This is a genomic window from Streptomyces sp. NPDC002790, from assembly GCF_040295505.1.
Classification (GTDB): Bacteria; Actinomycetota; Actinomycetes; order Streptomycetales; family Streptomycetaceae; genus Streptomyces.
On record NZ_JBEOVM010000003.1, the window covers coordinates 1 to 52164 of the forward strand.

The following is a 52164-nucleotide window of genomic DNA, read 5'->3' on the forward strand; positions in this document are numbered from 1 at the left end:
GCGGGGCGCGCGCCCTCCACCCGCCGCCCGCCCCCCCCCACGCCCCGCCCGGCCCCCTCCCGGGCGCGGTGGCCGGGGCCGGGTCCTCCTCGACAACTGGGTGGGGACGAGCACGGTGCCGTCCCGAACTCTCTATCCGCACCAGTGGAGTTGGGACTCGGCGTTCATCGCGATCGGCCTGCGGCACCTGTCCGCGCGCCGGGCGCAGCGCGAGCTGGAGTCGCTGCTCGGGGCACAGTGGGGCGACGGACGGGTCCCGCACATCGTGTTCAACGCGGCGGTGCCGAACGGGGCGTACTTCCCGAGCCCCGACTTCTGGCGCTCGTCCACGGCGGGCGCCGGGGTGGACGCGCCCCTCTCGCCCGAGACGTCGGGCATCGTCCAGCCACCCGTACACGCACTCGCCGCCTGGCTGGTGCACCGGGCCGACCCCGCCGAGTCGCGGCGTCGCGGCTTCCTGCCCCGGGTGTATCCGCGCCTCGTGGCCTGGCACCGCTACCTCCTCGACCGGCGCGACCTGGGTGGCGGTGGCCTCGCTGCGATCGTGCACCCGTGGGAGCCCGGCATGGACAACAGCCCTTGCTGGGACGCCCCGTTGGCCCGCGTAACCCCGGCGGACCCCGGCAGCTACCGGCGCGCCGACCTCGACCACGGCCACCCGGCGGACCGACCGACCGACCTCGACTATGGACGCTATGTGCGGCTCGCCGTCGACTACCGCGACGCGGGGTACGACGACCGTACGGCCGCGCACCCGTTCCGGCTCGAGGACCCGTGCGTGAACGCCCTGTTGATCGCAAGCGAGTTGGCGCTCGCCGAGATCGCGGGGTGCCTGGGCGTCGACGCGGCGGCCCACGAGGCGCGGGCCGCGCAGCTCACCGACGCGCTGGTGACACGTCTGTGGGACGACGAGGCGGGTCTTTTCCGGGCCCGCGACCTCGTCGACGACACATTTGTGCCGGCCCGCAGCGTGGCGGGACTCGTCCCGCTGCTCGCCCCCGGTCTGCCCGAAGCGGTCGTGGACCGTCTGGTGTCGACGCTGGACGGCCCTGCCTTCCACACCGGCTCCACGGCCCTCGTGCCGAGTTACGACCTGACGGGCCCAGCCTTCGACCCGACCCGGTACTGGCGGGGCCCGGCCTGGTTCAACACCGCGTGGCTCATCGAGCGCGGGCTGCGCACCCAGGGCCGGCACCCGCACGCCGACCGGATCCGCGCCGCGTTCCTCGACACGGCGGGCACCTCCGGCTTCGCGGAGTACGTCGATCCGACCACGGGCGCGGCGCGCGGCGCCCGCTCGTTCTCGTGGACGGCGGCGCTCGCCCTCGACCTGCTGAACTCCGAGGAGGCAGCCCGATGAGCGGTGCCGCTCCCCGCACTCAACTCGTGCGCGACGCCACGTTCGCGCACCTCGACCCCGATGGGGGTGTCACGGGTACGCGCGGGGCCACGCCTGACGGGCTGTTCGTGCGCGACGCCCGGCACCTGAGCCGCTGGCAACTCACCGTCGACGGCAGCGCGCCCGTCGTCCTCTCCCCCACCGGGCCGGCCGGCGAGTGCGTACTCACTCCGGAAGGGACTCGCGACGCGCCGCCCGCGTACACCGTGTTCCGTCAACAGGCCGTCACAGCAGGCGAGTTCACGGACACCTTGCAGCTGGTCAGCAACAGCCCGGATCCGCTCGTCGCCGAGGTCGTCATCACCGCGGACGCCGACTTCGCCGACACCTTCGAACTGCGTGCGGACGAACGCAGCTACCCGAAGCCCGGTGCGGAACACACGGCTCACCGCACGGACACCGGCGTCGAGTTCGACTACCGCCGGGCCGACTGGCACGCGCGCACCGTCGTGTCCGCGGCGCCTGCACCCGATTCCGTACGCGGATACGGCCCGTACGAGCTGGTGTGGCGGCTGAGTCTGGCGCCGCACGGCCGGGCCGAGCTGCGGCTGAACGTCACGGCGCAGCCGCACGGCGGGCCGCAGCTCGCGGCGGACCGGGTTCGTGGCGGCGAGTATGAACTCACCGACGTATCAGGCGACTTGGGTCGTGCATGCGCCCAAGGCATTGCAGATCTGGACCTGTTGACGATCTCCGCTCCCGGCGTGGACGGCGAACCCGTCAGCATCCCGGCGGCCGGTGTGCCGTGGTTCCTCACCCTGTTCGGCCGGGACTCGCTGCTCACCTCGTACTTCATGCTCCCCTACCGTCCCGCCCTCGCGGTCGGCACGCTGAGCGCGCTCGCCGCGACGCAAGGGCGGGAGTACGACGCGTTCCGCGGCGAGCAGCCCGGCCGCATCGTGCACGAGACGCGACGCGGCGAACTCGCCCACTTCCGCCAGGTTCCGTACGGGCGTTACTACGGGACGATCGACGCGACGCCGCTGTTCCTGGTGCTGCTGCACGCCCACTGCGAGACGACGAAGGACACGGCGCTCGCCACCCGCCTGGAGGCGCACGCCCGCTCCGCCGTCGACTGGATGCTCGGCGACGGCGGCCTGCGCGAGCACGGATATCTCGTGTACGAGCCGGACCCGAACGGTCTCGTCAACCAGAACTGGAAGGACTCCGCCGGCGCCATCTGCTTCAAGGACGGCACCCAGGCGGAGGGCCCCATCGCCGTGTCCGAGGCACAGGGCTACGCGTACGACGCGCTGCGCCGCACCGCCCGCCTGGCCGCGGAGGTGTGGCAGGACGGCGCGTACGCACGGGAGTTGGACCGTCTGGCCGACGAGCTGCGGGCGCGCTTCACCCTCGACTTCTGGCTGGCCGGGGACGACTTCCCGGCACTCGCCCTCGACGGCGCGGGCCGCCCGGTCGACGCGCTCGCCTCGGACGCGGGACATCTGCTGTGGTCGGGCATCCTCGACAAGGACCGCGCGCGACGCGTGGGAGCGCGACTCCTCGAACCGGACTTCTTCTCCGGCTGGGCGATCCGCACGCTCGCCGCGGGTCAACGCCCCTACCACCCGCTGTCGTACCACCGCGGCAGCGCCTGGCCGCACGACAACGCCGTCATCGCGCTCGGCCTCGCCCGCTACGGGCTCGGCGACGAGCTGCGCCGGATGGCGTCCGGGCTGGTCGACGCGGCGGCCGGGCACGGGCACCGGCTCCCCGAGGTGCTCGGCGGCTACGAACGCACCGACGCCGCCCGCCCGGTCCCCTACCCGCACTCCTGCTCCCCGCAGGCGTGGGCGGCCGCGACACCGTGGGCGCTGCGCACCGCCCTTACCACGGTGGGTGATTGACGGCGGCCGGTTGAGGTGGGGCGCCGGGGCGGCAGTAGGGTGACGCTCGTGGCACCACGACCTCTGCATGAAATCGTCGAAGCGGGCTGGGCGAAGGCCCTCGAGCCCGTGGCCGGACAGATCTCCGCGATGGGGGAATTCCTCCGCGCGGAGATCGGCGCCGGGCGCACCTACCTCCCGGCGGGCGCCAACGTGTTGCGCGCCTTCCAGCAGCCGTTCGACGAGGTGCGGGTGTTGATCGTCGGGCAGGATCCGTATCCGACGCCGGGGCACGCCGTCGGTCTGTCGTTCTCGGTGGCCCCGGACGTACGGCCCCTGCCGCCCAGCCTCATCAACATCTACCGCGAGCTGAACGCGGACCTGGGCCTGCCGCAGCCCTCGAACGGGGACCTGACGCCGTGGGCGCGGCAGGGTGTGCTGCTCCTCAACAGGTCGCTCACCGTGGCCCCGCGCCGCCCGGCCTCGCACCGCGACAAGGGCTGGGAGCAGGTCACCGAGCAGGCGATCCGCGCCCTGGCCGCGCGCGGGACGCCGCTCGTGTCGATTCTGTGGGGCCGTGACGCGCGCAATCTGCGGCCGCTGCTCAGCGACTATCCGGCGGTCGAGTCCTCGCACCCCTCCCCCATGTCGGCGGACCGCGGCTTCTTCGGCTCCCGCCCGTTCAGCCGGGCCAACGACCTTCTCGAACGCCAGGGCGCGCAGCCCGTCGACTGGCGGCTGCCGTGACCAGGACCCCGGCCGAGTGGGTGCTCGGGGTGGACTCGGGCGGCTCGGGGCTCCGGGTCGCCCTCGCGCCGGCCGACGACATCGGGAGCGCGCTGACGACCGCTTCTTCCGTACCTGTACGTACGTCAGGGTCCGGCATCGACCCCGGGCACATGGTCGAGCAACTCGTGCCGCTGACCCGCGAGTTGCTGGGCCGGGCCGGTGATGTCGCGGTGTCCGCCACCGCGTTGGGGGCGGCCGGGATGGCGACGCTCGGCGACGGGCTGCGGGCCGAGCTGCCGGGGGCGCTCGCGCGTGAACTGGGCCTCGAACGGCTCGCGTTGGCCGCCGACGGAGTCACCGCGTACGCGGGTGCGCTCGGGCAGCGGCGCGGCGCGGTCGTCGCTGCGGGCACCGGGATGATCGCCCTCGGCACCGACCTCGGGAGCTGGCGGCGGGCCGACGGGTGGGGACACCTGCTCGGGGACCGCGGCGGCGGCGCGTGGATCGGACAGGCCGGGCTCGACGCCGCGATGCGCGCCTTCGACGGGCGGCGCGGCGGGAGCAAGGCGCTGCTCGCGCTCGCCGAGGAACGCTTCGGTCCCGCCATCGAACTGCCGGGCCGGATCTACCCGCGCACCGACCGACCGGCGGCGCTGGCCTCCTTCGCCCCCGACGTGGCGCGCTGCGCCGTCGACGACCCAGTCGCCGCCGACATCCTGCGCCGGGCCGCCGCCCATGTCGCCGAGGCCGCCGAGGCGGTCTGCCCGGCCGACGGCGGCGAGGTCGCCCTGACCGGTGGCCTTTTCAAGATGGGCGAGCCGCTGCTCGGCCCACTGCGGGACGAGCTGGCCGAGCAGCTCCCGCGGGCCACGGTCGTGACCGCCGCCGGCGACCCGCTGCACGGGGCTCTCGTGATCGCCTCCGCGCTCACCGCGGACGAACTCGGGCTGCCGCTCGACCGGCGCCTACTGAATGTGCCGTAATTCACTTCGAATACCCCGTCGAATATCCCGCACACCCCTCCGGACCAGGACACTTGCAGGATTCGTAACTGAAAGGACAATCTCGGACGGAAACCGCTCACCTGCACCCTGACCGAACAACGAACCCGGTCGAGCCAGTAGCATGCGGCGCCATGAGCACCCCCACTGGGCCCGCATCCGGCCTGCCCGTACGAATGCCGCGCCCCCGACAGTCCGGACGTCACCGTCGTCCGGAACCCGTGGCCGCCCCTGAGGGCGCGCCGTCTCTTGTGCTCGCGGTGCCCGGCACGCCCAGCGCCGCGACGCGCATGCTCGCCGACGAGGTCGTGAGCATCGCCCGTTCCGAGCTGCCCGGTCTGGACGCGCGGGTGGGCTTCGTGGAGGGTGAGCTCACCGACTTCCCGATCTCGGCGGAGTTCCCCTCGCTGGCGTCCGTGCTCGCGCACGCCGCGAAGGAGCGCACCGCCCGCTACGAGCAGGCGCTCGCGGCCGGTGTCGAGGCGCGGGAGCCGGCCGGGCCCGTCGGCGTCGTCGTGCCGCTGCTCGCAGGACCGGACAACGCCCAGCTGCGGCAGATCCGGCAGGCCATCGCCGACAGCCGGGTCGCCGCGGAGCTGACCGACGTACTCGGACCGCACCCGCTGCTCGCGGAGGCGCTGCACGTGCGGCTCTCGGAGGCCGGCCTGGCCCGCGCCGACCGCGCCCGCCTCTTCGCCGTGACCACGGCCGCGGACGGGATCATCCTCGCCTCCATAGGCGGCGAGGAAGCGGTGCAGGCCGCCGGGATCACCGGCATGCTGCTCGCCGCGCGGCTCGCTGTGCCGGTGATGGCCGCGGCGCTCGACGAGGAGGGGGCGGTCGCCGCCACCGCCGAGCAGCTGCGCGGTTCCGGTTCGCAGCAGCTGGCGCTCGCGCCGTATCTCGTCGGTCCGGAGCTCGATCCGTCCGTGCTTGAGGCTGCCGCCAAGGATGCGGGGTGTGCTGTGGCGGAGCCGCTGGGGGCGTATCCGGCGATGGGCAAGCTCGCGCTCGCCCAGTACGCGGCGGCGCTGGGGATCACGCCCCAGCCGGTTGCCTCCGGCGGCTGAGCGGTTGGGGGTCGGGGCTCGGGGCGGTGTCCCGGGCCCCGTTTTTGTGTTGGTTGCGGCGGATGTTGATTGTCCTCAATCGCCGGACGGGCTTGATTGCCGGACGGACTTGATTTGGCGGACGGGGGTGGTGCGTGGCGGTTGGCGTCGGTTGATGAGTCTTGACGACGCCCTCGTGACGGAACAGCTGGCTTACTACCGGGCGCGGGCGCCCGAGTACGACCGGGCCTATGCGGAACGGGCGGACCTGCGCGAGTTGTTGGGGGCCAGTGCCGAGTGGCCGGTCGGCGGGGACGTGCTGGAGCTGGCCTGTGGGACGGGGCAGTGGACCGCGCTGTTCGCGCCGCGGGCCACGTCCGTGACGGCCGTCGACGCGTCGGAGGAAGTGCTCGCGATCGCACGGGAGCGGGTCCACGCGCCCAACGTCCGCTTCGAGCGCGCCGATCTGTTCGACTGGCGGCCCTCGCGGCGCTACGACACCGTGTTCTTCGGTTTCTGGCTGTCGCACGTGCCACCGGCCCGGATGCCGGGGTTCTGGAACACCGTCGCCGCCTCGCTCGCGCCGGGCGGCAAGGTCGTCTTCGTCGACGACGGGCTGCCCATGGCCACGGACGAGGAGCTGTTGACGGGCGAGGCCTCCCCGGCGGCGGTGCGCGAACTCGACGACGGCAGCCGGTACCGCATCGTGAAGATCTGCCACGAGACCGAGGCGCTGACCGCGGACCTGGCCGCCCTCGGTTGGGCGGCGGAGGTCCGTCCCGCGGCTCGGAACTACCTGGTCGGCATGGCCGAGCCGGTGGTCTAGCCGAACACCACGCAGGACGGGGCCGGGACGGGCGCGCTGCCGCCCCGTACCGGGACCCCGGACTCCCGGTCGACCGTGAACCATGTGACGTCGCCCGAGCGCTCGTTCGCGGCGTAGAGGAAGCGGCCCGACGGGTCGAGGGCCAGGTCGCGGGGCCAGTTTCCGCCGCAGGGCACGGTGCCGTGGAGGGTCGGCCGCTCGCCGCTCGGGTCGAGGGCGAAGAGGGAGATCAGGTCGGCGCCGCGCGTCGCCGTCCACAGGAAGCGGCCGTCGGGGGCGACGACGAGCGCCGAGGGGTACGCGTCGTCGGCCGGCGCACCCGTCAGGACCGGGATCTCCGTGAGCGGCTTGAGGGCGCCGTCCGCGGCGTTCCAGGCGCAGACGGTCAGCGTGGGGGCGAGTTCGTTGAGGACGTACACGTAGTCGCCCGACGGGTGGAAGGCCAGGTGGCGGGGGCCGGAGCCGGGGCGCATGGCCGTTTCCTGGTGCGGCAGGAGGCCGCTGCCGTCGGGGTTCTTCGTGTACGTGCGCACCGAGTCCGTGCCCAGGTCGACCGCAAGGGCGAAGGCGCCTGTCGGGTCCGGCAGGATCTGGTGGGCGTGCGGGAACTGCTGGCGCTGTGGGTGCGGGCCCGAGCCCGTGTGCCGGTGGACCTCGGCCGCGGCCTCGACCGGGATGCCGTCGCCGCGCAACGGGACCGAACTGACGCTGCCGGAACCGTAGTTGGCTGTCAGGACCAGCCCGCCCCACACCGACAGATGGGTGGGGCCCTCGCCGTTCACCGGCACCAGCGGCGCGGCGAGCGCGAGCGGCGCCGAGTCCGTGCGGAACGCGGCCACCGCCCCGTCGACCGTCTCGCTCACCGCGTACAACAGGCCGCCACGGACCGTCAGATACGAGGGGTCGGGCAGCTCGTCCGTGGCGTCGAGGAGCGTGAGCGAGCCGTCCTTCGGGTCGGCCGCCGCGGTCACGATGCCGCGCCCGCCGGCCGCCGTGAACGATCCGATGTACGCCCGCCCTGCCTGACTCCCGGTCACTGCGTCCCCTTTCGGCGTGCGGGCCCGGCGCCCGTGCCGCCGACGGTAGCAGCGCAGGAGGTCAGAGCAGGTCCCGCCAGGAACTCGCGGGTCGTTGTGTGCGCGGGTCCTCGCCGCGGGCGCGGGTGTGGGCGTCGGGGTGGTGGACGTAGGCGGGGGTGCTCGGTTCGTCGTCGTACGTGCGGTGGAAGACCGGGGTCGTCGAGCCGGAGAGCGGCGGGACGATCCAGGACCAGTCGGCGCCGACGGCGCGGCCTCGGGACTCCTCGCGGGCGACGTGGGTGAGGAAGCGCCGGGACTCGGTGTGGTGGTCGGCCATCGTGACGCCCGCGCTGTCGAAGGAGTGCAGGACGGAGCGGTTCAGCTCGACGAGTGCGCGGTCCTTCCAGAGCGAACGGTCGCTGGTGGTGTCGAGGCCGAGGCGGTCGGCGAGGTAGGGCAGCAGGTTGTAGCGGTCGGTGTCGGCGAGGTTGCGGGCGCCGATCTCCGTGCCCATGTACCAGCCGTTGAAGGGCGCGGCGCCGTAGCAGACGCCGCCGATCTCCAGGCACATGTTGGCGAGCGCGGGGACCGCGTACCAGCGCAGGCCCAGGCTCGACCACCAGTCGAATTCCGGGTGTTCCAGGGGCACTTCGAGGACCGCGTCGGCGGGGAGGTCGAAGCAGCGGGGCTGCTCGCGCGCGTCGGCCTGGACGAGCAGCGGCAGTACGTCGAAGGGGCTGCCGTCGCCGCCTCGCCAGCCCAGGCGGCGGGCGTACGCGGTGAGTCCGGTGCCGCGCGGGTCTCCGACCACGTGGCCGTCGCGCTGGATGTATCCGGCGTAGCGGATGAGTTGGTCGTTCCAGATGCGGGGTCCTGGGTGGTCAGGACGGTCGGGGGCGAAGACCGTGATGAGCGGGCGGATGCGGCCGCCGGGGGCCGCCTCGCGCAGATGGTCGGCGCAGGCTTCGGCGATCTCCTCGGCGGTGCTGAGGTGCCGCAGGTCGCGTACGCGCAGGGACTGCCAGTAGAGGCGGCCTATGCAGCGGTTGGCGTTGCGCCAGGCGACGCGGGCGCCGAAGACGAGTTCCTGCGGGGTGTGGGTGTACGTGCCCGTGGTCGCGAGTTCCGCGTCGACCTCGGCGAGGCGGGTGGCCGGGTCGCCGAGGCCCTCCTCCGCGTGGTGCTGGCGGACGAACGCGGTTGCGGCGTACGCGACTTCGCCGGTTTCGCGGGGGGTGGCGGGCTTGGGGCGGGCGCCGTCGGAGGTGACCGGGCAGCGGTCGTGGCGGGGCGGTTCGGCGGTGTGCCGGTTCGCGGCGAGGGCCAGCCAGCCGGCGGCGTCCGCCGGGTCTGGCGCGGTCATCGCACCCCTCGCGTAAGTCGCGTTCGTCGCGTCCTCTGCGGCTCGTGTTCCGTTTCGGCGCAGGTTGCTACGCATGGTGCACCCCCAGCGGCTGGTCGTCGGCGCGCGGCCCGCTCCCGCACGGGTGTGCGCCCTGGACGTTCGATGGCGCGGGGTCTACCCGTCGGGCGAACTGATCCACCCTGTATGTGCCCCGGACACCTGCCTCAAACGGTGAGCCGGTGTCCACGCCGCTGCGAGACAACCACAAGTCCGCGCCGCTGGGCGGCTGGTTACGCCCCCGCGGAGGGCGCAGGGAACTGCGCCGGGGGCGCGCGCATCCGCCTGCGCGCCGCTGTCCCGTGCCGGGGCCGCATGTCTGGCCCACCCCGCCCCTTCCCGAAAGTCCTGCCGGGCGGGCCTGCTCAAACGCCGCAGGGGCTTGATGCTCAAGCCCCTGCGGCAAAATCAAGCCCCGCCGGCGATTGAGGCGCGGGGTCCGGGGCGGAGCCCCGTGGCGTGGGCTACGTGCCGCGGGCCCCGCGGAGGGGGACCGCCAACTCCACCAGCGCGCGCTCGATCGCGTGCAGGTGGGACAGGACCGGATGCTCCGCGTCCGCGATCCGCGGCGCCTCGACCACCACGCGAGCACACGGCGCCCCCGCCACAAGCACCTCTACCGCCCCCTCCACCCGCTGACACGCCGCCGCGAGCCGCCCATCGTGCGACGCCTCCGGATCCGCGGCGACGGACGCGAGCCCGCGCACCTCACGCGCACAGTCGTCGAGCAGCGCGAGTATGTGCCGGGCCCGCCCCTTGCGGCCCTTCACGGGACTCAGCGGATGCACGAGCGGCGACAGCGACAGACGTACCCGCCCGAGAATGTGCTCGAGCTCCGCGACGCGCGACGCCGGATCGGCGCCCACGTCACCACCCAGCCGCGCCGCCGCCTCGGCAGTACACGCGTGCACGCACCGCAGGGCCCGCTCGACCCACGCCTCGGTGACGGAGTGCGTGGTCACGGGCAGCAGGAGCAGCACCGCGAGCACGGCGCCGAGCGAACCGACCGCCGTCTCCCCCACCCGGAGGGCCAGCAGCGCCGGGTCGAGTACGCCGAGGAGCCCGTACAGCATGCTCGCCATCACGGTGACCGCGAGCATCATCCACGTGTACGAGACGTGGGCGGTGTAGAAGATCCCGAAGACGCTGACCGCGACGATCACGGCGGCGGCCACCGCGTGGTCGTGCAGCGGGACGGCGACCAGGAAGCCGAGGACGATGCCGAGCGCCGTCCCCAGGAACCGCCGGAAGCCCCGCACCACCGTCTCCCCGCGCGACGTCGTCGCCACGAACACCCACCACGTGGCGCCCACGGCCCAGTACCACCGCTGGTCGGAGAGCAACTGCCCGATGCCGAGCGCGAATCCCGCCCCCACGGTCGCCTGCACGGCCTGCCTCGTCGTGATCCGCGCGAGCCCCGTGCCCCCGGTCGGCGCGGGCACGCCGACGGGAGCCGGGAGCCGCCGCTCGTAGCACCACACCCCGAACCGGACGACCGCCGCCGCGCCGAGCGACATCAGCACCGCGACGTACAGCTCGGGCAGTTGCCGCGGCACGGTGTGCAGGAACTGGGCGGCGAAGAAGGTCATGAACGCGAAGACGCCGAGCGAGTGCCCGCGCGGCCCCCACCGCCGCGCGTACACGCCCGCGCCGACCACGGCGAGGAAGGCGAGGTCGCGCGCGAGGGGTACGTCATGGAGCACGGCCGCGAGCGCGAGCACCGGCAGCCCGACCAGCGGCAGCAACGCCGTCGTCACCGCCTGCCCGCGCACCGTCGCGTCGGTCACCGTGAACAGCGCGAGCAGCGCGGCGAGGCCGCCCGTGATCGCGCCCGTCAGCGACTGCCCGACCGCGCCGCACAGTGCGACGGCGAGCCCGATCCCCAGCACGGCCCGCGCCGCGAACCGCAGCCGCATCCGCCCCGGATCCGCCACCACGAACGCCCTCTTCAGCAAAGTGCCCCGCCCCTTCGATCGGTCGACCTGCGCACGCATGAGAAAGGCGCCGCGGAGATCCCTCGGGATCCGCAGCGCCATCGACACGCACATCTCAGCACCTGAGGGGCCGATGGTTCAAGAGAGGTCGAATTCACTGATCCATCGGCCCACCAGAGGCGCCGGTCGGCCAGCCACTACCGAGCCATCGGCTCACCGCAGGGGCCGTGGGGCAGGGCGGTGGTGTCTCCGGTCCGGCGGACGACGACGTCGGGGCGCGATGCGACATCATCACGACGTGCGGGGCACCCTCGACCTCGTGGTGCACCCCGCGATTGAGCCCGCGATGCGCAACGTGTGTGAAGTGACGGTGAAGCGGGTTTCGGCCGCTCGGGACGGGCAACATGCCGCCCGTGACTCACCCCAGCGACGGCATTGGGAACAATGCCCCATACGGATCCAGCCCGAACAGGCCCCCATATAGGGGCCCTTATCCCGCACAAGGCGGAGACACCGACCCCATGCACGGCGGCCCCGGCGCCCCGTACGACGGTGGTCCCCGCGCCCCGATGCACGGCGACCAACGCGCCCCGTACGTCGGGCCCCCGCAGCCCGCCTACCGACAGGGCCCGGACGCGCCGTACGAACCCGTCCCGCACACCGGTTACGGCCAGAACTCCGGGTTCACCGCGTCCGGCCGCCCGGTGCGCAACCGCAGCGGACGTGGCGCGGACCGTCTCGCGCTGATCGTGCACACTCTCGCCGACATCGCCGCGGTCTTCCTCGGCCTCTGGATCCTGCTGTACCTGCTCGACGCGAACCAGTCGAACGTGTTCGTCGAGTTCGTGCACGGCATGGCCGACTGGCTGTCCGGCTGGTCGCAGGACATCTTCACCATGGACACCGAGGGGCTGCGCGTCCTCTTCAACAACGCACTGCCCGCGGTGATCTATCTCGTGGTGGGCCACGGCGTCGCCGCCTGGATCCGCCGCCTCTGAGTCGCTCGTCGGCCTGGCTTCGGGGCGGCCCCCAACGCCCTGGAGACTCCGCCGACGGGCCTCTTTCGATCACACCCTGCCGCACACCTTGACGCACGCGGGCACCCGGCGGGACGCTCGGCTCACCTTGAACCCGACGTCAACTCCGACGTCCACAGCGAGAGGCGCGCCGATGACGCAGGTCTGGACGGTCCGCGGCCCGATCGACGCCGACCGACTCGGGAACGTACTCGTCCACGAGCACGTCGTCATCGTCGGCGAGGAGTTCCGGCAGAACTACGCGCAGTGGGACGAGCAGGCCGTCGTCGACGACGCCGTCGCCCAGCTGAACGAGCTCAAGGGGCTCGGCATCGACACGATCCTCGACCCGACGGTGCTCGGCCTCGGCCGGTACATCCCCCGCGTCCAGAAGATCGCCGCGCGCACGGACCTCAACATCGTCCCCGCGACCGGTCTCTACACGTACGACGACCTGCCGTTCCAGTTCCATTACAACGGCCCCGGCACCTTGTTCGGCGGCCCCGAGCCGCTCGTCGACCTCTTCGTGAAGGATCTGACCCAGGGCATCGCGGACACCGGTGTGCGCGCCGCGTTCCTCAAGTGCGCCATCGAGGAACAGGGCCTCACCCCCGGCGTCGAGCGGGCCATGCGGGCGGTCGGCCGGGCGTCGGTGGACACCGGGGCGCCGATCACCGTGCACACCCACGCGGCTTCGGAGTCGGGGCTCGTCGCGCAGCGCGTGCTGGCGGAGGAGGGCGTCGATCTGGCGCGCGTCGTCATCGGCCACTCCGGCGACTCCGCCGACCTCGACTATCTGACGCGGCTCGCCGACGCCGGCTCGTACCTCGGCATGGACCGGTTCGGGCTCGACACACCACTGACCACCGAGCAGCGCGTCGACACCATCGTCCAGCTCGTACGCCGCGGTTACACGGACCGGATCACGATCTCGCACGACGCCGCGTGTGTCATCGACTGGTTCGGTGACATCGACCGCGCCGAGGTCGCCCCGCACTGGAACTACCGGCACATCAGCGAGGACGTGCTGCCCGCCCTCGCCGGCAAGGGTGTCTCCAAGGACGACATCGACACGATCCTGCGGGTCAATCCCCGGCGGTACCTGGAGGGCTGACCGCGCCTCCCCCGTGTTCTACGCGGCGCAGCACCTCGGCGTGCAGGGCGGCCAGGCCCTCGGTCGGCAGCGGTGCCGGGCTGCCGGTGAGGGTGTACCACTCGTCGGCGCCGGTGTACTGGACGGCGATCCGGGCCCGGTCCCCGGTCTCCCCGATCGTGGCGACGGTGAGGTCTCCGGTGACCACGCCGACCTCGTCGGTCATGGCGCCCCCGGGCCCCGCCTTCACGTCGTCCTGAAGCCGTTCCCCGCTCACGCCGAACACGTCCCCAGCATCGTCGTCAGCTCCTTCTTCTCGGCGTCGGTGACGGTCAGTTCGTACGTCGACTTCACCGACACCCAGGAACGGGCGTACGTGCACCAGTAGTCCTTGGCATCCGGCCGCCACTCGTCGGGGCCCTGGTCGCCCTTGGAGCGGTTCGAGTGGGCGGACACCGACAGGAGTTGGGGGTGCTTCAGGTCGTTGGCGAACGACTTGCGCTGCTCCTGCGTCCACTGGTCGGCGCCGGAACGCCAGGCGTTGGCGAGCGGCACGGTGTGGTCGATGTCGAGGTCCCCGGAGTCCGTGAACTTCTCGCCGTCGTACACGCTCACCCAATTCCCGGAGACCGCGCGGCACTCGTCGTCCGTCTTCACGTCCTTGCCGTCGCGCTCGAGGACCGCCTCGCGGGTCGAGCAGCTGTCGCCCTGCTCCATCCAGTGCGGGAACTTCTCGCGGCTGTAGCCGGACATGGAACCGTGGGGCGCCACCTTCAGTTCGGCCAGCTCACCGCGGGCCTCGTCCGCGCTCGGCACGCCGGGGAGGGTGCCCTCCTGCGCGGGGGCTCCGGTGGTCGCGCCCGCCGACGTCGAGGGCTCGGAGCCGTGCGCCGAGTCCTCGGACCCGCCGTCGCCCACCCCCTGGCATCCCGCGAGCAACAGCACCGCGAGCGCGGCCGGCGCCGCCGACCGCCCCAACCGCCCGAACCACGTACGTTCCCGAAACCCCATGCCCCGCAACTGCCTTCCGTCGACCGCTTCGAACACTCGAAGCGTACGGTGCGGTCGACGGGGCGTCAGGGACCGGGCGCGGCTCAGTGAGTCGGGGCCAGCAGCTTCAGCACCTCGTCCGTCGTGCCGGTCTCGCCGAGCCGCGGGAAGATCCGCTCGACGCTGCCGCGGTGTCCTTCCGGGTCGAGGTCGGTCATGGCGTCGGTGGCGAGGGTGACGTGGTAGCCGTGCTCGTGGGCGGCGCGGGCCGTGGACTCGACGCCGATGCTGGTGGCGACGCCGGTCAGGACGACCTGGGTGACACCACGGCGGCGCAGCTGAAGGTCGAGGTCGGTGCCGTAGAACGCCGACCAGTTCCGCTTCGTGACGGTGATGTCCTCGGGGTGCCCGGCGAGCGCGTCGGTGACCTCGTCCCACCCCTCGGGCATGGCACGGCCACCGCTGGGCGTCTCGGTGCGTCCGGGCGTCGCGTCGGAGCCGTCGGCGGCGAAGGTGACCCGGACGAGGACGACCGGGAGTCCTGCGGCGCGGAAGGCGTCGGCGAGGCGGGCGCTGCGGTCGACGACGTCGGACACGGTGTGCGGGGCGCCGGACACGCCCATGAGGCCCTTCTGGAGGTCGACGACGACGAGGGCGGACTTGGGGTCGAGCGTGGTGAGAGACACGTGGGATTCCTTACGGATGTGCGGAGTTGAATGGGTGGTGTGTGGTTCGGGGCGGGACTGAGCGGTCAGTCCCGGCCGATGCGGCGCAGTGCCCGGTCGGCCACGGTCACCAGGAGCAGCAGCACGGAGACGACGACCAGCATCCAGGCCAGCTCGTGCAGCCCTGCCGTGTTGGCGCCGCTCTTGAAGAACGCGGCGTTCGCGGCGGAGGCGAGCAGCGCGCCGAGGTAGCTGAACGTACGCAGCAGTCCGGCGGACGCGCCCGTGCGCTCCGGGTCGGCCTGGGCGTAGAGGGCGTTCTGGTTGGCGAGGCCGATGAGGCCCTGCGGGATGCCGAAGATCGCGCCGATGACGACGAGGAGCCAGATCGGGCTGCCGGAGTTGAGCCCCAACAGGGCTGCCACTCCGACGAGTTGGGCGAGGCCGCCGACGAACAGCTTGCCCCGTACCTGCGGGTGGCGTCCGGTGAGGACGGTGACACCGATGGCCATCAGGGACATCGGGAGCAGCAGCAGACCGGCCTGTTCGGGGCCGAGGCCGCGGCCGTCCTGGAGCCACTGGCTGTAGCCGTACAGGAACGCGTACGACGTGGTGTACGCGAGGAGTTGACGCGCGTACGTGGCGAGCAGCGGAGTGTTGCCGCTCAGTACGCGCAGGTCGATGAAGGGGTCGGCGGAGGCCAGTTCCCGGCGGACGAAGACCGCGCCCGCGACGGCGCCGATCACCGGCAGGTACCAGTGTGCGGTCCCCGGCGACGTGAGGAAGAGCATGAACGCGGTGAGCGACCCGGCGAACAGCAGCATCCCGGGCACGTCCGCCGAATTCGCGGCGTCCGCCTCGCGGCCGGCCCTCACCGACTTCGGCAGCCGCAGCGCGCCGAGCGCGAGACAGGCGAGCGACAGCGGCACGTTGATCGCGAAGATGAGGTGCCAGCCGCCGAGGCCGATGAGTACGCCGCCGAGGGTCGGGCCGATGACGGCGATGACCTGGTTGGACACCGACAGCGCGGCGAGGATGCCGCTGGGGCTCTTCATTCCGGTGCGCTCGGACTCCGTGCGCAGCAGATACATGGAGGCCGGGTACGCGGCGGAGGTGCCGAAGCCGAGGAGTACCCGGGAGACGATCAGCAGCCAGAAACTCGGGGCGAACACGCCGAGCAGGCCCGCGGCGCCGACGAGTGCGGTGCCGAGCAGATAGAGCCTGCGCGGCCCGAACGCGTCGACGAGCCGGCCGATCACCGGCTGGCCGACGGCTGTGGCGAGGTAGAGGGCGGAGACGAGCCAGGCCGTCTGGGAAGGTGGGACGCCGAAGGCGTGGCCGATCGGGACGAGCGCGACCGCGAGCATCGAGGAGTTGATCGGGTTCAGGATCGACCCGAGGATCATCGGCGGGACGAGGCGCCGGTCGAATCCGTCGGCCTCGCCGCGCTTGCGCAGGCCCCGCCCGCGCACGCCCCGCACGCGCTCGGCTATGCCACTCACGCCTGCGTCACCTCGTCGAGCAGCGCCATCGCCGTGATCACGGCGCGCAGCTGCTCCGCGCTGCCGCGCTCGGCGAGCTGCCCGGCGAGCCACTCCTGACGGGCCCGGCGCACACCCTGGCGGCGCTCGCGCCCCGCGTCGGTGAGCGCGACCACGCGACGGCGCCCGTCCTCGGGGTCCGGGCGGCGCTCGACGAGACCGCGCTCCTCCATGGCGATGACGTGCTTGGCCATGGACTGCGGCCGGACGGACTCGATGGCCGCGAGTTCACTGGCGGTCGAGGGCCCGTACTTGTCGAGCCGGGAGAGCACGGACGCCTGGGCGGGCGAGAGCTCGCCCTCCGGGTCCACGTCGAGCGCCATCAGCTTGCGGCGGAGCCGGCTGATGATCACCCACACCTCGTCGGTGGCGCGGGCCGCGAGCTCCTCGACCGCTGCGCTGTCGTCGTTCATGCCTCCACGATAGATCGACAGCCCAGGCTGTGCAACTTTGGCTGCACAGCCTGGGCTGTCGACTCGCGGCCCTCGGCCAGGGGACTCTCGACTCGCGGGCTCTCGACGCCGGTGGTTACCGGAAAGTAGGGTCGTGCGGATCGCACCACGCTCCCCCGCCCCAGGAGGCTCACTTGCGCCCCGCCCGCTCCTCCCACCTCCTCGCCGGACTACTGGCCGGCGCCGGGGCCGCCCACTTCCTGCTCCCGAAGCAGTTCGACGCCATCGTGCCGCGCCGGCTGCCCGGCTCCCCGCGCACCTGGACCTACGCCAGCGCGGTGGTGGAGCTGGCGCTCGCGGCGGGCGTCGCCGTGCCGCGAACCCGCTCCCGCTCCGCCACCGCGGCCGCCGCGTTCTTCGTCGCCGTCGTGCCGGCCAATGTGAAGATGGCCGCCGACTGGAAGGACCGCCCCGCGCCGATGCGCCGCGCCGTCCAAGCGCGGGTTCCGCTGCAGATCCCGCTGGTGCTGTGGGCACGCAAGGTGGCGCGCGACGCGTCCCGCTGAGGGGCGGGACGCGTCGGACAGTCATCCGCGGCTGAACACGGCGACCGTACGTCCGGGGACCGTGAAGGTTCCTGAACTCCGCGTGTACGACGCCGACTTCACCGCGTCGTCCGCGCCACCGGCCTGCACCGGATGCAGGCGGAATCCGGTCCCGGCGGCACCGTCGACCGTCTGCTTCTGCCGCTGCGGTGTCGCGTTGAACACGATCACCAGGTCGCCGAGCCGCATCGTGATGACGCCCGGTGTCTCGTCCTTGCCGGAGAGCGGGAAGGAGAGCGCCTTCTGGACCTCGGCCGCCGTCGAGAGCTGGAAGTCCGGATCGGTGGTGCGGATCTTCAGCAGGTCCTGGTACGCGGCGGAGGTCCCCTCCATCTCCGCGCAGCCCGGCACCTTCACCGACGCCAACAGGGGCTTCGCGTAAGGCCACTTGGGCTCGTTATCGGCGGCCATCGGCAGGCCGCGGCCGAAGCCGTTGCCCGCGCGGCAGTCCCAGTGGATCGCGTTGAACCAGTCGCCGCTGTCGAACGAGTTGCGGTCGAGGGACTTCGACCGCAGCAGGTCGGTGCCCGCCTGCGAGAGCGCCGGGCCCTGGGAGAGGGCCGCCGTCGCCATCGCGAGAACCTGCATCCGGGAGCGGTTCGCAGCGGTCGTCGTCGCGGGCAGCTTGTACGTCAACGTGTCGTACAGGGACTCGTTGTCGTGCGCGTCGGCGTAGGCGAGGGCGTCACCCGGGGCGTCCGCGTAGCCGGCGGGCGCGCCGTTGTAGTCGACGTCGGAGCCCTTGACCGTACGCCCTCCGGTGTCCGTGAACTTGTAGTCCGCCAGGCTCCCCGACAGACCCACCTTGATGAGGTCCTGGTAGTGCAGCAGCCGCACCTTCTGCTCGGCCGAAGTGCCGTTGTTCTTCGAGGAGTTGGGGTCGGTGTAGAGGCCGGACGCGAAGCCCTGCACACCCGGGTCCTCGTCGAACGGCGAGCCGCCGCGCACCGCGTCCCGCGCCCGGTCGGAGAACGTGGCGATGCCGGTGCCCGCCATGTTCTTCTGCGTGGCCTGCACGAAGCGGGCGTCGTCGGCGATCTCGCCGAAGTTCCAGCCCTCCCCGTAGAGGATGATCTTCTTGCCGTCGACGCCGTCCTTGGCGAGTGTCAGCGCGTCGAGGGCCTTGCGGACGGCCAGGATGTTGGCCTTCGGGTGGTGTCCCATCAGGTCGAAGCGGAAGCCGTCGACCTTGTACTCGCGCGCCCAGGTCACGATCGAGTCGACGACCAGCTTGCCCATCATCGTGTTCTCGGTCGCCGTGTTGGAGCAGCACGTGGAGTTCGCCACGGAGCCGTCGGCCATGAGCCGCTGGTAGTAGCCGGGCACGATCCTGTCCAGGACCGATGTCTTGTCCTGTCCCGCGGACGCCGTGTGGTTGTAGACGACGTCCATGACGACCCGCAGGCCGTCCTCGTTCAGGGACTTGACCATCTTGCGGAACTCGACGGTGCGCCCGGTGCCGTCCGGGTCGCTCGCGTAGGAGCCCTCGGGGACCGTGTAGTGGTACGGGTCGTAGCCCCAGTTGTAGGCGTCCTTGCCGGCTGCCTTGCCGACGCACTCCTGCTGCTGATCGCTGTCAGGTGCCGATGCCTTCAAGTCGCAGTCGGGCGTGGCCTGTTCGGATTTCTTCTCGGGGATCGTCGCGATGTCGAAGGCCGGCAGCAGGTGCACGTAGGAAGTGCCGGACTTCGCGAGGGCGCGCAGGTGCTTCGAGCCGTCGGTGCTCTTGTCGGTGAAGGCGTTGTACGTGCCTCGGTCCTTCGCCGGTGTCGTCTCGTCCTCGACCGAGAAGTCCCGGACGTGGAGTTCCTGGATCTGCGCGGCCTTCATGGGGACGGCCTTGGGCTTTGCCAGGCCCGACCAGCCCTTCGGGGCAAGGGACTTGTCGCCGAGGTCGACGACGAGGCTGCGCTCCGAGTTGGCCGTGAGGGCCACGGAGTACGGGTCGGTGACCTTGTTCGTGACGAGTTTCTGGACGCTGGGCGCCCACACCCGCACGGCGTACCGGTACTCCTTGCCGCGCCACGCGGCCGCGGACCCGGTCGCCGACCAGGTGCCGCTCGCGTCGTCGCGGCGCATGGGCACGGTCTTGCCGGCGAGTTCGAGGGACACCTCACGGGCGGTGGGCGCCCACACCGACAGGGTCACCTTGCCGTTCTTGAACACCGGGCCGAGGGACGCCTTCTGGGCGGCGTCCGCGTACGTGGCGTCGAGAACACCCGCCGTCTGCACGCCGGTCGCCGCGAGCAGTGCCCCGTTCGCCGCCCGTTGCGTGGCGATGAGCTGGCCGCGCAGCGCGTCACGCACCCGGTCGCGGTCGCGCGGGTCGACGGTGAACGCCGGGTAGTCCTTGAGGTGCGGGTACTTGGTTTTCTGTGCGTCGGTGAGGCCGCCGGGGTTCAGGCGCAGCCACTGCCCCTCGTCACTCAGGGCGCCGTCCTTCACCGTGACACCTCCCTCCGGCGCGTACACCAGTTGCTGGCTGGTGGCGGCGGTGGCCTTCACCTTCCAGACGACGGTGTCGGCGTCGATCCACTGCGCCTCGGCCTTCGACAGGTCGAGGTCCGCTCCCGAACCGGCGGACGGCAGGAGGTAGTTGGTGTCTCCTGAGTTGAGCCACGCCTCCTTGCCATATGTGGCGAAGTCGAGGGAGCGGTCGGTGGCGATGTCCTTCTCGTCGCCCTTGTGCAGGATGTAGCTCAGCGAGGTCGCACCGTCGGCGAGCGGCACCTCGAAGGTCACGCCGTACGCGTCCTTGCCGGTGGGTTGCAGCGGCTTCGACCAGTCGGTGGGGTTCGCGGCGCCGGTCCAGGTGTGCAGGCCCCAGCCCTCGTAGTCGCCGTCGGGGCGGTGCACGTGGATGACGGCCTTCTTGGCGTCCTGCGGCGGGTACACACCGTCGGGCCTGGTCGCGGACTGGCCGTCCTTGCCCTGCTCGACCCAGACCTCGCCGGTCTTCCCGAGGTCGACGGTGCGCTGCGGCCCGTCGACCGTGCCGGACTTCTCGATCGTGTACGGCACCGAACTCGCGCCGTCCGGCACCTTCACCCAGGCGAAGGCTCCGTAGGCGTCCCGGCCCACGAACTCCGCCGAGGTGTCACCGGACGTGAGGTGCCAGTCGTCGTAGTCGCCGTCGGCACGCTTGTAGTGGACGACGGCGTAGTCGCGGTCCACGGCCGTGGGCTTCTCGGGCGCGGGCGCCTGCCCCGCCGTCGTGTCGGCGAGGGCGCTCGCGGTGCGTCCGGCGCGGTCCACCACAACTGCCTTGTACCGCAGGGTCGTTCCGGCGGCCACATCCTCCGGGACACGCTGCGTGATCTTGTACGGGGCGTGGTCGACGGAGCCGAGCGTGCGCCACTTGCCGTCGCCCACCTGAGCCGCGAAGACGACGCCGGCCGAGGCCGTGGCGCCGGGGTCGGCGGAGAGGGTGACCGTGCCGGTGGCTCCGGCGGCGGGGGCCTTGAGGGACAGCGCGGGCTTCGCGGCCGGAGCCGGGAGCTTGCCATCGGCGCGCAGGACGAGCGAGGACAGGGCGGGCACGGTGACCTTCACCCGACCGTCGGACGCCTTGAGTGCGCCCGAACCCCCGTACAGGGCGCGGAACTTCGCGGACTCGACCGGCAGTTCGACCGTCTTCGCCTCGCTCGCGTTGTTCACGGCCACGACGTACTCGCGGTCGTCGTCGCCGGTGCGCGAGAAGGCGTACACGGAGTCCTTCGCGTACAGCTCCTTCTGGGCTCCGTCGGCGAGGGCCGGGTTGTCCTTGCGGAGCTTCGACAGTGCGGCGATGGACGTGAACAGCGGGTGCTTGGTGTCGTACGCGGCGTCGGCGTGCGTGCGATCGGTGCCGAGTTCGTCGTCGTCGAGGTAGTCGGCGGCCTTCGAGCCGAACATGGTCTGCCGGGCGTCCTTGTCGCCGCCCGCGCCGGTGAAGCCCTGCTCGTCGCCGTAGTAGACGACGGGGTTGCCGCGCGAGAGGAACATCAACTCGTTGGCGAGCTTGTCGCGTTGGAGGAGTTCCGTGTCGGAGGCCTTCGGGTTGTCGGCCTTCAGGAAGGTGCCGAAGCGGCCCATGTCGTGGTTGCCGAGGAACGTGACCTGCTCGTACGCGTTCGCCTTGTCGGTGGCGTACTTGTAGTCGTCGGCGAAGACCTTGGCGAGCTTGTCGGCGCTCGCGCCCTGCGAGGCGTAGGCGCGGGCCGCGTCCTGGAACGGGAAGTCGAGCGTCGCGTCGAGGCGGCCCTGGGTGACGTACGGGGAGGTCACGTCGGTGTCGGCCGAGTAGACCTCGCCGAACATGAAGAAGTCCTTGCGGCCGTGCGCGGCGGCGTACTTGTCGAGCGCCGTGGCCCACTGCGTCCAGAAGTCCATGTTCACGTGCTTGGTGGTGTCGATGCGGAAGCCGTCGACGGCGAAGTCACGCACCCACTTCTCGTAGATCTTCTCCATGCCGGAGACGACCTCGGGCCGTTCGGTCCACAGGTCGTCGAGGCCGGAGAAGTCGCCGTAGATCGTGGACTCGCCCTCCCAGGTGGAGTCGCCCCGGTTGTGGTACATCGTCGGGTCGTTCAGCCACGACGGCACCATCTCGCCCGTGTTCTTCGGCGTGTACGGGAAGGAGTCGGCGTCGACCTTCGCCCTCACACCCTTGCTGTCGTCGAAGGGGCGGCCCTTGGTGTCGAGGTACGGGTAGGCACCCTTGGACCGGTAGCCGTACTTCTTCTCGGCGTAGTCGACCGTGTCGGCGGTGTGGTTGGTGATGACGTCGAAGAAGACCTTCATGCCCTTGCCGTGGGCCTTGGAGATCAGCTTCTTGAGGTCGGCGTTGCTGCCGAAGTGCGGGTCGACCTGCGTGAAGTCGGTGATCCAGTAGCCGTGGTAGCCGGCCGAAGCGTCCTTGCCCTCGCCCTGCACGGGCTTGTTCTTGAAGATCGGGGCCAGCCATATCGAGGTCGTCCCGAGGTCCTTGATGTAGTCGAGCCGGTTCGTCAGGCCCTTGAGGTCGCCGCCCTGGTAGAAGCCCTTGTCCGTCGGGTCGTAGCCGGTCGCGAGGCGTGAACCGGTCAGGCCGCCCTTGTCGTTGCCGCTGTCACCGTTCGCGAAGCGGTCCGGAAGCACGAAGTAGTACTGCTCGCGGGTGAGGTCGTGGCGGTCCTGCTCGGCCGCGAGCTTCGCGTCGGAGGGCGGGGCCGCAGGCGCGGCGGCGCGGGCGGCCAGCGGCTGGGCGAGTGTGACGAGGAGGGCGGCGGCCGCGGTGTACGCGGCGGCGCGTCTGTGCGGTACGCGAAACGGACTGCGGCTCACGTCGGGAACTCCTCGCGGGATGCGGTGTGTTGGGGCGGACCGGCCGCGCGCGTGGGGAGGTCGGGCCGGTCCGCCGCGTGACGTTAACGCCTGCCGTAACGCGACTGCAAGAGTTGCGAAAGAAGTAGCAAGAATTTTCAACTGCCCATTGACGGGGCGTACTCGCCTGCCCCACGCTCACGACGCGCCACCAGAACCCCACATTCAGGAGCCGCACATGCAGCACGACACATCCCTCACCCCCAAAAGCCCTCGTCGGCGCCGTCGTACCGTCACCGCGATGGCGCTCGGCGCCCTCACCCTCGGCGGCATGGCGTCCCTGCCCGCCCCGACGGCACAGGCCGCCGACACCGGCACACCCAACGGTGATGTCATCGCCAACCTGTGGCAGTGGAACTGGGCGTCGGTCGCCAAGGAGTGCACCGACACCCTCGACCCGGCGGGCTACGGCGCCGTCCAGGTCGCCCCTCCCGAGGAGTCCCTCAAGCAGGCCGACCTCTACTGGTGGGACGTCTACCAGCCGTACTCGTACAAGCTCGACAGCCGCTTCGGCAACGAGAGCGCCTTCAAGGACATGGTCGACACCTGCCACGGCGCCGGCATCGAGGTCTACACCGACGCCGTCATCAACCACACGGCGGCGCAGACCGGGACCGGCTACGCGGGCACCACCATCTCCAACAAGTACGACACCCCGGACTACGACCCGGCCGACAGCGACAACTGCACCAAGACCATCGCCAACTGGTCGGACCAGCAAGAGGTCCAGAACTGCGAACTGCTCGGCATGCCCGACCTCGACACAGCCGAGTCGGGCGTCCGCGAGAAGATCACGGGCTTCCTCAACAAGCAGATCGACCTGGGCGTCGACGGGTTCCGTGTCGACGCCGCCAAGCACATCCCCACGGGGGACATGAACGCGATCGTGGGCGCCCTGCACACGACGACATCGGGCGACGCCCCCTACATCACACAGGAGGTCTACCCGGGCAACCCGCCCGCGCTCGGGGACTACTACGCCAACGGGGACGTCCTCGACTTTGGCTACGCCGCCACCATGAAGTCGTCGTTCGGCGGCGGTGACATCGCCAACCTCGAATCGCTGGGCGGCGGTTCGGGGCTCGCGGACGAGGCGAACTCCAACACCTTCGTCACCAACCACGACACCGAACGCAACGGCTACACGCTCAGCTACAAGGACGGCGCGACCGCCACCCTCGCCAACGTCTTCCAGCTGGCGCGCGGCTACGGGCGGCCCTCGGTCTACGCCGCCTGGAAGTTCGACCAGAGCGACGCGGCGCCGCCGAACGACGGCAGTGGCGCCGTCACCGACACCGACTGCTCGGGCGCCTGGTCCTGCCTCGACCGGGACGAGGCCATCACCGGGATGGTGGGCTGGCACAACGCGGCGGCCGGCAAGGACGTGACGGACTGGCAGTCACCCGCGTCGAACGTGATCGGCTTCGGGCGCGGCGACGTCGGCTTCGTCGCGATCAACAACACGTCGTCCGACAGCACACACACGTACACGACGAGCCTGGCCGACGGCACGTACGACAACGCCCTCGGCGAAGGCTCGGTGACGGTCTCCGGCGGCAAGGCGGAACTCACGGTGCCCGCGAAGGGCGCGGTGGCCTTCCACACCGCGTAGTCGCTCAGCGCGGGTCGCGGGCGCGCCGCATCGCCCACAGCACGTAGGCGGTCGCGCCCGCGACGGCGAGCGCGGCACCGTAGCCGAACACCATCGCGTTCTCGGGTGGTGCCTCGTCGACGTGTGCCGAGCCGGAGGCGGAGACCCAGACGCGCAGCGGACCCATTTGCTGCCCGTCTTCGAGCGCCTCGTCGAAGTACCCCTGCTCCCCGAGGCCGTGCACGAATCCGTGCACGGCCTCGCCGCGTGGTGTCTTCCAGGCGAACGTCTCGCTGGTGTTCGACTCGCCGATCTGATTCGCCGTCGCCCAGTACCCGTCCACGTACGCACGTGTCGCCAGTAGCCCGTGCCTCAGTGGCAGTGCGAACGCGACGAGTACCAGCGCCCACAGCACGATCCGCACGACCCTCCGCTGTGACCTCACAGCCGGGAGCCTATGCCGAAGGGGCGGGGCCCGACGGGCCCCGCCCCATACCGTTGCCGTGCCTGAGGTCAGGCGATCTCCCACCACACCGTCGTGTCCGCCGGCAGGTCGATGGCTCCGTCGGGCACCGTCACCGGCTCCGAGGCGAGCAGTACCGTGCCGGGTGCCGGGAGGCGCACCGCCGTGTCCGTCGTGTTGACCGTGCAGGCGAAGCCGGGGCGCTCGAAGTGGAGCACACCCTGCGGGGCGTCCCCGTGCCACTTCACACCGTCGCCGGCGCCGAGGCCCGGCGTGGTGCGGCGCAGTGCGAGCGCCGAGCGGTACATCTCCAGGGTCGACTCCGGGTCGCCGGTCTGCGCCTCGACGCTCAACTCGCCCCAGGTGTCCGGCTGCGGGAGCCAGCTGCCGCCGTCACCGAAGCCGTACGAGGGTCCCGTGCGGGTCCACGGGATCGGCACCCGGCAGCCGTCGCGGAAGCCGTCCTGGCCCTCGGCGCGGAAGTACGAGGGGTCCTGGCGGACCTCGTCGGGGAGGTCGGTGACATCAGGGAGGCCGAGTTCCTCGCCCTGGTAGATGTACGCCGAGCCGGGCAGGGCGAGCATCAGGAGGGTGGCGGCGCGGGCGCGGCGCAGGCCGAGTTCGCGGTCGCCGGGGGTGCGGATCTGGGTGCCGCCGGGCGGGTTGGCGTAGCGGGTGGCGTGCCGGGTGACGTCGTGATTGGACAGCACCCAGGTCGCCGGGGCGCCGACCGGACGCATCGCGTCGAGTGAGCTGTCGATGATCTCGCGCAGCCCCTCGGCATCCCAAGGGGCGCCCAGGTACTGGAAGTTGAAGGCCTGGTGGAGTTCGTCGGGGCGCACGTAGTTCGCGGTGCGCTCGACGGTCGGCGTCCAGGCCTCGGCCACGAAGATGCGATCGCTGTCGTACTCGTCGAGGATCGTGCGCCACGAGCGGTAGATGTCGTGGACGCCGTCCTGGTCGAAGAACGGCATGACGTCATTGCCGAGGAGCTTCAGCTGTTCGCCGCCGCCGAGGTCCGGCAGCCCCTCCGCCTTGACGAGGCCGTGGGCGACGTCGACGCGGAAGCCGTCGACGCCCATGTCGAGCCAGAAGCGCAGGATGGAGCGGAACTCGTCGGCGACCGCCGGGTGTTCCCAGTTGAGGTCGGGCTGCTCCGGGGCGAAGAGGTGCAGGTACCACTCGCCGTCGGGGAGCCGGGTCCAGGCGGGGCCGCCGAAGATGGACTCCCAGTCGTTGGGCGGGAGTTCGCCGCCCGCGCCCTTGCCGGGGCGGAAGTGGTAGCGGTCGCGGAGCGGGGAGCCCGGTCCTTCCGCGACCGCGCGCTTGAACCACTCGTGCTGGTCGGAGGAGTGGTTGGGGACCAGGTCGACGATGATGCGCAGGTCGAGGGCGTGCGCGTCACGGATCACCCCGTCGGCGTCGAGCAGTGTGCCGTACATCGGGTCGACGGCCCGGTAGTCGGCGACGTCGTAGCCGCCGTCGGCCTGCGGCGAGGCGTAGAACGGGGACAGCCACACCGCGTCGACGCCCAACTCGCGCAAGTGCGGCAGGCGTCGGCGGATGCCTTCGAGGTCACCCGTGCCGTCGCCGTCGCTGTCCGCGAAGCTGCGCGGATAGACCTGGTAGATGACCGCGTCCCGCCACCAGTCGGAGGTCTCTCGGGTCGTGGTGGCGGCCGCCACCGGCTGGTCCGTGGAGTGCTGGCTCATGATGTCCTTGCTGCGTAGCCGGGTTCAGCCCTTGGTTCCGCCGGCGGTCAGGCCGGTGACCAGGTGCTTCTGGACAAGGTAGAAGAAAGCGGTCACAGGGATGGCGATCAACACCGCGGTCGCGGCCATCAGGTTCCACTGCGCGTCGTGTTCGCTGACGAAGCTCGACAGGCCGATCGCGAAGGTGTACTTGGTGTCGCTGAGCATGAAGGTGTTGGCGAAGGCGACCTCGGCGAACGCCGTGATGAAGGCGTAGAACGCGGCGACCGCGATGCCCGGCTTCGCGAGCGGCAGGATGAGCCGCCAGAAGGTGCCGAACGGGCTGAGCCCGTCGATCCGGCCCGCCTCGTCGATCTCTGCGGGGATGGTGTCGAAGTAGCCCTTCAGCAGCCAGGTGCAGTACGGCACGATCGTCGTGCAGTTGATGAGGATGAGGCCCTGGTAGGTGTCGATCAGACCGAGCCGGGAGAAGATCTCGTAGATCGGCACGATCAGCACGGCGATCGGGAAGGCCTGCGTGAGCAGCAGCACCCACATCAGCGGGCGGTAGCCGGGAAAGCGCATCCGGGAGACGGCGTAGCCGGTCGTCGCCGCGAACAGCACGCCGACGAGCGTGGTGCCGAGCGCCACGATCAGCGTCGACGCCGCCCAGTGGAAGAACTGGGTGTGCTCCAGGACGTAACTGTAGTTGTCGAGGGTCGCCTTGCTCGCGATGTTGCCCGGGTGAAGGTAGTCGTCCTTGTCGGGGCCAAGGGACAGATACGTCAGCCAGACGACGGGGAACAGCGCGACGAGGCTCGCCACGGCGAGGACGCCGTGGGTGAGGGCCTTCGCGAGCGGGCCGCGCTCGCCGCGCCCGCGTACGCGCGGGGTCTTCGCGGGAGCGGCCTCGGTCGCGGGGCGCCCCGCGGGGGCACGTGACGCGGAGCTGGTGGTCGTAGTGCTCATGATGGGGGCTCCTGCGGCGTCAGACGGCGAGCTGCTCATTGCGCTTCAACCAGCGGTAGTAGAAGGACGTGAACACGGTGAGGATCGACAGGAGGAGCACGCCGTACGCGGCGGACTGCGCGAAGTCGCGCGGCTGTTGCCCGAAGCCGAGCCGGTAGGCCCAGGTGACGAGGATCTGTGCGTCCGGTGCCGTGTTGCCGAAGAGCAGGAAGATGATCGCGAACTGGTTGAACGTCCAGATGATGCCGAGAAGGACGACGGTCGAGCTGACCGGCCTGAGGCCCGGCAGCGTGATGTGCCGGAAGCGCTGCCAGGCGTTGGCGCCGTCCATCTCCGCGGCCTCGTACAGCGACGCGTCGATGGACTGGAGGCCGCCGAGCAGCGAGATCATCATGAACGGCACGCCGCACCACGTGTTGACGAGGACCGCGGAGATCCGCTGGAACGTCGGATCCTCCAGCCACTGCGGTTGCGGCATGTGCAGGGTGCCGAGACTCGCGTTGATGATCCCGGAGTCGGCGAGCATGATGCGCCACGCGAAGACGGTGACGAAGGTCGGCACGGCCCACGGCAGGATCAGCATCAGCCGGTAGAAGGTGCGTCCGCGCAACTTCTCGTTGAGGAGCAGCGCGAGACCGAGCCCGATGCAGTAGTGCAGGGCCACACAGATCGCCGTCCACGCGACGGTCCACACGAAGTGCGACCAGAAGCGGTCGTACGAGGAGGGGCCCCACAGGATGTCGGCGTAGTTGTCGAGGCCGACGAACTCGTAGGTGGCCTCGATCTGGTTGACGCCGATGGTGCGGGCCGAGTTGAGGCTGTTGGCGTTCGTGAGCGTCAGGTAGAAGCCGCGTACCAGGGGGTAGACGACGAGGACGCCGAGGACGACGACGACCGGGGCGATCATCGCGTACGCGTACCAGTACCTGCGGTACGAGTCCTTGAAGCGCCGGATCGGGCCTGGGCGCGGCGCGGGCTTCTTCGCGGCCGGGCGGTCGACGGCAAGGGTCATGCGGGCACCTTCTGAATCGGGCTGCCTGATGTCGGTCTGCGGCAAGGCTGTGCCGGTTCGCGCCCTCCCCTCCGGGGCGCGAACCGGCAGTGTCACCAGGTCACTTGGAGAAGCTGGGCAGCAGCTTGGCGAACGAGGTCTCCAGGCCCTTGATGCCCTGGTCGAGCGACTCCTTGCCGGTGGCGACCTTCGGCAGCTCCTGGTCCATCGGCGTCCACAGCGAGCTGTACTCCGGCAGCTCGGGGCGGGGCCGGGCCGCGTCGAGCACCTTCTGGTAGCCGGCGATGCCGGGGTCGGCGGTGACCTTCGCGGTGAACGCGTCCTCGCGGGTGGGCAGCGTCGAGTTCTTCAGGGCGGTCTGCTCCTGCGTCTTCGCCGACGTCATCCACTTCACGAACTTGAGCGAGGCCTCCTGGTGGGCCTTGTCCGAGCCCGCGTACACGGACAGGTTGTGGCCGCCCGTCGGGGCGCCCGGCTTGCCGCCGGAGCCGGCCGGGACGGTGGCGATGCCGAGGTTCTTCTTGTCCTTGAACGCCGAACCCTTGTAGAAGTTCGTGATCTCCCACGGGCCCTGGATGGTCGAGGCGACCTTGCCGTTCACGAACGCGTCCTGGATGTGCGCGTACGCGTCCGCGGTGGCGTCGGCCTTGTGCAGGCCCTTGCCGCTGAACAGGCCCTGCCAGGCGGTGAGGCCCTTCTTGGCCTCGGCGGAGCCGATGGTGATCTTCTTGCCCTCGGCGTCGACGGTGTCGGTGTTCTCGCCGAACAGGAACGGCTGGGCGTAGTAGCCGGCCGTGGAGCCCCAGAAGCCGTCGGCCCCGGTCTCCGCCTTGACCTTGGCCGCGTCCTTCTTCAACTGATCCCAGGTGGTGGGCGCCTCGGTGATGCCCGCCTTCTTGAAGAGGGCCTTGTTGTAGACGAAGGCGAGGGTGTCGGTGACCAGCGGGACACCGTACGTCTTGCCGTCGAACTGGGCCTGCTTGATGAGGGACGCCTGGAACTTGTCCTTGTCGGCGAGCGCCTCGGTGCCGTCGAGCGGCAGCAGGTAGCTCTTCTTGGCGAACGCCGGCGTCCAGCCGACCTCGGCGCGCAGCACGTCGGGGGCGCCGCTGGCACCGGCCGCCGTGTCGAACTTGTTCTGGGCGTCATCGAAGGGCACGTTGACGTACTTCACCTTGATGTCCGGGTTGGCCTTGGTGAAGTCCGCGGCCAACGCCTTGTACGTGGGTGCCTCGTTGGTGGCGTTCGATGTGTCCCACCAGGTAATGGTGACCGGGCCCGATGCCTTGTCGCCGCTGTCGTCACTTCCACCGCAGGCCGTCGCCGCGAGTGCGAGGGACGCCACCACCGCGGTGGCCGCTATGCCACGCCGCATGAGATCTCCTAGAGGGTTGGGCCCGACTGAGCGACGTGAACGTAACAGCGCCGCAAGCCCGAGGAAAGACTTTGCTGAAAAATTTTGCAGAGACGGATGGAGGTTACGGGTTCGTGACCTCCAAGTTCCGCTGGATAGCGGGTTGTTATCGCCTGTTACATGGCACTATGTAGGCCTTGCAAGGGTCTGCAAGCTCTTGCCACAGGGCGGCGTCACAGGGATCATCGGGACTCCCGCCCCAGCTCCCCCAGCTCTTGGCCCCCACAAGGAGTGCGATGACCCAGCTGCCCGCCCAGGCCGCCCGCAAGGCGGCGCAGGGCCCGCCCGCCACCGCGCGCCTCGCCGACATCGCGGCGCAGGCGGGGGTGAGCGAGGCGACGGTGAGCCGGGTCCTCAACAGCAAGCCGGGCGTCGCCGCGGCCACCCGCCAGTCGGTTCTCGCCGCGCTCGACGTGCTCGGCTACGAACGTCCGGTACGCCTTCGCCGGCGCAGCGAGGGACTCGTCGGCCTGATCACGCCGGAGCTGGAGAACCCGATCTTCCCGGCGCTCGCCCAGGTCATCGGGCAGGCGCTGACCCGCCAGGGCTACACACCGGTCCTCGCGACGCAGACCCCCGGCGGCTCGACGGAGGACGAGCTTACGGAGATGCTCGTCGACCGTGGTGTCACCGGCATCATCTACGTCTCCGGCCTGCACGCCGACACCACGGCCGACATGCGGCGCTACGAGCAACTGCGGGCGCAGGGTGTGCCGTTCGTGCTCGTCGACGGGTTCTCGCCGCAGGTGCGGGCGCCGTTCATCTCGCCGGACGACCGTGCGGCCATGCAACTGGCGGTCACTCACCTCGGCTCGCTCGGCCACTCGCGGATCGGGCTTGCGCTCGGTCCGAAGCGGTTCGTACCGGTGCAGCGGAAGATCGAGGGCTTCGTGCGGGCGATGCGGGACCGGTTCGAGCTCGCGCCCGACGACGTCGAGCGCGAGCTCGTCCAGCACTCCCTTTACACGCTGGAGGGTGGGCAGGCCGCGGCCTTCGACCTGATGGACCGCGGCTGCACGGCGATCGTGTGCGCCAGCGACATGATGGCGCTCGGTGCGATCCGGGCGGCACGGCAGCGGGGGCTCGAGGTGCCGGACGACATCTCGGTGGTCGGGTTCGACGACTCCCCGCTCATCGCGTTCACGGATCCGCCGCTCACGACGATTCGTAAGCCGGTCCAGGCGATGGGGCAGGCGGCGGTTCGTACGGTGCTGGAGGAGATCGGGGGGACGCCGGCGCCGCATACGGAGTTCGTGTTCATGCCGGAGCTGGTGGTTCGGGGGTCGACCAGTTCAAGCCCGGTGGGCCCCTCAAGCCCCGCCGGCGATTGAGGCGCGGGGCCCGGGGCAGAGCCCCGCGACCGCAACGCCGATGCCGCCCAACTGGACCATTGGTACAGTCAGCGACGTGCCAGTCGATCACTTGGACACCCGCATCCTCCGCCTGCTCCTCGAGCGGCCGCGAACCAGCATGCGCGAGTACGCCCGCATCCTCGGAGTCGCACGCGGGACGCTCCAGGCCCGGGTCGACCGGATGGAGCGGGACGGTGTGATCACCGGCGTGCAGCCGTCCCTCTCGCCCGCGGCCCTCGGCCACCCGGTGCTCGCCTTCGTGCACATCGAGACGACGCAGGGCCACCTGGGGGACGTCGGGGACGAGCTCGCGGGCGTGCCGGAGATCATCGAGGCGTACTCCACGACCGGCGGCGGCGATCTCCTCGCGCGCGTCGCGGCGCGCGACGCCGAGCATCTGGAGGATGTGATCCAGCAGCTCAACCGGCTGCCGGGCGTGGTCCGCACCCGCACGGAGGTGGCGCTGCGCGAGCGCGTCCCGCACCGGCTGCTGCCGCTGGTCGAGTCGATCGGGAAGGCGGCGAGGCAGCCGCGCGGATGATCGGTGGACTCCGGTCCTGCATCCTGGGTCACATGAGCGACGCGAACCACCCCTCGTACCACTTCGGCGACACCGCGGTCGTCTTCGATCTCGACGGCACCCTCGTCGACAGCGAGCCGAACTACTTCCGGGCCTCCCTCGCCACCCTGGCCCGCCAGGGCGTCAAGGACTTCACGTGGGCCGACCACGAGACGTACGTCGGGATCTCCACGCTGGAGACCATCGGCATCTGGAAGCGGACGTACGGCATCGACGTGCCGGACGGCGAGCTGCTGGAGGAGATGAACGCCCGCTATCTGGAGCTCGCGCGCGCCGACACCCATGTCTTCCCGCAGATGCGTCTCTTCGTCGAGCGGCTGGGCGCGGCGGGCGTGCCGATGATCGTCGCGTCGGGCTCCTCGCCGGAGGCCATCGACGCGATCCTCACCGGTACGGGGCTCGGCACGCACTTGCAGCTGTACGTGTCGGCGGACGAGGTGGAGCACGGCAAGCCGGCGCCCGACGTGTTCCTGGAGGCGGCACACCGGCTCGGCACCCGGGCCTCGCACTGTGTGGTCCTGGAGGACGCGGCGCCGGGCGCCGCCGCCGCGCACGCGGCCGGCATGCGCTGCATCGCGCTGCCGTATGTCGCGGCGCAGGCGGACGACCCGGCGTTCACCACGGCCGACCTGCTGTTCAAGGGCGGTCAGGAGGAGTTCACGGCGCGGGCCGCGTGCGAGTGGCTCGAGCGCTCAGCTCCGTCTTCCTGATCTTCCCGGTGGGGGTGAGCGGCAGCTCGTCGAGTATCTCGACGACGCCCGGCACCTTGTACGTCGCCATGTTCCCGGCCGCCCACTCCTTCAGCGCCTCCCCGGTGAGCGCGGATCCCGGGACGGTGCGCGCGAACGCGTACGGGCGCTGACCGCTCTCCGGATCGTCGACGGCGACGACCGCGGCGGCCAGCACGTCGGGGTGCTGGGCGAGCAGTGTCTCCACCTCCGTCGGGAAGACGCTCATGCCCTTCACCTTGATCATGTCCTTGTCGCGGCCCAGGTAGTGCAGGCAGCCCTCTTCGTCGAGGGCGCCGATGTCCCCGGTGTGCAGCCAGCCGTCCCGCAGCGCGCTCGCGGTCGCCTCGGGAGCGCGCCAGTACCTGGTCAGCACGGACGGGCCGCGGACCACGATCTCGCCCCGCTCCCCCAGCGGCAGCGGCTCACCGGTGGTGAAGTCGACGACCATGAAGTCCGTGCCGGGGACGGGCAGTCCGCAGAACACCGGGTCGCTCAGCAGATCGTGGTCGCCGTCCTGGAAGCCGAGTGTGTTGGTGTCACTGGTGTGTGTCTCGGTCATGCCGTACGAGGCCTCGCGCAGCACACTGTGCTCGCCGACGGCCGCCTTCCACCGGGCGCGCACACCCGGGGTGAGCTTGCGGATGAAGGAGACGGTGAGCGGGCTCGACAGGCTGGTCAGGTCGTGGCGCGCGAAATCGGGGTGGTCGAGGAGTTCGAGGTAGTTCTCGACGGTGCCGGCCATGGTGGTCGCGCCGTGGGTCTCGATGGCGTCGAGGACCTCGGCCGCGTTCCATCGGGTGAGCAGGATGCTGGTGCCGCCGGAGACGAGCGGGGCGAGGATGCCGAGGTTCTCGCCCGCGATCCAGAAGATGGGCAGGTAGCAGACCGAGACGATGCCGCGCGCCTGCTCCTCGTCGGTGGTTGAGCGGCCGTTGTCGATGGCGGTGGCCGTGTACACCATGTGCCGCTGGGTGTGCTCGCAGCCCTTGGGCAGTCCGGTGGTGCCTCCGGTGTAGTTGAGGGCGGCGAGCGCGTCGAGGTCGTCGGCCATGGTCTCGTGGCGGGCGTGGGCGACGGCCCGCGGCCAGTCGGCGTCCGCGAGCACGGTGCGTACGGGTGTGTCGGCGCGCACCTCGTCGATGGCGGGCAGCAGCGCGTCCCGCGTGACGAGCAACTCCGGTCCGGCGTCGTTGAGTTCGTGTCGCAGCTCCGCCGCGCGGAACATCGGGTTCACCGGCACGTGCACCGCTCCGATGCGGAGCACGGCGAGCAGGGCGACGACGAAACGGGCGCCGTTCGGCAGGAAGACGCCGACGCGGTCGCCGGGCCGTACGCCCTGTTCGGCCATCCAGCCCGCCAACCGGGCGCTCTCGTCGTCGAGTTGCCGGTAGCTGAGGGTCTCCGCCGCCGTGACGATCGCGGGCCGGTCCGGATGGAGCACGGCCCAGCGGGCCACATGCCCGGGGAGCGTCAACTCCCCTCCCTCATGGCGGGTTTCGGACGGTTGACGGCCGGACCTGGACTTGGCCTGGCGGGCGCGCAGGTCGTGCAGATGGGCCTGGATGGCTGTGCCGGTGGACAACGTGCGGCTCCCTACTGCTGCGGTGCTGCTCCGATACCGAGAAGGTGCAGGTACATGACGGTCGCGTCGGCGACCGCCTGGTCGTACGTGGCCGGCCGCTCGGCGACGAGCCGGGCGAATTCGATGCTCATGCCGCCGACGGCACGGGACAGGGTGAGCGGGTCGACGACCGGATGCACCCGGCCCTCGGCCGCGACCCGGCGTACGTAGCGGGCGGCGCGGCGGACCGGACGCTCGCGGATCTCCTCCCACAGGGCACGCACCTCGGCGTCGCCCCGCGCCTGCTGTTCGAGCAGGACGAGCAGCGGCAGATGCCGGGCGTAGGCGGCGATGAACGCGGCCGTGGAGGCGCGTGCCACCGCCGCCACGTCGTCGGTGTCCACCCCGGGCACGTCCTGAGCGGTGAGGAACGCGTCCCGTACGCGCCCCGCGAGCACCCGGAAGACCTCTTCCTTGGACGCGAAGTAGACGTAGAAACCGGCCCGTGACACCTCGGCCTGAGCCGTGATGTCGGCGATGGTCGCCGGGCCGTAGCCGAGCCGTGCGAAGACCTGCTCGGCCGCGTCGAGCAGCCGTCCGCGCGCCGGTGCGTCGGTCCGGTCGCGGGCGGTGCGGGTCGCCCATTCCTGCCGCCGGGGCGGTCTGTCCTGCTGACTGCGTGCCACAGCGCCAGAGTATTGACGTTGACGTCAGTGTCAATGAGCATGACGGAATCCGCGTTCGGAACCTCGGGTCCTCGGAATCCCGGAAACCCTGGTACCGAACCCGACTTCGAATTCCCGGAGGGGCACATGGGGTCTGCCGCCGTACTCGTCGCCAACCGAGGGGAGATCGCCGTCCGGGTGCTGCGCGCCGCCGCCGAACTCGGGCTGCGCACGGTGGCCGTGCACGAGCCGGGGGACGAGGCGCACCTGCACTTGGCGGACGAGGCCGTGCCGCTCGCGGCGGGCGGCTACCTGGACGCCGAGGCGCTGGTCGCGGCCGCGCGCCGGGCCGGTTGCACGTACCTCCACCCCGGCTACGGCTTCCTGAGCGAGTCCGCGGGGCTCGCCCGGCGGTGCGCGGACGCCGGTGTCACCTTCGTGGGTCCTTCGCCGGAGGTGCTCGACCTGTTCGGGGACAAGGCGCGCGCCCGTGCGCTCGCCGTCGAGACCGGGGTGCCGGTCCTGCCCGGCACCGAGGGTGACACCACGCTGGAGGAGGCGCGGGCGTTCCTCGCCGAAGCGGCGGGCGGCCCGGTGATGGTCAAGGCCGTGGGCGGGGGCGGCGGGCGCGGGATGCGGGTCGTACGGGACGCGGCGGAGCTCGACGAGGCGTGGGAGCGGTGTTCCTCCGAGGCCCAACAGGCGTTCGGCCGCAGCGAGTTGTATGTGGAGCGCCTGTGGGAGGGCGCCCGGCACATTGAGGTGCAGATCGTCGGCGACGGTGCCACCGCGAGTCATCTGTGGGAGCGGGACTGCAGCGCGCAGCGCCGCCACCAGAAGCTCGTCGAGATCGCCCCGGCGCCGGGCCTCGACGCGAGCCTGCGCGCCCGGCTCCTCGACGCCGCCCTGCGCCTGGCCGGGGCAGCCCACTACGCAGGTGTCGGCACGGTCGAATTCCTGGTGCGGGGCGAGGAGTTCGTGTTCATGGAGGCCAACCCGCGCCTCCAGGTGGAGCACACGGTGACGGAGGAGGTGACAGGAGTCGACCTGGTCGCGACGCAGCTGCGGATCGCGGCGGGCGAGAGCCTGGCCGACCTCGGTCTCACCGAGGAGCCGCCCGCGCCACGCGGCTTCGCCGTACAGCTGCGGGTGAACGCGGAGGTCACGGGCCCGGACGGAGCGGTGCGCCCGTCGGCGGGGCGGCTTTCGCGCCTCGACCTGCCGACGGGTCCCGGTGTCCGCGTCGACACCGCGGTCCGCACCGGAACCGACGTCGGCACGCGCTACGACTCCCTCCTCGCCAAGGTCGTCGCGCACGCGCCGGCCGGTGACTTCGCGGCGGCGGGCGCGCGGGCGCGGCGGGCGCTCGCCGAGTTCACGGTGGAGGGTGTGCGGACCGGCATCCCCTTCCTGGCCCGGCTGCTCGACCACCCCGGTTTCACGGCGGGCGGCTTCGACACGGGCTTCGTCCAGCGGCATCTGGCCGAACTGGCGCCACCGGTCGAGCCCGAACGCGCGACGGAAGCGGGCACGGTGGTCGCCCCCATGAGCGGCACGGTCGTCTCCGTCGACGTCGTCGCCGGTCAACACGTCACCGCGGGCGCCACGTTGCTCGTCCTCGAGGCCATGAAGATGGAGCACGTCGTGCGCGCCGAACAGGCGGGCATCGTACGGGCGGTGGGGGTGGTGGTCGGCGAGACGGTTACAGAATTCGCCGAAGTGCTACATCTCGACCTAGTGGAGGGGGAAGGACCGCGGCAGGACGCGGCCGTCGAGATCGACCTGGACGCGGTCCGCCCCGACCTCGCTCAGGTCGTGGAGCGGCACGCCTTCGGTCTCGACGAGAACCGCCCCGAAGCGGTTGCCAAGCGGCATGCGAAGGGGCTGCGCACGGCGCGCGAGAACATCGAGGACCTGTGCGACCCGGGGACGTTCACCGAGTACGGCGCGCTCGCGGTGGCCGCGCAGCGGCGCCGCCGCCCGCTGGACGACCTGATCCGCTCGACGCCCGCCGACGGCATGGTCACCGGCACGGGCCGGATCGGCGGCGCGCCCGCGGTCGCGATGTCGTACGACTACACGGTGCTCGCCGGGACGCAGGGCCACAACAACCACCGCAAGACCGACCGGATGCTGCACCTGGCCGAGGAACGCGGGCTGCCCGTCGTGCTGTTCGCGGAGGGCGGCGGTGGCCGGCCCGGCGACACCGACACCGCGTCGATCGCGGGCCTTGACGTCATGACGTTCCATCAAATGGCCCGGCTCAACGGCAAGGTCCCGCTCGTCGGCATCGCGTCGGGCCGCTGCTTCGCGGGCAACGCGGCGCTGCTCGGCAGCTGCGACGTCATCATCGCGACACCCGAGGCGAACATCGGCATGGGCGGCCCCGCGATGATCGAGGGCGGCGGCCTCGGCGTGCACCGCCCGGAGGACATCGGCCCACTGTCGGTGCAGGTGCCGAACGGGGTGGTGGACCTGCCGGTGGCCGACGAGGCGGAGGCGGTCCGCGTGGCCCGCGCCTACCTGTCCTACTTCCAGGGCCCGCAGGCGAGTTGGGAGTCACCGGACCCGCGGCGCCTGCGCCACGCGATCCCCGAGAACCGGCGCCGCGCCTACGACATCCGTACCGCCATCGACGGGCTCGCCGACACGGACTCGGTGCTCGAACTGCGCCGCGGCTTCGGTACGGGTGTCATCACGGCGCTCGTACGGATCGAGGGCCGGCCGATGGGCCTGGTCGCCAACAACCCGGCGCACCTCGGCGGCGCCGTAGACCGGGACGCCGCGGACAAGGCGGCGCGCTTCCTCCGGCTGTGCGAGTCCTTCGGCCTCCCGGTCGTCTCGCTGTGCGACACGCCCGGTTTCATGGTCGGTCCGGAGTCCGAACGCACCGCGACGGTACGGCAGTTCGCGGACCTGTTCGTGGCAGGAGCCCGCCTCACCGTCCCCCTGGTCTGCCTCGTGCTGCGCAAGGCGTACGGGCTCGGGGCGATGGCCATGATGGGCGGTTCCACGCGGGCCCCGCTCGGCACGGCCGCCTGGCCGAGCGGCGAGTTCGGCGGGATGGGCCTGGAGGGTGCGGTGCGGCTCGGGTACCGCCGCGAACTGGAGGCGATCACCGATCGCGCCGAGCGGGAGCGGGCGTTCGAGGCGCGGGTCGCCGAGATGTACGAACACGGGAAGGCGGTGAACGCGGCGGCGGCGCTGGAGATCGACGCGGTGATCGACCCGGCGGATTCCCGGAGTTGGGTCGTGTCGGCACTGGACGCGCCGATCATGACCTCGGACACGTCCGCGCATTGACGCCCGCCAACAGGGGTACTCGGTCGATCATGCGTATCAGTGTGGTTGATGTCGGCTCGAACACCGTGCGCCTCGCAATCGCGGACGCCCGCGACGGCGCACCGCTGCCGGTGCACACGGCCAAGCGACGGCTGCGCCTGTCGGAGCTGGTGGACGGCGACCGGCGACTGGGTCCCGCGGCCGTCGAGCGACTGGTCGACGCGGTGCGGACGGCGGTCACGGAGGCCGAACGCTGGGGCAGCGACGAGCCGTTCGTCTTCGCCACGGCCATCGTCCGGGACGCGCCGAACCGGGACGAGGTGCTCGACGCCGTCGAGGAGGGCACCGGGGTGCGGCCCCGGGTGCTGCCCGGCGAGGTGGAGGCGGAGCTGACGTTCCTCGCCGCAAGGCGGTGGATGGGCTGGCGGGCCGGCCCGCTCGGCGTCCTCGACATCGGCGGCGGTTCGCTGGAGGTCGCCTTCGGGCGTGGCCGGCTGCCCGAGTTCGCGATCTCGCTGCCGCTCGGGGCGGGGCGGCTGACGCGCGAGCATCTGCCGGGCGGCGGAGCGGCGCCGACGGAGCAGGAGGTGAAGGCGCTGCGGCGGCATGTGCGGCATCAGCTCAGGGACGTCGCGGCGCGGATCCGCTGGGAGGGGCCGCTCACGGCGGCGGCCACGTCGCGTACGTTCACGCAGTTGGCGCGCCTGTGCGGGGCCCCTCCGGGGCGTCATGGGCCGTTTGTGCCGCGGCAGTTGAGCCGTAAGTCGTTGGGGCTTGCGGTCACCGAGTTGGCGGCGCTGCCTGCCGAGCGGCGGGCGGAGCTGCCCGGTATTTCCGCGCCTCGGGCGTCGCAGTCCCTTGCGGGGGCGCTTGTCGGTCATACGGCGATGAAGCTCATGGGCATCCGTGAGCTCACGGTGTGTCCGTGGGCGATCCGGGAGGGCATTCTGCTGCGCCGCATAGAGGGTGACGCGGGTTGGTCCGCGAATGGCCATCCGGCCCTCCACCTGGCAGCGGCCGACCGCACCTACGCCACGGGGCTCCGCCACGGACCCCGCTCCTCAATCGCCGGAGGGGCTTGAAAGATCGGGGCTCCGCCCCGGGCCCCGCGCCTCAATCGCCGGAGGGGCTTGATGGTGCCGACCCGGGCTTGATTTTGCAGCCCGGGCTTGATGGTGCCGTCCCGCCTTGGGCAATCTGCCGCCTTGGGCGGCAGGGTGGGCAAGGCGGCGCCACGGTGCGGCGCGCCCGATACCTCAGGCGCCGACCCCGGCACCGCACAAAGACCTCGGTGCCGCGGAGGGGTCAACCCACCCCGTGCACCAGGTCAATCGCTCGGCCCAGCGTCGCCAAACGCGCGTCCACCGTGTCCCCCGCCGGGTAGAGGCGAACCGTGTCGACGCCCGCCGCCCGCCACACGGCCAACCGCTCCCGCACCATCCGCTCCGTACCGATGAGCGTCGTGGCGAGGACCATGTCGTCGGTGACCAGGGCGGCCGCCCCCTCGCGGTCGCCGGCCTGCCAGCGTTCGCGGACCGCCGCGGCGACATCCGCCCAACCCTGCCTGCTGTACGCCTGGTTGTAGAAGTTGGTGGAGGCGGAGCCCATGCCGCCGAGACTGAAGGCGAGTTCCTTCTTCCGGCCGCCCACCACCGCGGCCAGCTCCTCCTCGTCCTCGACGAAGTTCACCTCCGCCCCCTGGCAGATGTCGAGATCGGCCCTGGTCCGGCCGGAGGCCTTGAGCCCCGCGTCCAGGTGGTCGAAGTACGCCTCCTTCGCCCCTTCGGGCACGAAGCTCGTCCCGAGCCATCCGTCGGCGACCTCCCCGGTGAGCCGCAGCATCTTCGGCGACAACGTGGCCAGATGGATGGGCAGTTCGTGCTCGGCCCGCATCGACAGCCGCATGGGACGGGCATCACCTCCCGGGAGCGGCAGCGCGAACTCCCGCCCCTCGTAGGCGAGTTTCTCGCCGGTCGCCGCCATCCGCACGATCTCGACGGTCTCCCGCATCCGGGCCAGCGGCCGCGCGAACGGCACCCCGTGCAACCCCTCGATCACCTGCGGCCCGGACGGGCCGAGCCCGAGGAGGAAGCGGCCCTCGGAGATGTTCGACAACGTGATCGCGGCGCGCGCGATGGCGGCCGGGGTGCGGGTGGCGAGCTGGATGATGCCGGACCCGAGCAGCATCCGCTCGGTGCGCGCCGCCAAGTACCCGAGCGGGGACGGCGCTTCGGAGCCCCAGGCCTCGGCGACCCAGCAGATGTCCAGGCCCAGCTTCTCGGCCTCGGTGACGAAGTCGACGGTCTCCCGCCAGTCCCCGCCGGACGCCTCGATGGTGGTCGACGTACGCATCAGGCATCGGTCCCTTCGGCGAGGGTCTTGACGCCGTCGAGCGCCGCGTTCATGCCCCGCTCCCACTCCCGCAGCCGCCCGTAGACGATCTTCTGCTCCTTCTCCGGCATCCGGTCGATGGCGTACGAGAGACCGGAGCGGCCGGGCCCCATCCGCGCCCACTGCGTCAGTTCCGTGCCCCCGTCCTCGTTCTCCGTGATGCTGAACCGCCATACGGCGCTGGGCTGTTCGGGGTCGCCCACGGCCCACGCGAAGACCCGGCCCCGCGCGCACTCGACGACACACGAGGTGGTCTCCCACGCCCCGAACGCCTCGTGCCGGCTGCGTCCCAGGAAGCGGGCGCCGACACCTCGCTTCTCGTCCAGCCACTCGGCCGACTGGAGTTCCGCGCTGAACCGGGGCATCAGGGCGACATCACTGATCAGCTCCCACACTCGGTCCGGAGGCGCCGCGATCGTGCGCCGCACCTCGACGGTCGGCGTGTCCGCGTAGCGTGCGCCGGTCCACTCCATCGTGCTCCACCTCTCCGGAGAACAGCCTGTGACCATGAGAGTTTCGTAGATGGACTCACTACGTCAAGAGCAACCCGGCCATCAGAAGGAAGCATCGGTTCAGCGGGTGAAGCGCGCCGCGATCGCCGGGCGCCGCGCGAGCTTCTCCGGGTAGCCGGGGCCCATCCGCGCGTGGGTGTCGTCGGCGGTCATCGGCTCGCCGCAGTGTGCGCAGACGACCGCGGCCTCGCTCTCGTGCCCGCACCGGTCGTGTGCGAAGACGACGGGTGCGCCCTCCTCGCCGGACAGCCAGCGGTTGCCCCAGGCGTTCATGGCGGCGAGGACGCCGAAGAAGTCACGGCCCTTCTCGGTGAGCACGTAGTCGTGCCGCACGGGCGCCGTGTCGTAGGCCCGCTTCTCCATCAGCCCCGCCTCGACAAGGCGCCGCAGCCGCTCCGCCAGGGTCGTCCGGGCGATGCCGAGCTCCTGCTGGAACACGTCGAAGCGGGTGATGCCGTAGAACGCCTCGCGCAGCACGAGCGGCGTCCACCAGTCCCCCAGGAGGTCCATGGTGCGGGCGATGGAGCAGGGCCAGTCGGCAAAGGAAGTGCGCCTCATGCCGTCAGGATACGGACGGACCAACCGGGTCGGTCTCGGTACAGGACTCAGGACGTGACGTTCACCATGAACGGTGCGGGCCCATTGTGGACGGGGCTCCCGGCTGATCACCTGGAGTCCTACAACGCACCGAGCTGGAGGCCCCGTTGTTCGCTTCCGTGGACGAAGTCACCACGCGCCTTGCCGAGACCGGCTATCTGGCCTCGCCCGCCGTGGCGACCACCGTCTTCCTGGCCGCCAGGCTCGGCAAGCCGCTGCTCGTCGAGGGCCCGGCGGGCGTCGGCAAGACGGAGCTCGCGAAGGCGGTCGCGGCGATCAGCGACGCCCGCCTGATCCGCCTCCAGTGCTACGAGGGCGTGGACGAGAGCCGCGCGCTCTACGAGTGGAACCACGCGAAGCAACTGCTGCGCATCACGGCGGGCCGTGACGAGACCTGGGACCAGACGCGCACGGACATCTTCAGCGAGGAGTACCTGCTGACGCGCCCCCTGCTGGAGTCGATCCGCGGGGACGACGCGAAGGTCCTGCTCATCGACGAGATGGACAAGGCGGACGTGGAGGTGGAGGGCCTGCTCCTCGAAGTCCTCTCCGACTTCCAGGTGACCGTCCCCGAGCTGGGTACGATCGCCGCCACCCGGCGCCCCTTCGTGGTCCTCACCTCGAACGCGAGCCGTGAGCTGTCGGAGGCGCTGCGCCGCCGCTGCCTCTTCCTCCACATCGGCTTCCCCGAGGAGGAGTTGGAGCGCCGCATCCTCGCCCTGCAGGTGCCCGAGCTCGACACGGTGCTCGCCGAGTCCCTCGTACGGGTCGTGGGCGCGCTGCGCGCGATGGATCTGCACAAGGTGCCCTCGGTCGCGGAGACGGTGGACTGGGCGCGCACCCTGCTGGCGCTCGGCGCGGACCGGCTCGACGAGGAGGTCGTACGGGCTTCCCTCGGCGTCGTCCTCAAGCATCAGGAGGACGTGAACACGGCTGCGGCGAAGCTCGATCTGGACGCGGTGTGAGCACCACCGACCGCATCACTTCGCTCGTCCGGGCGCTGCGCGCGCACGGCATCCGGATCGGCACGGGCGAGAGCGTGGACGCCGCGCAGGCGGTGGCGGCGCTCGGCCTGGACAGCCGGGACCACCTGCGCGAGGGGCTCGCCTCCGCGCTCCTGCACGACCAGGGTCAGCGTGCGGTCTTCGACCCGGTCTTCGACGTGTACTTCCCGCACGCGGTGGGCGCGCCCGGCCAGGGCGGCGCCACCGACCGGGAGAGCCTGCGCGAACGCCTCGCCGAGGCCCTGACCACGAACGACAGCGCCGCCCTCGCCCGGCTTGCGGCCGAGGCGGTGGACTCGCTCGGCGGCTACGACGCGAACGGATGGTCCTCGCAGCAGACGCTGGACCGGCTGCGCCCGCAGACGCTCCTCGCGCCCGTCATGTCCGCGATCCGCGCGGGCGGCAGCGGCCAGTCCGGGGCGTTCACCGACCGCATCGAGGCGGACGAGATCCGCCGCCGCATCGAGGAGTTCCGCGAAGGGGTTCGCGGTGAGGCCCGCCGCCGGGTCGCGGAGGCCCGCAACCGCGACGAGCTGGCCCGCCGGATGCCGGTGCAGACGCCCGACCGCACCCTGTTCCTCTACGCGGACAAGGCCCAGCTCGCCGAGCTGCGCCGCACGGTCCACCCCCTGGCCCGGAAGCTGGCCACCCGCCTCGCGGCCCGCCGACGCCGCGCGGCCCGCGGCCACATCGACCTGCGCCGCACGCTGCGCGGCTCGCTGTCGACGGGCGGCGTCCCCATGAAGCCGGTCCTGCGGGGGCGCCGCCCGACCCGCCCGGAACTGGTCCTGCTCTGCGACGTGTCGGGCTCGGTCGCCGGCTTCGCGAACTTCACGATGCTGCTGGTCCAGGCCCTGCACGACCAGTTCAGCAAGATCCGCGTCTTCGCCTTCGTCAACCGGATCGACGAGGTCACCGACCTCATCGCGCACGGCGCCGCGGACGCGGAGGGCCTCGGCGCCCGCATCGCGTCCGAGGCCACGCTGACCGGCTGGCACGGCAGCAGCGACTACGGCACGGCGCTCGGCGAGTTCGTGGAGCGCTACGAGTCCGCGGTGGGCCCCCGCACGACGGTCCTCATCCTCGGCGACGCCCGCAACAACCAGCAGAACCCGAACCTCCCGGCCCTGCGCCGCATCACCCGCGCCTCCCGCCGCACCCACTGGCTCAACCCGGAACCCCGCTCCCAGTGGGACACGGGCGACTCCGCGGCCTCCACGTATGCCGAGGTGGTCCCCCTGCACGAATGCCGCAACGCCCGCCAACTGAGCACCCTGGTCGGCCGCCTGCTGCCCATCTAGCCGTATCGTCCGTAGCCCTTTCACTTGCGCAATCGTGAAGGGACGGGAAGCGTGATCCGGACGGATACCGGCGGGGACGGAGGGCGTATGAAGGCGGACGGCCGTGACGCGTACTTCGACAACGCCAAGTACCTGGCCATCGTCCTCGTCGCGCTCGGGCACGCCTGGGAGCCCCTGCGCGGGGACAGCCGCGCGGCCTCGGCGCTGTACTTCACCGTCTACACGTTCCACATGCCTGCGTTCATCGTGATCTCCGGCTACTTCTCACGGTCGTTCGACGCGAGCCCCCGGCGAATGAAGCGCCTGGTCACGGGCGTACTGGTGCCGTACGTGATCTTCGAGCTCGCGTACACGTTCTTCAAGCGCACGGTGGGCGACGACCCGGACTACCCGATCAGTCTGCTCGACCCCTGGTATCTGACGTGGTTCCTGATCGCGCTCCTCATCTGGCGGCTCACCACCCCGCTCTGGAAGATCATTCGCTGGCCGCTGCCGCTGGCCCTCGCGGTCGCCGTGCTCGCCGCCGTCTCCCCCGACATCGGTGACGACCTGGACCTCCAGCGGGTGCTGCAGTTCCTGCCCTTCTTCGTGCTCGGCCTCTGCCTGAAACCGGAGCACCTCCAGCTGGTGCGGAACCGCAGGGCCCGCATCCTCGCCGCGCCGGTGTTCGTGGGCGCGCTGGTCGTCGCGTACTGGGCCTCGCCGCGGATGACCGCCGCCTGGTTCTACCGCCGCGACAGCGCGCAGGAGCTGGGCGCGCCGGGCTGGACGGGCGTGGTGATGACGCTCGCCCTGTTCGCCTGCTCGGTGATCCTCATGGCCTGCTTCTTCGCGTGGGTGCCGGGGCGCAGGCTGTGGTGCACCGCGCTCGGCGCGGGCACCCTGTACGGCTATCTGCTGCACGGCTTCCTCGCGAAGGGCTCCCGCTTCTGGGGCTGGTACGACCACGCCTGGGTGCACACGCCGCTCGGCGAGATCACCGTCACCGTGATCGCGGCGGCGGTCATCACCGCGCTGTGCACCCCACCCGTGCGGTGGCTGTTCCGCTGGGCCATGGAGCCCGAGATGCGCTGGGCCTTCAAACCCGAGCCGTCCCCCTCCGACGAGGGCCGGTCACCGACGCGTACGTAACGCCCGTCCGTTCGGCTACGTCGCGGTTTCCTGAGCGCAACGCCGTCGAAACACCGTCTCCCTACCGTCACCTCCACACCGGTCATGGCTGCAACGGCCGGTGGGTGTCCGGGTGCGGTCCGCCGGGGTGCTAACCAGCCGTCTTCCGCCGAGCTGTGAGGAGGAACGATGGCTGTAGTCGAGCATGCCGTCGCGCCCGCACACCAAGGACCCCACCCCGTCGACATACGGCCTCCGTGGCGGCGGCTGGTGCCGCTGAGCCTGCAGCATCTGCTCGTCGCGTACGCGGGCATGGCCACGATGCCGCTGCTCGTGGGGACGGCGCTACATCTGCCCGAGGACCGGATTCGGCTGCTCATCAGCGCGAATCTGCTGGTCAGCGGCGTCGCGACCGTGTTGCAGTCGCTGGGCCTGAAATGGTTCGGGGCGCGGTTGCCGATCGTGATGGGGTCCACGTTCACCGCGATCACGCCCGCCGTTCTCATCGGGCAGGAGCACGGGCTCGCCGCCGTGTTCGGGGCGACCGTCGTGTCCGGCCTGGTGACGCTGGCCGTCGCTCCGTGGTTCGGGCGCTGTCTGCACCTGTTCCCGCCGCTGGTCACGGGGACGGTCATCGCCGTCATCGGGTTCTCGCTTGTGCCTTCGGCGGCCGGTCTCATCGCCGGGGAGGGGGCCGGCGGCAGCGGTGTCCGCGGGCTCGCGCTCGCCGCAGGGACGGTGCTGCTCGTGGTGGTCGTGGAGCGCGTCGCACCGCCCGCGCTCGCCCGGTTCTCGGTGCTCGTCGCCATGGGCGTGGGGACGGTGGCCGCGCTGCCGCTGGGGCTGTTCGACGGGTCGGGGGTCGCGGACGCGCGCGTCGTCACGGCGCCCGATCCGACCGCTTTCGGGGCGCCCACGTTCGTGGTGCCCGCCATCGCGGCGATGCTGGTCGTGCAGCTCGTGAACATGGTGGAGTCCGTCGGCGACACCCTCGCGGTCGGCCAGATCGTCGGCCGCGGCGACGACGCGCCCACCGTCGTACGGGCGCTGCGCGCGGACGGCGCGGCCACCGTGCTGTCGGGGGCGCTCGCCTCCTTCCCCGTCGTGACGTTCGGGCAGTCGGTGGGCCTGGTGAGCGTGACGCGTGTGAAGAGCCGTCATGTCGTCGCCCTGTCCGGGGTGTTGATGGTGGCGCTGGCGTTCGTGCCCGTGCTCGGGGCCGCCGTCGCCGCCGTGCCGGGTCCTGTCCTCGGCGGGGTGTCGCTCGTCATGTTCGGGACCGTGGGCGCGGTCGGGCTGCGGATCCTCGCGCGCGCCGATCTGACCGAGCCGCGGAATCTGCTGACCGTCGCCCTCGCCTTCGCGCTCGGCATGATCCCGCTCGGCGCGCCGGACTTCTACGCGCCACTCCCCTCGTACGTGCGCACCGTCCTGGACAGCGGCATCGCCGTCACCGGGATCGTGGCGTTCCTGCTCAATCTGCTGTTCCACCACACGGGCGCCGCCCGTCTCCGGAAGGAGCCCGCCCTGTGAGACTCGGGACGATCACAGATGTCACCGTGTACAGCGGGGGCCGCTGGCTGCCCGGAATGGACGTGCACATCACCAACGGGCGGATCACGGCACTCGTACCGCACGGTGAACTCCCTCGCAGCGGTGAGGTGTTGGACGGCAGCGGCGGGCATCTGACTCCCGGCCTCGTCAACACGCACACGCACCTCTTCCAGGCCGGTCTGCGCGGCATCGGTGAGGGGCTCGGGCTGCTCGCGTGGCTGAGCGCCGTCGGCGAGGAGGCGGCGCTGCTCACGCCCGAGCGCGCCTACGCGACCGCTGCCGCCGCCGCGGCCGAGGCGCTGCGCAGCGGAACCACCACGCTCGTCGAGCACATGTGGCCGCACCCGTCGCCCGAGGTGCACGACGCGGTGCTGCGGGCCCTCAAGGACAGCGGCGTACGGGCCGTGTTGTGCCGGGGCGTCGCCGACCGGGCGGACCAGAGCCGCAAGTGGGGCTTCGACCCGCGGCTGATGCAGCCACTGAAGGAGTCCCTCGCGCACACGGACGAGCTGATCGCGCAGGCGCGCGGCAGCCGGGTGGACGTCGGCGTGGCCGTGCCGAACCCGCGGTGCCTGACACCGGATGGGATGGCCGCCGTACGCGCGTACGCGGACGAGCGCGACCTGCCCGTCTCGCTGCACCTCCTGGAGACGCTGACGGACGACTCAATGTGCCGTGAACGTACGGGAGTTGGCGCCGTCGAGTATCTGGAGCGGGCCGGGTTCCTGTGGGAGCGACTGCTCGCCGTGCACTGCGTGGAGCTCGACGCCGAGGGGCGGGACACCCTCGCCCGGCACGGCGTAGGTGTCTCGTACAACCCTCTGAGCAATATGCGGCTCGGCAGCGGGATCGCGCCGGTGCCCGAGATGCTGGAGGCGGGACTGAGCGTCGGGCTCGGGGTCGACGGGGCCGCCAGCAACGACACGCAGGACATCCTGGAGGCACTGCGCATCGGCGCGTATCTGCAACGGGCCGCGCACCGCAAGGCGGATCTGTTCGGGTTCCCCGAGATGTTCGCGATGGCGGCGGGCGGCGCGAACCGGATCCTCGGGATCGAGGAGAACCCGGACGGCGGGCTGCGGGCCGGGATGCGGGCGGACCTCGTCCTGCACCGCTTCGACCGGGACTACGCCTGCCTTCCGGTACGCGACCCGGGGGCGACGCTGCTGACGTGTGCGGGCAGCAGGACGGTTGCGGCCGTACTCGTGGATGGTGAGGTCCTGGTACGCGACGGTGAGCATGTCCGCCTGCCGTCGCGGGAGTTGGCGGCGGGGCTTGCCCACTCAAGCCCCTGCGGCGATTGAGCAGCGGGGTCCGGGGCAGCGCCCCGCGACCGTGCCCCGGGTCACCGTCACCTTTACGGCCGCGTAACAGCACGATCCCCACCGGTAACACACACCGTGCAGGCTGATCCCATCGCGTGCGGGCCCCGCGCAGGGGCCCGCACCAGCACACGGCGCCCGGCCCCACGAAGGGGGTCCGCCGCGACCGTGCACGCGGGCCTCTGAGTGCCCGTGCTGGGGGTCGCAGGGGCGGTGACTGCATCCCGTACGCAACTCCACGTCCGAGGAGCGACAGCCGCGATGACGAACACCACGTACACACTCGACGAGTTGGCCAAGGAGACCCGGATGGGCGGGGCCGGAACGCAGACGTCCGCCCGGGAGATCCGCCGTGTCGACCTCACCGACTTCGAGCACCGCAAGGCGGAGATCACCGAGGAGCTGTGGGCCGCCGCCACCGACATCGGCTTCTTCCAGCTGGTGAACCACGGCATCGAACCCGCCGCCGTGGACGGCGCGTTCGCCGACGCCGAGGCCTTCTTCGCGCTGCCCGAGGAGACCAAGGCGCGGCACGGCCTGAAGAAGGGGCTCAACTCCGGCTGGGAGTCGATGACCCAGGTGCGTCCGTCGATCGGGACGCCCGACCAGAAGGAGTCGTACCAGCTGACCCGCCCGCACATGGAAGGGCTGTGGCCGGACGACGCGTTGCCCGGATTCCGGGAGCGGACACTCGAATTCGAGGCGCGCTGCCGGGAGTTGGCGATGCGGGTGCTGTCCTGCTTCGCGGACCGCCTTGGGCTGCCCGACGGATTCTTCGCACGCGCCCATGACCCGGCGAGCCCGCAGTACCAGTCGACGCTGCGAATGCTGCACTACTTCGCCGTGCCCGACGACGCCGTCATCCCCGCGAACACGTGGCGGGCCGGGGCGCACACCGACTTCGACTGCCTGACGCTGCTGTTCCAGCGGGACGGGCAGGGCGGACTTCAGGTGTGCCCGGGGAAGGAGGCCGACGCACAGGAGTGGACGCCGGTCGAGCCGGCGGACTCCGTGATCACCTGCAACATCGGGGACATGCTGATGCGGTGGAGCGACGACCGGCTCCCGTCGAACTTCCACCGGGTGATGTCACCGGGCCCGGGAGACGACCGGTCGGCCCGCCACAGCATCGCGTTCTTCGCGCAGGCCGACCGTGACGTGGTGATCGAGGGCCCGGAGGGCCGCTACCCGCCGATCACCGCTGCCGACTACATCCAGCAGCGGATCGCTGCCAACTTCTCGCGATAGAAAGGTGGTTGACGTGACGATGCCCGCGAGGGGCGGACAGCGGGCCGGCTTCGGGCGGCTCGCGGTGCTGGGGGTCCAGCACGTGCTCGTGATGTACACGGGGTGTGTGACCGTGCCGTTGGTGTTCGGCGCCGCGGCCGGGCTCGACGCCGCGACGATCGCCGTCCTGATCAACGCCGATCTGCTCGTCGCGGGCGTCGTCACGATGATCCAGGGCGCCGGTGTCGGCCGGTTCCTCGGCGTGCGGATGCCGGTGATGGCGGGGGCGGCGTTCACCGCGGTGACGCCGATGATCCTGATCGCCGGGGAGTACGGCCTCCAGGCGGTGTACGGGTCGATGCTCGCGGCCGGCGTGTTCGGGCTGCTGATCGCCTACCCGTTCGCGAAGGCGGTCCGCTTCTTCCCGCCGCTGGTGAGCGGCGTGGTGATCACGGTGGTGGGCCTCGCGCTGATCGGTGTGGGCGTGAACCTGGTCGTCGGGAACGACCCGAAGGCCGCCGACCACGCGGCGCCCTCGCGGCTCGCGCTCGCCGCGTTCGTCGTCGTCGTGATCCTGCTGGTGGCGCGGTTCGGGCGCGGATTCCTCGCGCAAACCGGCGTGCTGGTGGGCCTGTTGGCGGGGACGGCGGTCGCCGTGCCGTTCGGCCTGGTCGACTTCTCGGCGGCGCGGACCGCGGACTGGATCGGGGTCAGCACTCCGTTCCACTTCGGGGCGCCGGAGTTCCCCGCGGTCGCCGTGCTGTCGATGTGCGTGGTAATGCTGGTCCTGTTCGCCGAGTCGACGGCCGATCTGATCGCGGTCGCGGAGCTGACCGGCAAGCGGCTGACGACCGCCGACATGGCGCGCGGGCTGGCCGCGGACGGGCTCTCCGGGGTGCTGGGAGGCGTCATGAACGCGTTCCTGGACACGGTGTTCGCGCAGAACGTGGGCCTGGTGACGATGACGAAGGTGCGCAGCCGGCACGTCGCGACGATCGCCGGCGGCATCCTCGTGATCCTCGGCCTGGTTCCCAAACTCGGCGCGCTGGTCGCCGGGTTGCCGCAGCCGGTGGTCGGCGCGGCGGGGCTCGTGATGTTCGCGACGGTCGCCGTTGTCGGCATCAACACGCTCCGCAAGGTCGACTTCGACGGCACGCACAACCTGCTGATCGTCGCGGTGTCGATCGGCGTCGGCATGGCACCCGAGGTGGCACCCGACCTGTACTCGCGCTTCCCCGACGGCGTCGGCATCGTCCTCGGCTCGCCCGTGACGAGCGCGACCCTGCTGGCGTTCGGCCTCAACCTGGCGTTCAACGGCGGGAGTTCACGGCGCGACGACGATCCCGGACAGGCGCCGGTGGTGCCGGAGGTGCGGCGCGAGGCGCCGGCCGGGAGTCCGTAGCGGCCGCTTCAGGCGCGGTCAGGCGCGCTCCACCGCCACCCGGATCGTGCGCAGTTCCGGGTCCGCCGGGTCGGGTACGTTCATGCCCGCCGTGAGGCCCGTGCGCAGGTAGCCGATCACCTCATCGTTGAGCCGCTCCCCCGGCAGTACCGTCGGGATGCCGGGCGGGTACGGGGTGGCCATTTCGGCGGCGATGCGCCCGTCGGCGCGTTCCAGCGGCACGTCCTCGACCGGCCCGAAGTACGCGTCGCGCGGCAACATGGCCTGTTCCAGGCGGAGTTCGGACGGCTTGGGTACGGCGACCGCGGGCGCGCCGCGCAGTTCGGCGCGGTGCTCGGCGACGTCCCGCAGGCCGTCGAGGAGGGCGGCGAGTGTCGCCGGGGAGTCCGCGAAGGTGAGCTGGGCGCCGATCCTGCGGTGGTCGGCGATGTGCACGTCGAGGGCGCGGTGGGAGCGCAGCCAGTCGGCGACGCGGTAGCCGCTCGTGTCCAGGTCGGCCACGTCGACGAGGATCGGCAGCGGGTCGAGGTCGTACGCGAGGCCGGGGCCCGTGAGGGCGTCGCGGCCGTACACGTGCATGCCGTCGATCGCGTCAACGGCTTGCCGCGCCTCCGCGGCGAGGTCGAGGGCGTTGCCCAGGAGTTCGCGGCCGTGCAGCCGCATCTGGCGCCGCCAGCCGTCGAGGCCCGCGTAGATGAGGACGGAGGGGCTGGTGGTGCCGAGCAGGTCGGCGCGGGAGGTGAGGGTGGCCGGGTCGATGAGGTCGCCACGGAGATGGAACACCGAGCCCTGTTCCAGGCCGCTGCCCATCTTGTGAATGCTGGTGACACACACGTCGGCGCCCGCGTCCATGGCCCACTTGGGCAGGTCGGGGTGGAACGGCAGGTGCGCGCCCCACGCCTCGTCGACGATCAGCGGCCTGCCGCGCGCGTGGCAGATCTCGGCGAGCCGCTCCAGGTCGGCGCAGGTCCCGTACGAGGTCGGGCTGGTGATCAGCGCTCCGCGCGCGTCCGGGTGGCGCTCGAAGGCCTCCTCGTACGACTGCGGGGAGGGCGGATGCGCGAGGCCCCGCTCGGCGTCCCACTGCGGTTCGACCCACACGGGGTCGATGCCGCACAGGATCAGCCCGCTCACCACGGACTTGTGGGCGTCACGCCCGATGAGCAGCTGCTCGTGGGGCCCGGCGACGGCCAGCATCGCGGCCTTGACCGAGAGGGAGCTGCCGCACGTGGTGAAGAAGGTGTGGTCGGCGTGGACCGCGTCGGCCATCAGCTGCTCGGCGCGCCGCAGCACCCGGCCGCGCATCCGACGGTCGTCGAGGCCGCCGCTGGCGAGGACGTCCGCGTGGAAGGCGTCGCCGAGGACTCTCCTGGCCTGCTCGTCGGCGCCGCGCGCCTGCTTGTGGCCGGGTGGCGTGAAGGCGAGCCTGCCATGCGCGTGATACGAGTCGAGGGCTTCCAGGACGGGGGCGGCGGTGTGATCCATGGGGCCCGGGTACCGGGTATCGGGCCTGTTCATGCCACCTGCCTCCAATCGGGCTACACGTCCGTCACGCCGGTTCGGCCAATCAAGCCCCGCCGGCGATTGAGGCGCGGGGTCCAGG

42 protein-coding genes are annotated in these 52164 nt (G+C 71.3%); 22 read left to right on the top strand and 20 right to left on the bottom strand.

All coding sequences use genetic code 11. The annotated features are described in order from the left end of the window. The 6 genes from ABT004_RS02525 to ABT004_RS02550 all read left to right on the top strand — a co-directional run. On the top strand, positions 1–1360 hold a 1360-nt coding region (locus ABT004_RS02525), incomplete at its 5' end, for an MGH1-like glycoside hydrolase domain-containing protein (RefSeq protein WP_502966951.1). Continuing rightward, positions 1357–3246: an amylo-alpha-1,6-glucosidase gene (locus ABT004_RS02530; RefSeq protein ID WP_351330971.1), complete on the top strand. Its 1890-nt coding sequence runs from the start codon at positions 1357–1359 to the stop codon at positions 3244–3246. The genes ABT004_RS02525 and ABT004_RS02530, both read left to right, overlap by 4 nt. Positions 3247–3294: 48 nt before the next feature. Beyond that, positions 3295–3972 (top strand): uracil-DNA glycosylase, encoded by a 678-nt coding sequence (locus ABT004_RS02535; RefSeq protein ID WP_351330972.1) that lies wholly within the window; start codon positions 3295–3297, stop codon positions 3970–3972. After that, complete coding sequence (locus ABT004_RS02540) at positions 3969–4937, top strand: N-acetylglucosamine kinase (protein WP_351330973.1); 969 nt, start codon at positions 3969–3971, stop codon at positions 4935–4937. Before ABT004_RS02535 ends, ABT004_RS02540 begins: the two co-directional genes overlap by 4 nt. A gap of 152 nt (positions 4938–5089) precedes the next feature. Next, positions 5090–6025, top strand: coding sequence for a sirohydrochlorin chelatase (locus ABT004_RS02545; RefSeq protein ID WP_351330974.1), 936 nt, complete (start codon positions 5090–5092; stop codon positions 6023–6025). 154 nt (positions 6026–6179) lie between these two features. After that, complete coding sequence (locus ABT004_RS02550) at positions 6180–6830, top strand: class I SAM-dependent methyltransferase (RefSeq protein ID WP_351330975.1); 651 nt, start codon at positions 6180–6182, stop codon at positions 6828–6830. Here the strand turns inward: ABT004_RS02550 and ABT004_RS02555 are convergent. The 3 genes from ABT004_RS02555 to ABT004_RS02565 all read right to left on the bottom strand — a co-directional run bounded on the left by ABT004_RS02555 (position 6827) and on the right by ABT004_RS02565 (position 11206). Further along, complete coding sequence (locus ABT004_RS02555; RefSeq protein WP_351330976.1) at positions 6827–7867, bottom strand: lactonase family protein; 1041 nt, start codon at positions 7865–7867, stop codon at positions 6827–6829. The genes ABT004_RS02550 and ABT004_RS02555 overlap by 4 nt on opposite strands. Positions 7868–7928: 61 nt before the next feature. Further along, positions 7929–9212, bottom strand: coding sequence for a nitric oxide synthase oxygenase (locus ABT004_RS02560; protein WP_351330977.1), 1284 nt, complete (start codon positions 9210–9212; stop codon positions 7929–7931). 503 nt (positions 9213–9715) lie between these two features. Beyond that, positions 9716–11206: an FUSC family protein gene (locus ABT004_RS02565; protein WP_351330978.1), complete on the bottom strand. Its 1491-nt coding sequence runs from the start codon at positions 11204–11206 to the stop codon at positions 9716–9718. 548 nt (positions 11207–11754) lie between these two features. Here ABT004_RS02565 and ABT004_RS02570 point away from each other — a divergent pair. Both ABT004_RS02570 and ABT004_RS02575 read left to right on the top strand, forming a co-directional pair. Continuing rightward, a complete protein-coding gene (locus ABT004_RS02570) occupies positions 11755–12183 on the top strand; it encodes a hypothetical protein (protein WP_451190516.1) in 429 nt (142 codons plus the stop codon). Between the two features lie 172 nt (positions 12184–12355). Next, positions 12356–13315, top strand: a complete 960-nt coding sequence (locus ABT004_RS02575) for a phosphotriesterase family protein (RefSeq protein ID WP_351330979.1) — start codon at positions 12356–12358, stop codon at positions 13313–13315. Here ABT004_RS02575 and ABT004_RS02580 read toward each other — a convergent pair. The 5 genes from ABT004_RS02580 to ABT004_RS02600 all read right to left on the bottom strand — a co-directional run bounded on the left by ABT004_RS02580 (position 13287) and on the right by ABT004_RS02600 (position 16903). Then, positions 13287–13520 carry a hypothetical protein gene (locus tag ABT004_RS02580; protein ID WP_351331169.1) on the bottom strand — a complete coding sequence of 78 codons (234 nt, stop codon included), beginning with the start codon at positions 13518–13520 and terminating at the stop codon, positions 13287–13289. The genes ABT004_RS02575 and ABT004_RS02580 overlap by 29 nt on opposite strands. Before the next feature lie 47 nt (positions 13521–13567). Next, positions 13568–14305 carry an HNH endonuclease family protein gene (locus tag ABT004_RS02585; protein WP_351330980.1) on the bottom strand — a complete coding sequence of 246 codons (738 nt, stop codon included), beginning with the start codon at positions 14303–14305 and terminating at the stop codon, positions 13568–13570. An 83-nt stretch (positions 14306–14388) separates the two neighbouring features. Continuing rightward, the gene (locus tag ABT004_RS02590; protein WP_351330981.1) at positions 14389–14970 is read right to left on the bottom strand and encodes a hydrolase; all 582 of its coding nucleotides are present in this window, start codon (positions 14968–14970) and stop codon (positions 14389–14391) included. Between the two features lie 65 nt (positions 14971–15035). Next, positions 15036–16355, bottom strand: a complete 1320-nt coding sequence (locus ABT004_RS02595) for an MFS transporter (RefSeq protein WP_451190512.1) — start codon at positions 16353–16355, stop codon at positions 15036–15038. A 92-nt stretch (positions 16356–16447) separates the two neighbouring features. Next, positions 16448–16903 carry a MarR family winged helix-turn-helix transcriptional regulator gene (locus tag ABT004_RS02600; protein WP_351330982.1) on the bottom strand — a complete coding sequence of 152 codons (456 nt, stop codon included), beginning with the start codon at positions 16901–16903 and terminating at the stop codon, positions 16448–16450. 173 nt (positions 16904–17076) lie between these two features. Between ABT004_RS02600 and ABT004_RS02605 the strand changes: the two genes are divergently transcribed. Then, positions 17077–17448 (top strand): DoxX family protein, encoded by a 372-nt coding sequence (locus ABT004_RS02605; RefSeq protein WP_351330983.1) that lies wholly within the window; start codon positions 17077–17079, stop codon positions 17446–17448. Positions 17449–17469: 21 nt separating this feature from the next. On the opposite strand, the gene pulA is transcribed toward ABT004_RS02605, so the two are convergent. Further along, a complete protein-coding gene (gene pulA / locus ABT004_RS02610; RefSeq protein WP_502966952.1) occupies positions 17470–22791 on the bottom strand; it encodes a pullulanase-type alpha-1,6-glucosidase in 5322 nt (1773 codons plus the stop codon). 217 nt (positions 22792–23008) lie between these two features. On the opposite strand from pulA, the gene ABT004_RS02615 reads away from it, so the two are divergent. After that, a complete protein-coding gene (locus tag ABT004_RS02615) occupies positions 23009–24442 on the top strand; it encodes an alpha-amylase (RefSeq protein ID WP_351330984.1) in 1434 nt (477 codons plus the stop codon). A gap of 4 nt (positions 24443–24446) precedes the next feature. On the opposite strand, the gene ABT004_RS02620 is transcribed toward ABT004_RS02615, so the two are convergent. The 5 genes from ABT004_RS02620 to ABT004_RS02640 all read right to left on the bottom strand — a co-directional run bounded on the left by ABT004_RS02620 (position 24447) and on the right by ABT004_RS02640 (position 29931). After that, on the bottom strand, positions 24447–24866 hold the full coding sequence (locus ABT004_RS02620) for a hypothetical protein (protein ID WP_351330985.1): 420 nt from the start codon (positions 24864–24866) through the stop codon (positions 24447–24449). A 68-nt stretch (positions 24867–24934) separates the two neighbouring features. Beyond that, positions 24935–26596: a glycoside hydrolase family 13 protein gene (locus tag ABT004_RS02625; RefSeq protein WP_351330986.1), complete on the bottom strand. Its 1662-nt coding sequence runs from the start codon at positions 26594–26596 to the stop codon at positions 24935–24937. A 24-nt stretch (positions 26597–26620) separates the two neighbouring features. After that, complete coding sequence (locus ABT004_RS02630; RefSeq protein ID WP_351330987.1) at positions 26621–27544, bottom strand: sugar ABC transporter permease; 924 nt, start codon at positions 27542–27544, stop codon at positions 26621–26623. A 19-nt stretch (positions 27545–27563) separates the two neighbouring features. Beyond that, positions 27564–28556, bottom strand: coding sequence for a carbohydrate ABC transporter permease (locus ABT004_RS02635; protein WP_351330988.1), 993 nt, complete (start codon positions 28554–28556; stop codon positions 27564–27566). 100 nt (positions 28557–28656) lie between these two features. Continuing rightward, positions 28657–29931: an extracellular solute-binding protein gene (locus tag ABT004_RS02640; protein ID WP_351330989.1), complete on the bottom strand. Its 1275-nt coding sequence runs from the start codon at positions 29929–29931 to the stop codon at positions 28657–28659. A 275-nt stretch (positions 29932–30206) separates the two neighbouring features. On the opposite strand from ABT004_RS02640, the gene ABT004_RS02645 reads away from it, so the two are divergent. The 3 genes from ABT004_RS02645 to ABT004_RS02655 all read left to right on the top strand — a co-directional run bounded on the left by ABT004_RS02645 (position 30207) and on the right by ABT004_RS02655 (position 32612). Further along, positions 30207–31301 (top strand): LacI family DNA-binding transcriptional regulator, encoded by a 1095-nt coding sequence (locus ABT004_RS02645; protein WP_351330990.1) that lies wholly within the window; start codon positions 30207–30209, stop codon positions 31299–31301. Positions 31302–31377: 76 nt separating this feature from the next. Continuing rightward, positions 31378–31863, top strand: coding sequence for an Lrp/AsnC family transcriptional regulator (locus ABT004_RS02650; protein ID WP_351330991.1), 486 nt, complete (start codon positions 31378–31380; stop codon positions 31861–31863). A gap of 32 nt (positions 31864–31895) precedes the next feature. Further along, positions 31896–32612 carry an HAD family hydrolase gene (locus ABT004_RS02655; RefSeq protein ID WP_351330992.1) on the top strand — a complete coding sequence of 239 codons (717 nt, stop codon included), beginning with the start codon at positions 31896–31898 and terminating at the stop codon, positions 32610–32612. On the opposite strand, the gene ABT004_RS02660 is transcribed toward ABT004_RS02655, so the two are convergent. Together ABT004_RS02660 and ABT004_RS02665 are read right to left on the bottom strand one after the other, a co-directional pair. After that, on the bottom strand, positions 32560–34215 hold the full coding sequence (locus ABT004_RS02660; RefSeq protein ID WP_351330993.1) for an AMP-binding protein: 1656 nt from the start codon (positions 34213–34215) through the stop codon (positions 32560–32562). The genes ABT004_RS02655 and ABT004_RS02660 overlap by 53 nt on opposite strands. Positions 34216–34226: 11 nt before the next feature. After that, complete coding sequence (locus tag ABT004_RS02665) at positions 34227–34880, bottom strand: TetR/AcrR family transcriptional regulator (protein WP_351330994.1); 654 nt, start codon at positions 34878–34880, stop codon at positions 34227–34229. Between the two features lie 126 nt (positions 34881–35006). On the opposite strand from ABT004_RS02665, the gene ABT004_RS02670 reads away from it, so the two are divergent. Continuing rightward, complete coding sequence (locus ABT004_RS02670; protein ID WP_351330995.1) at positions 35007–38162, top strand: carboxyl transferase domain-containing protein; 3156 nt, start codon at positions 35007–35009, stop codon at positions 38160–38162. Positions 38163–38191: 29 nt separating this feature from the next. Then, positions 38192–39223, top strand: coding sequence for a Ppx/GppA family phosphatase (locus ABT004_RS02675; RefSeq protein WP_351330996.1), 1032 nt, complete (start codon positions 38192–38194; stop codon positions 39221–39223). A 223-nt stretch (positions 39224–39446) separates the two neighbouring features. Here the strand turns inward: ABT004_RS02675 and ABT004_RS02680 are convergent, their stop codons facing one another. The 3 genes from ABT004_RS02680 to ABT004_RS02690 all read right to left on the bottom strand — a co-directional run bounded on the left by ABT004_RS02680 (position 39447) and on the right by ABT004_RS02690 (position 41602). After that, positions 39447–40493: an LLM class flavin-dependent oxidoreductase gene (locus ABT004_RS02680; RefSeq protein WP_351330997.1), complete on the bottom strand. Its 1047-nt coding sequence runs from the start codon at positions 40491–40493 to the stop codon at positions 39447–39449. Continuing rightward, positions 40493–41005, bottom strand: coding sequence for an SRPBCC family protein (locus ABT004_RS02685; RefSeq protein ID WP_351330998.1), 513 nt, complete (start codon positions 41003–41005; stop codon positions 40493–40495). Before ABT004_RS02685 ends, ABT004_RS02680 begins: the two co-directional genes overlap by 1 nt. Before the next feature lie 99 nt (positions 41006–41104). Next, positions 41105–41602 (bottom strand): winged helix-turn-helix transcriptional regulator, encoded by a 498-nt coding sequence (locus ABT004_RS02690; protein ID WP_351330999.1) that lies wholly within the window; start codon positions 41600–41602, stop codon positions 41105–41107. A gap of 146 nt (positions 41603–41748) precedes the next feature. Between ABT004_RS02690 and ABT004_RS02695 the strand changes: the two genes are divergently transcribed. The 7 genes from ABT004_RS02695 (at position 41749) to ABT004_RS02725 (ending at position 50561) form a co-directional block, all read left to right on the top strand. Next, positions 41749–42606 (top strand): AAA family ATPase, encoded by an 858-nt coding sequence (locus tag ABT004_RS02695; RefSeq protein WP_351331000.1) that lies wholly within the window; start codon positions 41749–41751, stop codon positions 42604–42606. Then, the gene (locus ABT004_RS02700) at positions 42603–43946 is read left to right on the top strand and encodes a vWA domain-containing protein (protein WP_351331001.1); all 1344 of its coding nucleotides are present in this window, start codon (positions 42603–42605) and stop codon (positions 43944–43946) included. Before ABT004_RS02695 ends, ABT004_RS02700 begins: the two co-directional genes overlap by 4 nt. A gap of 51 nt (positions 43947–43997) precedes the next feature. After that, positions 43998–45077, top strand: a complete 1080-nt coding sequence (locus ABT004_RS02705; protein ID WP_451190454.1) for an acyltransferase family protein — start codon at positions 43998–44000, stop codon at positions 45075–45077. Positions 45078–45245: 168 nt separating this feature from the next. Next, entirely contained in the window at positions 45246–46589 is a 1344-nt protein-coding gene (locus ABT004_RS02710) for a uracil-xanthine permease family protein (RefSeq protein WP_351331003.1), read from the top strand. After that, positions 46586–47914, top strand: a complete 1329-nt coding sequence (locus tag ABT004_RS02715) for an amidohydrolase family protein (RefSeq protein ID WP_351331004.1) — start codon at positions 46586–46588, stop codon at positions 47912–47914. Before ABT004_RS02710 ends, ABT004_RS02715 begins: the two co-directional genes overlap by 4 nt. A 279-nt stretch (positions 47915–48193) precedes the next feature. After that, complete coding sequence (locus tag ABT004_RS02720; RefSeq protein ID WP_351331005.1) at positions 48194–49180, top strand: isopenicillin N synthase family dioxygenase; 987 nt, start codon at positions 48194–48196, stop codon at positions 49178–49180. A 19-nt stretch (positions 49181–49199) separates the two neighbouring features. Beyond that, positions 49200–50561, top strand: a complete 1362-nt coding sequence (locus ABT004_RS02725; RefSeq protein ID WP_351331172.1) for a nucleobase:cation symporter-2 family protein — start codon at positions 49200–49202, stop codon at positions 50559–50561. A gap of 18 nt (positions 50562–50579) precedes the next feature. On the opposite strand, the gene ABT004_RS02730 is transcribed toward ABT004_RS02725, so the two are convergent. Next, positions 50580–52046, bottom strand: coding sequence for an aminotransferase class I/II-fold pyridoxal phosphate-dependent enzyme (locus ABT004_RS02730; RefSeq protein WP_351331006.1), 1467 nt, complete (start codon positions 52044–52046; stop codon positions 50580–50582). Positions 52047–52164: the final 118 nt, after the last annotated feature.

What these genes read in the sequence shown, in the direction of transcription:
- ABT004_RS02530 (WP_351330971.1), top strand. Translation starts at nt 1,357, where the DNA reads ATGAGCGGTGCCGCTCCCCGCACTCAACTCGTGCGCGACGCCACGTTC.
- ABT004_RS02545 (WP_351330974.1), top strand. Translation starts at nt 5,090, where the DNA reads ATGAGCACCCCCACTGGGCCCGCATCCGGCCTGCCCGTACGAATGCCG.
- ABT004_RS02550 (WP_351330975.1), top strand. Translation starts at nt 6,180, where the DNA reads ATGAGTCTTGACGACGCCCTCGTGACGGAACAGCTGGCTTACTACCGG.
- ABT004_RS02560 (WP_351330977.1), bottom strand. Translation starts at nt 9,212, where the DNA reads ATGACCGCGCCAGACCCGGCGGACGCCGCCGGCTGGCTGGCCCTCGCC.
- ABT004_RS02570 (WP_451190516.1), top strand. Translation starts at nt 11,755, where the DNA reads ATGCACGGCGACCAACGCGCCCCGTACGTCGGGCCCCCGCAGCCCGCC.
- ABT004_RS02575 (WP_351330979.1), top strand. Translation starts at nt 12,356, where the DNA reads ATGACGCAGGTCTGGACGGTCCGCGGCCCGATCGACGCCGACCGACTC.
- ABT004_RS02580 (WP_351331169.1), bottom strand. Translation starts at nt 13,520, where the DNA reads ATGACCGACGAGGTCGGCGTGGTCACCGGAGACCTCACCGTCGCCACG.
- ABT004_RS02585 (WP_351330980.1), bottom strand. Translation starts at nt 14,305, where the DNA reads ATGGGGTTTCGGGAACGTACGTGGTTCGGGCGGTTGGGGCGGTCGGCG.
- ABT004_RS02595 (WP_451190512.1), bottom strand. Translation starts at nt 16,355, where the DNA reads ATGATCCTCGGGTCGATCCTGAACCCGATCAACTCCTCGATGCTCGCG.
- ABT004_RS02600 (WP_351330982.1), bottom strand. Translation starts at nt 16,903, where the DNA reads ATGAACGACGACAGCGCAGCGGTCGAGGAGCTCGCGGCCCGCGCCACC.
- ABT004_RS02615 (WP_351330984.1), top strand. Translation starts at nt 23,009, where the DNA reads ATGCAGCACGACACATCCCTCACCCCCAAAAGCCCTCGTCGGCGCCGT.
- ABT004_RS02625 (WP_351330986.1), bottom strand. Translation starts at nt 26,596, where the DNA reads ATGAGCCAGCACTCCACGGACCAGCCGGTGGCGGCCGCCACCACGACC.
- ABT004_RS02630 (WP_351330987.1), bottom strand. Translation starts at nt 27,544, where the DNA reads ATGAGCACTACGACCACCAGCTCCGCGTCACGTGCCCCCGCGGGGCGC.
- ABT004_RS02635 (WP_351330988.1), bottom strand. Translation starts at nt 28,556, where the DNA reads ATGACCCTTGCCGTCGACCGCCCGGCCGCGAAGAAGCCCGCGCCGCGC.
- ABT004_RS02640 (WP_351330989.1), bottom strand. Translation starts at nt 29,931, where the DNA reads ATGCGGCGTGGCATAGCGGCCACCGCGGTGGTGGCGTCCCTCGCACTC.
- ABT004_RS02645 (WP_351330990.1), top strand. Translation starts at nt 30,207, where the DNA reads ATGACCCAGCTGCCCGCCCAGGCCGCCCGCAAGGCGGCGCAGGGCCCG.
- ABT004_RS02655 (WP_351330992.1), top strand. Translation starts at nt 31,896, where the DNA reads ATGAGCGACGCGAACCACCCCTCGTACCACTTCGGCGACACCGCGGTC.
- ABT004_RS02670 (WP_351330995.1), top strand. Translation starts at nt 35,007, where the DNA reads ATGGGGTCTGCCGCCGTACTCGTCGCCAACCGAGGGGAGATCGCCGTC.
- ABT004_RS02675 (WP_351330996.1), top strand. Translation starts at nt 38,192, where the DNA reads ATGCGTATCAGTGTGGTTGATGTCGGCTCGAACACCGTGCGCCTCGCA.
- ABT004_RS02680 (WP_351330997.1), bottom strand. Translation starts at nt 40,493, where the DNA reads ATGCGTACGTCGACCACCATCGAGGCGTCCGGCGGGGACTGGCGGGAG.
- ABT004_RS02685 (WP_351330998.1), bottom strand. Translation starts at nt 41,005, where the DNA reads ATGGAGTGGACCGGCGCACGCTACGCGGACACGCCGACCGTCGAGGTG.
- ABT004_RS02690 (WP_351330999.1), bottom strand. Translation starts at nt 41,602, where the DNA reads ATGAGGCGCACTTCCTTTGCCGACTGGCCCTGCTCCATCGCCCGCACC.
- ABT004_RS02710 (WP_351331003.1), top strand. Translation starts at nt 45,246, where the DNA reads ATGGCTGTAGTCGAGCATGCCGTCGCGCCCGCACACCAAGGACCCCAC.
- ABT004_RS02720 (WP_351331005.1), top strand. Translation starts at nt 48,194, where the DNA reads ATGACGAACACCACGTACACACTCGACGAGTTGGCCAAGGAGACCCGG.
- ABT004_RS02725 (WP_351331172.1), top strand. Translation starts at nt 49,200, where the DNA reads ATGCCCGCGAGGGGCGGACAGCGGGCCGGCTTCGGGCGGCTCGCGGTG.
- ABT004_RS02730 (WP_351331006.1), bottom strand. Translation starts at nt 52,046, where the DNA reads ATGGATCACACCGCCGCCCCCGTCCTGGAAGCCCTCGACTCGTATCAC.